Raw genomic sequence first — 55,468 nt, 5'->3', positions numbered from 1 at the left:
GGTTTCGGTGCGAGTGCGCGGATGACCGCGGCACAGTCCTGGTCGCCCAGTCCCTGCTCGGTGGCACGGACGTGGGTCTCCGCCGCGGCGGTCGCCAACGGCAGACTCAGGCCGACTGTCGCCGCCTGCTTGGAAGCGAGCATGAGGTCTTTCGCCATCAGCCGCAGCCGGAAGTCCGGCTCGTCGAAGCGGCCGGCGGCCAGGCGCCGGGACTTGAACGCCATGACCGGCGAGGCGAAACCGCTGCCCGCGACGGTCTTGAGGACCTGCTGCCGGTCGAGGCCGCAGGCGCCCGCCAGTTCGGTCGCCTCGGCCAGGGCCTGCACCTCTATGCCCATCAGCAAATTGAGGAGCAGTTTCATCCGCATGCCGGACCCGAGTACGCCCAGATGGACGATCTCCTTGCCCAGCGTCTCCAGCAGCGGGCGGGCGGCGTCGAAGACGCGCTTGTCGCCGCCGGCGAACAGTCGCAGCTCCCCGTCGCGGGCGTGGTCGCGGTTGCCGAGCATGCCGACGTCCAGGACCGAGCGCGCCTCACCGGCGATCTGCACCACCTCGTCGGGCGCGACGGTGCTGGCGCAGATCAGGACGCCGGGGTACGGGCCGTCGGCCAGCACGCCGTGCGGCCCGTGCAGGACGGCGCCGAGGGCCTCGCCGTCGGAGACGACGCAGAGGGCGGCGCTCGTGCCCGCGACCGCGTCGGCGGGGTGGTCGGCGACGTGGGCGCCCGCCTCGGCGAGCGGTGCGGCGCGGTGCGGGTCACGGTTCCAGACCCGGACCGGCACCCCCTGTTCGAGGAGGCGGCGGGCCAGGCCGGCGCCCATCGTGCCCAGGCCGAGGACGGCGACGGGACCGTTCACGTTGCCCTTCACGCGGACACCCCCTTGGTCTCCTTGACGACGCGGAACCGCATCGACTGCCGCTGGTCGACCCACTGGCGCAGCGGGGCCACGAGCTCCTGGTGCTCCTGGCTCTGCTGCCAGGCGAAGAAGTCCTCGGCCGACCGCCACTCGCTGGTGATCACCCACTGGCGGGAGTCGTCGACGGGCTCTCCGAGCCGCTCGACGATGTGGCCTGGGGTGTTGGACACGGACTTCCGGAGGTGCTCGTACAGGTCCAGGAAGCCCTGCTCGCCGCCTTCGACGACGCGGACCGCGAAGACGACGTTCAGCCTCTCGGACGGCAGGCCGTTGTGGTTGGTGCCCATGTGTCTCCTCCTGAGTGAGATCCGGCAGGACACGACACCAACGGACTCATGTCCCTCTTACGGCTGCAACTCCGAATGGGGGAGGGGCCGGTCGGCACAAGGGGTGCACGTTCCGTCATTAGTCATTTCGAGTGACCGACGGGGGTCGTCCCCGCGGGTGACCCGCCGTACGGCGGGCGGGTGACGGCTCGTCGCCGGAGATGTCCCTGCGGGCGCCGTGCCCCGTCCCTCGACGTGCGACGGCAGCACGCCGTGCGGGTGGGCGACGGCGCTTCGGCGCGAACCCCCGCTCGGCGGGCGGCGATCCGTTCCCGCGCGCGGACAGCGGGCGTCCCGGGCGCGGGGCGCGTTCCGGGCCGGGCTGTCTCGCGCCCGCCCGGCGCCGCGAGGCATGCTGGGCTGGGCAGGCGCGGAGGTGGTGCGGGCGTGCGGGCAGCGCGGGCCGAGGGGCCGGGAACGGAGCGGCCGGACGGGATGGGGCCGTGGCGCTTCATCGTGTGGTTCGGCGTGGTCAGCCTCCTCGCCGACTTCGTGTACGAGGGGGCCCGCTCGGTCACCGGCCCGCTGCTGGCGTCCCTCGGCGCCTCCTCCCTGGTCGTCGGTGTGGTCACCGGCGCCGGTGAGGCGGCGGCGCTGGGCCTGCGCCTGGTGTCCGGACCGCTGGCCGACCGCACGCGCCGCTTCTGGGGCCTGTCGATCGGCGGCTACGCCCTGACCGTGGTGTCCGTGCCCCCGCTGGGCGTGGTCGGTGTGCTGTGGGCCGCCTGCGCCCTGGTGATCGCCGAACGGGTGGGCAAGGCGGTGCGCTCCCCGGCGAAGGACACCCTCCTGTCGCACGCCACGGCCGCGACCGGCCGCGGCCGGGGCTTCGCCGTCCACGAGGCGATGGACCAGGTGGGCGCGCTGATCGGTCCGCTGACGGTGGCGGGCGTGCTCGCGCTGAGCGGGGACGCCTACGGCCCCGCGCTCGGGGTGCTCGCCGTGCCCGGCGTCGCGGTGCTGGTGCTCCTGTTCCGGCTCCGGGCACGCGTGCCCGACCCGGAGGCGTACGAGCGTCAGGCGACGGCCCCGCCCGGGAAACCCGCGCCGGACGGCCCTGCGCCCCCTCGCCGTCTGCCCGCCGCCTTCTGGACGTACGCGGCGTTCACCGCCGTCACGACGGCCGGCTTCACCACCTTCGGCGTGCTGTCGTACCACCTCGTCCGACAGCACCTGATGTCGACGGCGTGGGTGCCGGTGCTGTACGCGGCGGCGATGGCCGTGGACGCGGTGGCCGCCCTGGCCACCGGCTGGGTGTACGACCGGACCGGCCCGCGGGTGCTGGCGGTCCTGCCCGTGCTGGCCGCCGCCGTGCCGGCACTGGCGTTCACGCACACCGTCGCCCCCGCGGTGGCCGGTGCGCTGGTGTGGGGCGCGGCGACGGGCATCCAGGAGTCCACGTTGCGGGCGACCGTCGCGGATCTGGTGCCCTCGCCGCGCCGGGCGACGGCGTACGGGGTTTTCGCCGGGGTGGTGGGCGGCGCGACCCTGGTGGGCGGCGCGCTGACCGGGGCCCTGTACGGCTACTCGGTCCCGCTCCTGATCACCGTGGTCACCGCGATCCAGGCCGTCGCGCTGGTGCTGCTCGCCGTCATGGGCGGGGCACGGCGCCACGGTGACCGTGAAGTGCGAGGGGCGGGTTAGACCGTTCGCGGCGCGTTCAGCGGCTCCGGCGGTGCAGCAGGAGGCCGGCGACCACGGGGCGGTGGTCGGAGGCCGTGGTGTCGGACTCGTGCGCGCCCGTGACGGTGACGTCCGGCGAGACCGCCACGAGATCGATGCGCTTGACCGGGTCCACCGCCGGGTAGGTCTTGCCGCCGCCCGGGGCCGCGTCGGTCAAGGGCCCCCACAGCCGGGCCAGTTCAGGTGCGTCCGGCTCGGCGTTGAAGTCGCCGAGGAGCACCTTCGGGCCGGAGTCCGCGGCCAGGACGCCCAGCATGTCGTCGACCTGGGCGCGCCGGACCGAGGGGTCCGGGCGGTAGTCCAGGTGAGTCGCGTACACGTGCACCAGGGTGCCGCGGACGCTGACCGCCACCTCGGCGAAGCCCGGCGCGGGGGCCGGCACCGGGTCGGGCGTCTGGGTGGACAGCCGGGTGATCTCGTGGTTCCACGCGCCCCGCACCGGATGGCGGCTCAGTACCGCGACGCCGAACTGCCGCCGTGGCGCACCGGGCGTGGCCGGCGGGAGGTCGTAGACCGGCGCGAAGAAGACCCGCATGCCCAGCTTTCCGGCCAGTTCCCGGGCCTCGTCCGTGAAGCCGCTCCGGGCACCCCAGTGCACGTCCACCTCCTCCAGGCCGATCACGTCGGCGTCCAGGTCCCGGATCGCCGCCGCCGTGCGGTCGAGGTCGAAGACGCCGTCCTGTCCGGCTCCGGCATGGATGTTGTACGTGGCCACGCGCAACGGCACACGGGCAGCGGCCGGTTCCGCGCCGGTCGCCGCGGCCGCCGCGGCCGCGCCGGGCGGCGTGGCGCCGAGCACGGCGGTGGCGGCGAGCACGGCGGCGGCCAGCAGGCGCGGAGCGGTGCGTCGGGGCTTGCGGTCCACTGAGTCCTCCCGAGGTGATCCTTGTCGGCCGGCCGGGCGGTACGCCTGCTCCGACCCGCCGGCACGGGCGCCGTGTCGCCTTGACGGGTGAAGGCCGCCCCTTGGTATACGCCGTCGAGGCACGGCGGGGCGGCCCGCAGGACCGCCGTTCCGGTCCGCCCGCCACGGGCGCTGCGACGCCGCCGCCCGCCGCAGCCGGACGACGCGTGCCCACCCCGCGCAGACCGCGTCCGGAGCACGGGGGCCGCCGCGCGCGACAGCCGGTGAGCCTCCCGCTGCCGTGCCGCCGCCCCGCCGTACCCTGCCGGCCATCGGCCCCCCGTCGCCCGCCTGCCTCGTCCCCTGGATGATGCCCGCCGGGGGGCCGCTTGACCACCGTGCCGCCCGTGGCCCTCCCTGACGGCGCGGGCCCGGACCGGCCTCGCTCACGCCTTCGCCATCCGGCAAGGCCGGATACCGGCCGTTTCCGGGTACACGCGAGGTAGGCAGGGATCAGGCGCTCGGGCAGAGGGCGGTTGGCATGGAAGAGGTCGCCCGGAACGGGGACCGGCGGACGGACCGAGCCGGACCCGTCATGGCCTCGGCCGCGTACGAGGGCAGCCCCGCCGACATCGCGGCGGCCCGTGAGCTGGCGCGCACGTTCCTGAACCGGGTGCAGGACGACCACGGCCTGCCGGTGTCGGAGCGGGTGATGGGCGTGGTCCAGCTGGTGGTCAGCGAGCTGGTCACCAACGCCTGCAAACACGCACCCGGCCCGTGCCTGGTCGATCTGGAGCTGTCCGGGGACGGCGTCGGGATCACGGTCTGGGACACCGCGCCCGTGCTGCCCGTCGCCAAGGCCGCCGATCCGGGCCGGGTGGGGCAGCATGGGCTTGAGATCGTGATGGCCGTGTGCCAGGGCTTCGAGGTGCACCGGGAACCGGTCGGCAAGCGGATCACCGCGTCCGTGGTGCTGGCCGACGACCCCGGGGGAGACGTGGCCGGCCGCGCCCCGGTGTGACGACCGGTGCCCGGCCGACGCCTCCGGTCCGGCGCCTCGACGGCACGGCGCGCGCTCCGACCGACTGGCAGAGGAGAAGCGGCGTATGGGTGAAACGGACGTCTCCCGGCCTGGCCCGGGCCGGGCCCTGGCCGGTGCCGGCTCGTCGCCCACCAGCCTGCTCGACCTGCTGAGCGTCGCCGCGGTGGTGCTGGACACGAACGGGCGCGTGGTCTTCTGGAGCCCCCAGGCGGAGGAGCTGTTCGGTTACACCGCGGACGAGGCGCTGGGCCGGTTCGCGGCGCGCCTGCTGGTCCACGAGGAGCACTGGGACGAGGTCATCACGCTGTTCGCCGAGGTCATGGAGTCCGGCACCGACTGGGCGGGGGCCTTCCCGATCCGGCACAAGGACGGCAGCACGCGGCTGGTGGAGTTCCGCAACATGCGCCTGCTCGACGACCTCGGCGACACCTACGCCCTGGGCCTGGCCGTGGACCAGGCGACCGTGGCGCGGGTGGAGCGGGGCGTCGCCCTCTCGGCACGCCTGGTGACCCAGTCCCCGATCGGCCTGGCCATCCTCGACACCGACCTGCGCTACCTGACCGTGAACCCCGCCCTCGAACGCATGCACGGCCTCTCCGCCGCCGAACAGGTCGGCCGACGGGCCCGCGACGTCCTGACCTTCCTGGACGCCGAGGCCGTCGAAAGCTGTCTGCGCCATGTCCTTCGGACCGGGGAGCCGGTGACCGACCAGCACGTCGCCGGCCGCCCCGACGCCGACCCGCACCGCGAGCACGCCTGGTCGGCGTCGTACCACCGGCTGGAGGACGCCTCGGGCCGGGTGCTCGGCGTGGTCATGTCCGTCATCGACATCACCGAGCGGCACGAGGCGACCCTCGCCGCGAACCGGGCCCGGAACCGGCTGGCCCTGATCGCGAACGCCTCCGCCTCCATCGGTACGACCCTCGACGTGGAGCAGACGGCGCACGAGCTGGCCCGGGTCGTCGTCCCGGACCTGGCCGACATCGTCTCCGTGCACGTTCTCGACAGCGTCCTGCGCGGGCGCGCCCCGTCCGTCACCGGCCCCGCCCGCTTCCGGGCCGTGGCCACCGCGGAGGTCCACGCCTGCGAGGCCGTGCACACGGCCGAACCGCCCGGAGAGGTCGCCGCCTACGACAGCGACCGCCTGCTCACCCAGTGCGTGCGCACCCGCCGGCCCGTGCGGGTGGCCGAGTGCACCCGGCAGGACCTGCGGCGGATCGCCCACACCAGTGAGGCCGCCTCCCTCCTGGAGACGACCGGGGTGCACTCCTACCTCGCCGTGCCGCTGCTGGCCCGCGGCGAGGTCCTGGGAGCGCTGAGCCTCGCGCGCGTGGGCACCCCCGCGCCCTTCGACGAGGACGACACGCTCCTCGCCTGCGAGCTGGCCGGCCGCGCCGCGACCTGCATCGACAACGCGCGCTGGTACCAGAGCGCGCGCGACACCGCCCTCACCCTCCAGCGCCGCCTGCTCCCGCAGCTGCCGTCCCGCCTGCCCGGCCTGACGATCGCCTGCCGCTACCTGCCGGCGGGAGCCGTCAGCGAGATCGGCGGCGACTGGTTCGACGCCATGCACCTCCAGGGGGACAGGACCGCGCTGGTCGTCGGGGACGTGATGGGCAGCGGCATCAACGCCGCCGCCAGCATGGGGCAACTGCGCAGCGCCACCCGCGCGTTCGCCGGACTCGACCTCGACCCGGCGGAAGTGCTCCGGCAGCTCGACCGCCTCACCGAGGACGTCGAGCACACCATCGCGACCTGCGCCTACTGCCGGTACGACCCCGGGCGGGGCCAGTGCCGCATCAGCCTCGCCGGTCATCTGCCCCCGGCCCTCGTCCGGGCCGGCCGGCCGGCGCGGCTCCTCGACCTTCCGTCCGGTGTGCCGCTGGGCGTCGGCGGCACGGCGTTCGAGACGACGGCGTTCGACTTCCGCCCCGGTGACCAGCTCGCTCTCTACACCGACGGACTGGTCGAAACGCGCTCCGACCCGATCGACACTCGTCTCGGCACCCTCCTCGAGGCCCTGACCGCGACAGCCGGCCAGGATCTCGAACAGACCTGCGACAGCGTCCTGGAGAGGCTCCGGCCCCCGGGAGGCGACGACGACGTGGCCCTGCTCGTGGCCCGTGCCGAGGGCTGAAGGGGCAGCCCGCCCAGGCCGGCAGGCGCTCGCCGGCCTCCGGCGCCCGCAGCCGGCCGAGGGACTCCTTCTCCGGTGTCGCCCACGGGCGTGTCGAGACTGAGGGTGTGCCGCCCGACACGGCGCAGCCAGGACGCCCCGCCCCTCGCCGGATACCGGCCCAGCGGATCGGGTTCGTCCCCGGTCTCCGGCACCCTGCTCCGCGCACGCGCGGGGCGGGCGGTGGGACGGCGGCGCTCCAGGGAATCCGCGGCCGCCCCGCGACAGCGGCGTTTCGGCCAACCGCGTACCCGGCGCTTCCCTTGCCGGACAAGGGGCGTGCACCCCGCGTGTTCCGGGACCCGCTCCGTACGGCGGTTCGCGGTCCGTCCGAAACACGTGTGTTCGATATCGCGGGCCGGTCGTTGAACCCGGCGACCCACCCGGACGACCAGCCGTCGAGGCCGGGGGAAAGGAGACACCGTGAGCCGTGTCTGGCTCCCGCCCGAGCAGTACGCCGAGCAGTTGATGAAGGCCACCGGATTCGCCTGCGTCCATTTCACCGACGAGCGGGACCGGCCCGTCCAGCTCCGTTCCCTGTACAGCCCCGCGCATCCCTGGCAGATGCCCGGCGGCACGATGGAGCCCGGTGAGCGGCCCTGGGAGACGGCTGTGCGGGAATGCCACGAGGAAACCGGCATCACGGTGTCCGGCCCGCCACGGCTGCTGGCCGCGGTCTACGGACTGCCCGGGCAGGAATGGCCGTACAGCACCATGGGCCTGGTCTTCGACGGCGGCCGCCTCAGCGACGCGCAGCTCCGGGGCATCACCCTCGACCCGGAGGAGCACGACGAGTTCCGCGTGCTGCCGCTGGAGGCGTGGCGCCCACTGATGCCGGCGCAGGACTTCGCGCGTCTGAACGCCGTGACGAGGGCCCGCCGCACGGGCGTGGCCGAGTATTTCGACACCTGGGACTGGGGAGAGGCGTGAGCAGCGACTCCGGGCGACGGCGGGCCCATGCGCGGGGACCGCGCCGCCCGGCCTGCCTCCCGTCTCGCGTACCCGGACGACGCAGCCCTCCGGCGGCGGACGGCCGGCCCGGAACGCCGCCACGGGCGCCCGTACCGCCGTCGCCACGGCCACATGGCCGCCCCGGCAGCCCGCGTGCGGGGGACCTCGCCGACTCGGCGGCGGCCGTGGGCGCCCAGGAGCCGCCGGGGAGGCCGGCCCCGAGATCGTCGTCACCCCGCGTCCGCCACCCCCGCGTCACCCTCGGTCAGGCCGTCCGGTGAGCGCGGTGAAGCGGTCCACGTCGATGTTGCCGCCGGACGCGATGACCCCGATCCGCCGGGGCGGGCCGTCGACGCGTCCGGCCAGCAGGGCGGCCAGAGGCGTCGCGCCGCTCGGCTCCAGGACGATCTTCAGGCGTTCGAAGGCGAAGCGCATCGCGGTGACGATCTCGGCGTCGCTGACGAGGGCGATGGCGTCGACCAGGCGCTGGTTGAGGGGGAAGGTGATCTCGCCCGGGGTGGCCAGGGCCTGTCCGTCGGCGATGGTGCGCGGGACCGGGACGGTGACCCGTGTGCCGGCCTCCAGGGAGCGCTTGGTGTCGTCGCCGGCCTCCGGCTCGACGCCGATGACCCGCGTGCCCGGGTGCAGCGCCTTGGCGGCGGTGGCGCTGCCGGCGATGAGGCCGCCACCGCCCACCGGCACGAGGAGGGCGTCCAACGGTCCGGTCTCCTCCAGGAGTTCCAGTGCGGCGGTGCCCTGGCCCGCGATGACGTGGGGGTGGTCGTACGGCGGGATCAGGGCGAGACCGCGGTCCTCGGCCAGGGCGTGGCCGAGCGCAGTGCGGTCCTGGGTGTAGCGGTCGTACGTGACGACCTCCGCCCCGTATCCGGCGGTCGCCTCCCTCTTGGAGCGGGGGGCGTCCTCGGGCATCAGGATGACGGCCGTGGTGCCCAGTTCCCGGGCGGCCAGCGCGACGGCCTGGGCGTGGTTGCCGGAGGAGTAGGCCGCGATGCCCTTCGCCAACCGGTCCCGGGGCAGCTGGGCGGCGGCGTTGTAGGCGCCGCGGAACTTGAAGGCGCCGATCCGCTGGAAGTTCTCCGCCTTGATGAACACCTCCGCCCCGACCAGGGAGTTCAGCGTGCGGGAGGTGAGGACCGGGGTGCGGTGGGCGATGCCTTCGAGGCGGGCGGCGGCCTCGCGGACATCGGCGAACGTGACGGGCGGAGCGGCGGTGGCCATGGGTGTCCTCGGAGTGTCCGTGACGGGCGGGGGGACGGGGGAGATGTGCGGGGCGGACGGACGGGCGGCGGGCGGGGTCACCAGCCGGTGACGCGCGGCCAGTACCCCTCGATGCCGGGCGCGGGCGCTCGCGTGCCGCCGGAGCCGTCGACGACGTGGTAGCCCTGGTGCTGGGCGGCGGTGGCGCACGCGTGGTTGGGCAGGACGCGCAGGCGGGTGCCGATGGGCAGGTCGGGCAGGGCGGCGCCGTCGCGGGCGGTCAGGGTGCCGTGCTCCTGGCTGGCGGCCGTCATGACCAGGCCCGGGATCGGCGTGCCGGACAGGTCGGTGACCAGGCCGTAGCCCTGGTCCTGCGGCTGGACGGCGGTGCCGCGGTCGCGGGACATGGCCATCCAGCCGCCGTCGGTGACGATCCAGCCGTACTCGGGACGGTGGCCGATCACGGTGACCACGACCGACAGGGCGAGGTCGTCCAGCTCGCAGACGCCGAGTCCGGCCATCACCAGGTCGAAGAAGACGTAGTTGCCCGCGCGGAGTTCGGTGACCCCGGTCAGGTCCTCGGCGGCGTGGGCGGTGGGGGTGGAGCCCACGCTGACGGTGGGCACGGGCAGACCTGCCGCGCGGAGCCGTTCGGCCGCGGCGACCGCGGCATCGCGTTCGTTCCGCGCCGCCTTGCGCCGTTCCCCGGCGGTGTAGCAGAAGTACGACTCGCCCGCGTGGGTCAGTACGCCGTCCAGGCAGCCCGCGTCGTGCAGGATGCCGGCGATGCCGGTGAGCCCCGGGGCGTCGGGCTTGAGGCCGCCGCGGTGGCCGTCGCAGTCGATCTCGATCTGGGCGGGAAGGACGATGCCGGCCTCCCGCGCGGCCGCGGCGACGAACGTCGCCTGCTCGGTGCTGTCCAGCAGGACGCGCAGGGTGACACCGCGGCGCACCAGGGCGACGACGCGCGGGAGTTTGTGCGGTTCGATGCCGACGGCGTAGGTGATGTCGCGGCAACCGGCGCCGGCGAACGCCTCGGCCTCGGCGAGCGTGGAGACCGTGACGGGGCCGGGGGCGCCGTCGTGCAGGAGGGCGGCGGCGTCCGGGCTCTTGGCCGTCTTCACATGGGGGCGCAGGGTGACCCCGAGGCGGTCCGCCCGTGCCCGCAGACGGGCGGCGTTGCGCCGCACCCGGTGCACGTCGACCACGGCGAACGGGGTGTCGGGGTCCGCCAGGCTCGGGGCGGCGGGGGAGGGCCCGGCGGGGGCGGACGGAACGGGGACGGACCCGGTCGTCATGGGCAGGTGACCTCTCACTTCGCGTAGTTGTAGACCGTGGCCCGGGACACGCCCAGCAGGTCCGCGATGGTCTGAGCGGCGTCGCGCGAGTCGAAGTAGCCGTCCCGCTGGAGCTGCCGTACGAGGGCCTTCTTGTCCTCCCGGCTCAGCGAGCGGGGCGTGGCGGCGCGCTCGGCGGCCCGGGCCTCCACCGCCTGGCGCAGCTCGCGTGCGGCACGGTCCCGCAGGGACTCCAGGGGCCGGTCGCGGTGCTCGGTGTCCGTGGCCACGAGATGGGACAAGGCCAGGGTCACCGGGGACAGGACGGACACGTCCAGGTTCAGGCACAGTGCCGCGATGTACTCGCCGGCCGCGTTCTTGATGCCGATGGAGGTGCTCTTCGCCGGCCGGCCGTCGGGGAACTGGTTGGGATAGTTCTGGATGACGCTGGGGTACTGCGGATCGGCGATGCGGGCCAGGCCCAACTCGGTGGCGGAATCGCCCACCTGACGGCCCGACAGGTTGTTCTCGATGGCGCGGATCGCGTGGTCCGGGTGCCTCAGGTCGTGCAGCACCACCTCGCACAGACCGGGGAACATGCGGCCCAGCGCGACGGCGATCTTCTCGGCCTCCCGGATGAGGTGTTCGTCCGCGCCGTCCCCGTCCGTTCCGGCCCCCTCGACCACGCCATCCTCCATAGACTCGCCGTCCATCTTTGGAATTCGAGTCTAAGGAGGGGGATGTGGTGGGTCAACCGTGATCACTCGTGATCGGATGGAGGGGCCGAGCACGGCACCAGCTTCCGTTCCACCGAGGGGGACACATGACCGACCGGTACGGCGTGGCACACCGGTTGTGGCTGCGCAGCTTCCACCAGGCGGCACCGGGCGCGCCCAGGCTGCTCTGCCTGCCGCACGCCGGCGGCTCCGCGAGCTTCTACGTCCCCGTCTCCAAGGCGCTGTCGCCCGCGGTCGACGTGCTCGCGGCGCAGTACCCCGGCCGGCAGGACCGCCTCGCGGAAACCCCGGCGGGCTCCGTGCGGGAACTCGCCCAAGGGGTGTTCCGCGCGCTGGGCGAGGGGGACGGCACACCTCTGGCGCTGTTCGGGCACAGCATGGGCGCCCTGGTCGGCTTCGAGCTGGCCCGGCTCCTGGAGGCCGCCGGGCGGCCTCCCGCGGTGGTCTTCCTCTCCGGCCGCCGGGGACCGTCCCTGCACCGGACCGAGACCGTCCACGAGGGCGGCGACGCACGGCTGATCGAGGAGGTCGGCAGGCTCGACGGCACCGACACCGCCCTGTTGCAGGACAAGGAGCTGCTGGAGATGATCCTGCCCGCGCTGCGGGCCGACTACCGCGCCGTGGAGACCTACCGGCGCGCCCCCGGACCGCGGCTGCACTGCCCCTTCGTCGTGCTGACCGGCGACGCCGACCCCCGCGTCACCCCCGAGGAGGCCCGGACCTGGGACCAGGAGACCGACGGCCCGTTCGAGCTGCACGTGTACCCCGGCGGCCACTTCTACCTGACCGCGCAGCAGCAGGCCGTCGTGGACCGGATCGAGACGACGCTGCGGCGGCTCGGTCCCGGCGGCCAAGCGGTGTCCTGAGCCGGCCGCCGTAGGCACCAAGGGGCGCGGGGCGGTACCGGTGCGCCGGCGCCGCCCCGCGGCGGTTGTGCGTCAGCCGAGGACCTTGGCGGACTCGATGACCACGGGCTCGGTGGGGACGTCCTGGTGGCCGTGGCGGCTGCCCGTCTTCACCGCCTTGATGGAGTCGACGACGTCCCGGCCCTCGGTGACCCTGCCGAAGACGGCGTAGCCCCAGCCGGCCGGGCTCTTCGCCGAGTAGTTGAGGAAGGCGTTGTCCGACACGTTGATGAAGAACTGCGCCGTCGCGGAATGCGGGTCGTTCGTCCGCGCCATCGCCACGGTGTAGTTGTCGTTCTTCAGGCCGTTGTCGGCCTCGTTCTGAATCGGCGCCCGGGTGGGCTTCTGGTCCATGTCCGGAGTGAAGCCGCCGCCCTGGATCATGAAGCCGTTGATCACCCGGTGGAAGATCGTGCCGTCGTAGTGGCCGCCCCGCACGTACGACAGGAAGTTCTCGACGGTCTCGGGCGCCTCGGCGTCGTTCAGTTCCAGCACGATCCGGCCGACGTTGGTGTTCAGCTCGACTGTCGACATCGGACATCTCCTTGTTCCGGCGGGGCGTGCCCCCGTTCACGCTACGGAATACACGACCACGGGGCACAGGGACGCGCCGCAGCACCCCGTGGTGCGCAGGGCCATCCGTCCGGGTCATGCGTCAGGACAGCCGGGGTGTGTCGTCGGGGACCGGAGGCAGGGCCAGATGGGCCAGATCGCCCGGCCGTGGACTGGTCACCGGCCACAGCGGAGCGGCCTCCCCGTCGGCGAGCGCGGCCGGCGCGTCGGTGAGGTTCATGCGCTGACGCAGCCGCCCGTAGAAGTCCGTCGGACCGAGCCGGACCGCCTTGAGCCGGCGCGGGGCGGCGTACACGCCGATCCAGTCGCCGGGGCTCAGCACCCCGCGCAGCTGGCCGTCGATGCTGACCGCGGCCTGGCCCGACCGTTCCAGCACCCGCAGCGCGATGGGCTCGTCCGGCGCGGCCACCACCGAACGGTTGAACACCATGTGCGGCGCGACCGGGGTGAACACCAGGGCGTCCGCCCGAGGCGACACCACCGGACCGCCCGCGGCGAAGCTGTAGGCGGTGGATCCGGTGGGCGTGGCCACCAGCAGGGCGTCGGCCGAGTAGGAGGCGAGCAGCCGGCCCGCCAGATAGACCCCGACCGACACCTGCCGGTCCCGGGCCAGCTTCTCCAGGACCACGTCGTTCAGCGCGGTGACGTGCAGGGCGACACCCCAGTCGTCGCCCGCCTCGCACTCCCCGCGCACCTGCGGCGGAGGCAGCAGCGGCCCCCGCCCGTACCGCAGCAGCGTCTCCATCTGCGCCGGCACCTCCAGCCGGCACGACGCCCGCATGGTGAGGAGCATCCGGCTCTCGACGTTGATGCGCTCCTCCCGTACGGCGTCCAGCGCGTCCCGCACCGCCGTGGCGGGGACCTCCGTGAGGAAGCCGACCCGGCCCAGGTCGACACCGAGCACCAGGGCGTCGTTCTCGGCCGCGAGCCGGGCACCGCGCAGGAACGTGCCGTCACCGCCCAGGGTGACGATCAGGTCGGGGTCGCCCGCGCTGTCGACCTCCTCGCGGGCGCTGTGCCGCGCGCCCTCCTGCCACACGTCGATGTCCGCGCATCCCACCGCGTGCTCGGCGCACCACGCGCGCACGGCCCGCGCGGCCGTCTCCGCCTCGGCGCGTCCGCCGTGCACGACCAGGCCGACACGGTTCACCGTCATATCCGCCCACCGCCTCCCAGCCGGTTCCTGCCGGGCGCCATCCTCACCGCGGACCGCGCCGGCCCGGCGGACGCCACGCCGCCGCAGCCGGCCCACGGCCGTCTGCGTCCATCCTGCGCCCGGCCTTCCGTGTACCTCCCGCGCCGTCCGTGTACCTCCTCCGGTCCCCGCCTACCTCGTGACTTTCCGTGCGCCTCCGACTCTCCGTGCGCTGCCCGTTGACAGGCGTCACAGGTGTCACCCCCGACACACCGGGGAACCCGGTGCCCGGCGTCCGTCCGTACCGATGAGCCCGGCGCCGCGTCCTCACCGGCGAGCACCGGCGCCCTGGCGGACGCCCGGACCACGTACCGAGGACAACCGGGGGCATGCCATGCGCGACCGACACAGCACCCGCGTCACCGCGGCGGCCCTGGCGGCCGTCGCCGCGACCCTGTCACCGGCGGCCGCCCGGACGGCGGGCGCCACCTCGGCGGAGGCGGCCCCGGCCGGCGTCGCCCCCGCTTCCAGGACGCCGGCCTGCGCACCCGAGTCGCTGGAGGCGACGGCGTACCGGGCCGCCCACCGGCCCCCGGGTACGGGCACGGGAGCGGTGGTCGTCCAGTTCACCAATGTCTCCGCGCGGGCGTGCGTGGTGCGGGGCCACCCGACGGTGGCCGTGGCCGGCAACGGTTCCCCGGAGCGCAACCTCCCGCTGCGAGTGACCCGCACGGGTGTCGCGGCCCCGGTGCGGGTCGCACCGGGCGGCGGGGCCTGGGTGAAGCTGACCTTCGTCCAGGTGCAGGGCGAGGCGGACGGGTACTGCGTCTCCGGCGCCACGCCCTCCGTCTTCCCCACGCTGGTGGTCGGCCTGCCCGGCGCCGGGAAGCATCAAGTCGCCCTCGTGGACGGGGAGATCGCCGAGTGCGACAACACGGTCGCGGTGACGGCGGTGTCGGCGACGCGCCCCTCCTGAGCGCGCTCTCCTCCGGCCGCCGGCCGTACCGCCCGAGCATGTCCCGTCAGCCGGCCGGTGGACGGCCGCGGGCTGACCGGCGATCAGCAGGCGTGAACCGGGCCTCGGTCCGCCGCGGTGTGATCTCCTCCCTTGCGGTCGCCGCGCCGCTGCTGTGAGTCTCCCGTCGAACGATTTTCCGAAGAACTGTTATCGGAACCGCGCCGAGCGGTCTCCCGGGTAACGGACAGCATCGTTCGGCGTCGAGGACAGGGAAGCTCTGATGAGGACACAGCACACGGCGGACGCGGCGGCACTGGTGAACGCCGCCCGAGCGGGAGACCCGGCGGCCCAGGACGCCCTGGTCGGCGCCTACCTGCCGCTGGTGTACAACATCGTGGGGCGCGCCCTGAACGGTTCGGTCGACGTCGACGACGTGGTCCAGGAGACCATGCTCCGGGCCCTCGGCTCGCTCGGTGACCTGCGGACCCCGGAGAGCTTCCGCTCCTGGCTCGTGGCCATCGCGATGAACCGGGTCCGGGCGCACTGGCAGGACCGCCGGCTCGCCCCGGACGCCGTGGAGGAGAGCGGCGAGGTCGCCGACCCCGGCGCCGACTTCGTCGACCTGACCATCGTCCGCCTCCAGTTGTCCGGCCAGCGCCAGGAGACCGCGCGGGCCACGCGCTGGCTGGAGCCGGACGACCGGGAGGTGCTCTCGCTGTGGTGGCTGGAGTGCGCCGGTGAGCTGACCCGGGCGGAGGTCGCCGCGGCCCTCGCGGTGTCACCGCGGCACACGGCGGTACGGGTGCAGCGGATGAAGGCGCGGCTGGAGGCGGCCCGGGTGGTGGTACGGGCGCTGGACACGCGGCCCGCCTGCGGGGAACTGCGCGCCGTGCTGGCCTCCTGGGACGGTCTGCCCTCCGCCCTGTGGCGCAAGCGAATAGCCCGGCACGCCCGTGAGTGCACGCGCTGCGGCGGTCTGTGGAGCGGCCTGCTGCCGGCGGAGGGGCTGCTGGCCGGACTGGCGCTGGTCGCGGTGTCGTCGACGCTCCTCGCGACGACACGCTCGGCGACGGCCACCCTGACCGCGACCACCGCGACCACCGCGGCCGCCCCTCGGCCGGCCCACGGGAGCCTGGGCACGAACGCGGGTGCCGGCGGGCCGGGTCACGGCACCACCGGGTCGGACGGGGGCGCGGCCGGGTGGGGGCACGGGGCGACGGGACCGGGTGATGGCGCCACCGGGGCGGGGCATGGCGCCGTGGGGCCGGACCAGGGTGCCTTCGGGGCCCATGGGGGTGCTTCTGGGCCGGACGGGGGTGCCTTCGGGCCGGACGCGGGGGCAGTTGGGTCGGGTCAGGGGACCTTCGGGCCGGATCGCGGGGCCTTCGGGCCGGATCGGGGGGTCTATGGGGCGGATCGCGGGGCCTTCGGCTCCGACCACGGGCCCTTGGCATCCGGCCACGGACCCGCGGGGCCGGACCGGGCCACCGCCACCGGGTCGGATCACGCGGCCCCCGGACGGAGTGCGGGCGGCGCCGAGCCGGAGCCGGGCGGCGCCCAGGCGGACGCAGGCAGCACCGGAGCGGGCGCCGGCGGCACCGACCCCGCCGCCCCCGTCGGACTCCGGGCGGCCTCCCGTCGTCGTACGAGCGGGCGCGGCGAGGCGCGGCGACGGCGGCGGTCCCGGCGCCGGGCCGTGGGGGGTGCCGTGGTGGCCGCCTGTGTGGCCGGCGGCGGCCTCTGGTACTTCGGTACCGGTTCCGGACCCGCGGGCACCAGGGAGGCGACCGCCGCGCAGACGCCCGGCGCCCCCGCCGTGGACCTCGCGGAACCCAGCGCCGTCGCGACCACCTCGTCGCCCTCGGCGTCCGCGTCGCCGTCCCCGTCCCCGACCATGTCCCCCGCGAAGAAGAAGCCCAGCGCCTCCAAGAGCCCCCGTCCGGCGCCGAAGAGCACCACCCCCCGGGCCGCGCCGGCCGTGCCCACGACTCCGCGCGCCTCCCGTACCCCGCAGGGGGAGCCGGCGCCCAGCGGCACGGTGGCCCAGGTGGTCGCGCTCGTGAACGAGGAGCGCGCCGCCGCCGGATGCGGCCCGGTCACCGAGGACCCCCAACTGGACAAGGCCGCCCAGGGCCACTCCGACGACATGGCCGCCCGCGGCTTCTTCGACCACACCGACCCGGACGGCGCGGGCCCCGGCGAGCGCATCACCGCGGCGGGCTACCGCTGGTCCACGTACGGCGAGAACATCGCGAAGGGCCAGCAGACCCCGCAGGCGGTGATGGACTCCTGGATGAACAGCCCCGGCCACCGCGCCAACATCCTCAACTGCGCGTTCAAGAACATCGGCGTAGGCGTCCACGACGGCTCGGGCGGCCCCTGGTGGACCCAGGCCTTCGGCGCCAGGCTCTGAGCCCGGCCCATTGCGTCCCCGGTCCCACCCTGTCTCCCGGCGTGCCGCCGGCCTCGGCCCGCCGCCCGCCGGTGGTCAGCCGGCGGCGGGCGGCGCTCAGCGGGACGTGCCGAAGTCCTGGGTCCAGTAGCTGCCGGGCTGTGCGAGACCGACGCCGATCTCCTTGAAGCCGCAGTTGAGGATGTTGGCCCGGTGACCCGGGCTGGACATCCAGCCGTCCATGACCTGCTGCGCCGTGCCGTAGCCGTAGGCGACGTTCTCGCCGTAGCTGCTCCAGGTGTAGCCGGCCCGTGTGATGCGGTCGCCCGGGGACGAGCCGTCGGATCCGGTGTGCGACATGTTCTGGTGGGCCGCCATGTCGTCGCTGTGGGTCTGCGCGGCCTTGGTCAGCGTCGAGTTGAGGGCCAGGGGCTGGCAACCGGCCTGGGCCCGCTCGGCGTTCACGAGCCGCACGATCTCCGCGGTGACGCCGGACGCCGTGGCGGTGGGCGCCGGGCTGCTCGGCGCGGCGGGGGCCGCGGAAGCGGGGGCGGTCGAGGGGGCCGCGGAAGCGGGGGCGGTCGTGGCGGTGGCCGCGGGGGCGGCGGGAGCGCTGGGCGCGGTGGTCCGCCAGGCCTTGTGGGCCAGGACCTTCTTCTTCTGCGACGGCGCTTTCTTCCCGGCGTGCCAGGGTGTGCTCGGCCGGGTCGTCGCTCGCGCCGTGGACCGGGGCGTGGACGGTGCGCGGGTCTCCGGGGCGATGGTCAGCGGCGCTCCGGTGGCGTACGCGTTGCTGTCGTGATCTCCGGACGCGCTCTGCCACTGCCCCACGGGTGCGCTCGTCGCGGTGGACTGCGCCGGGCCGTCCGTGCCGGACGGCCACTCGGAACAGGCCAGGGCGACGGAGGGCACGCCCACGGCGCCGATGGCGGCGGCGGTGACGACTATTCGCCGGTAGTGCTTGGTCTTGCGGTGCTGCCCCATACGTCAACCTCACTCGGTGATCGCGGAGCGCTCATTCTCAAGACGGCTTCGCACCGAGTGCAAAGGGCCCTTCTACTATCGCTTCTCGTAGGCTGACGCGGCCCTTGTCAGACGGGCCGAGAGATGCCGACTTCGCGACCGCGACGTTTGCGCGGCGCTGTCGGACCGTCAGAAGCGCGGTGTCGGCGGGTGATGGGGGGAGGCGTCGAGCGGTGCGTGCGCCAGCACCCGAACCACGGCGTCCGCCCCCGGCAAGCCGGACAAATCCCATATGTCGTGGGAGCCGTACCTACTATTCGCCCCGCCTAGTCGACGACACGCCTGTGGCGGATGTCACTTCGAGGGATCGCGACGGAGACAAGCGGCCGCGCCGGGCGCGGGCGTCGTGCTGTCGCTGGGTCCGCACCGGCCGCCCTGGGCCTCGCCTCCTTCGTCGTCACCCTCGCCCGGGTGGAGGGCGATTCCCCTCGCGACTGACATGCCGTCATCCCGGCCGGGTCGCCCCCGTCTTCCCCGGCAGCGGCGCGGCGCCCGCGCGCGACGGCCGGAGCGGAAAGTCTCCGGCCGCCGCGCACCCGTGTCCGGGCGCCGTCACTCGTTCCGGAAGACGGCCTTGCTGACCTCGGCGGGGTTCTCGAACTTCTTCTTCCCGAGGTGGGAGATCCGTTCGGTGATCTCCTTGGGCGCGTGGTTGTTCTCGGCGACCTTCCGAAGCTGGTCGGAAGTGGCCGGGTAGTCCGCGCCCGACAGGGCTTTCTGCAGGTCAGGTGGGGTGATACCCGCCATGGTTCCTCCAGGCGGTGAGTTGGTTCAGGATCATCGGCCGGCGCCGCATGCTGCGCCGGACTGGTCAGGTACCCATCCGATGGAAGTGGATTCAGGGATTCCGTGGGTGATGGGTCCCGCGTGGCACGGGTACCCGGGGCGCCGGAACAGTCGGCACGCGTGAGACGACCGAGGACACACGATGAGCGAGAACACCCCTTCCCAGGCCGAGGGCGAACGGGAGCCGGGCGCTCCCGAGGCCGAACAGCCGCCCCGCACGACTCCGTCACAGGCGGAAGGAGAGGACCCCGACGAGGAGCAGACGGACGGGGTCACCGACGAGAGCGACGGCGACGCGTAAGGAGGCGTCATGGGCGTGGCACACACCAGCGTTCCCGAGGTGCTGGACGCGCTGAAGGACGTGACCTACCCGGCCGGCAAGGACCGGCTGGTCTCGGCCGCGCGGCAGGCGGGAGCCTCCGAGGAGGTCGTCAAGGCCCTGCGCGGCATCCCCGCCGAGGAGTACACCAACCGCGCGGACGTGGCGAGGTCGGTCCGGGTGGACCCAGACTCGGACCTCGGCACCGACGCCGCCCAGCGGGCGGAACAGGCACGGCGGGGCGGCAAGCCGGGGCTCTCCCAGCACCTGCGGGAGGAGCCGAAGACCCCGATCCAGGAGGAGTTCGACCGCTGACCGGTCGAATCCGGTTTGCCCCGCCCCCGAGGGCACACCTAGCGTGATCGAACACGTACGGACAGGCAGGGCAGGTGGCTCGGCGATGACGCATCCGCACGACCCTCTCCACGGCGGAGCCACCGGCCCCCCGGACGGAGGAGCCCCCGGCCCCGTGGGCGGCGGAGCCACCAGCCGTCCCCTCCAGGTGGAGACGCACGGGCTCGACGTGATCGCGGACTCGGAGCGCCGGGGCGTCCCGCGCTCCCTGTTCTGGCCCTGGTTCGGGGCCAACGTGTCCGTCCTCGGGCTCAGCTACGGCGCCTTCGCGTTCGGCTTCGGCATCTCCTTCTGGCAGGCCCTCGTCTCCGGCCTGCTCGGCATCACCGTCTCCTTCCTGCTCTGCGGCTTCATCGCGGTCGCCGGAAAACGCGGCTCGGCCCCCACCATGGTGCTCAGCCGGGCCGCCTACGGCGTGCGCGGCAACCGGCTGCCCTCCGTCGTCTCCTGGATGCTGACCGTCGGCTGGGAAACCGTCCTCATCGCGCTCGCGACGCTGGCGACCGCGACCGTCTTCGACAGCCTCGGCTGGGGCGGCGGCACCGAGACCATGGCGGTCGCCCTCATGGTGGTGGCCGCGCTGACCGTCGTCGGCGGCGTCATGGGCTTCGACCTGATCATGCGGCTGCAGACCTGGATCACCGTGATCACCGGCGTGCTCACGATCGTCTACGTCGTCCTCGTCGCCGACCACATCCACTGGAGCACCGTCGGCGCGATCCCGGCGGGCTCGGCACAGCAGTTCATCGGCGCGCTGGTGTTCATGATGACCGGCTTCGGCCTCGGCTGGGTCAACGCCGCCGCCGACTACTCCCGCTATCTGCCCCGCGACTCCTCCAGCCGGGGCGTGATCGGCTGGACCGCCTTCGGCGGCTCCCTGGCCCCGCTCGTCCTGCTGGTCTTCGGCCTGCTGCTGGCCGGTTCCTCAGCGGAGCTGAGCAAGGCCATCGCGGCCGACCCGATCGGAGCGCTGGCGACGCTCCTGCCGACCTGGTTCCTGGTGCCGTTCGCCGTGGTCGCGGTCCTCGGCCTGGTCGGCGGCGCCGTCCTCGACATCTATTCCTCCGGCCTGGCCCTGCTCTCCGCCGGCCTGCGGGTGCCCCGCTATCTGGCCGCGTTCTTCGACGGTGTGCTGATGATCGCCGGCGCGATCTACATCGTGTTCTTCGCCGGCACCTTCCTCGGCCAGTTCAAGGGCATCCTCACCACCCTCGGCGTGCCCATCGCGGCCTGGGCCGGCGTCATGCTCGCCGACCTGGCCCTGCGCCGCCGCGACTACGACGACGGCGACCTGTTCCGCCCGCACGGCCGCTACGGCGACGCACCCCTCCGCCCGCTGGTCCTCACCCTCGCCGCCACGGCCGTCGGCTGGGGCCTGGTCACCAACAGCGCCGCGCACTGGCTGACCTGGCAGGGCTATCTGCTGGGGCCGTTCGGCCTCGGTGGCAGGACCGGTGCCTGGGCCTACGCCAACCTGGGCGTCCTCGTGGCGCTGGCCCTCGCCTTCCTCGGCACGCTGCTCCCGGGCCGGGCCCGGGTCCGCTCCCAGGAGGCCCGGGAACCGAGCCCGGCGCTCGACGAGGGGGTGCTGAACACGTGAGCGCGGCACGCCCCGGCGCACGGGCCCCCGCCGGAGTCCCGGGCATCTCGCCGTCATCGGCATGACGCGCGTCTTCGCCGACCCGGCGAGCCCCGCACCGTAAGCGCCGACGGATGGGTCGCCCCAGCCTCGCTGACCGCCTCTTGGACGCCGCCACCTTCCGCGGACGGCCCCCGGACTCGCCGCCCGCACCGGCGCGGACGGCCGCCTGGTGCTCGCCGGCGTCAGCACCGGCTGCCGCGCGCCCCGCACCACCTGTCGACGCCTGCGCCGGCGGGTGAACGGCTGCCCCGCGAGCTCCCAGGAAGAGCACCGCCCCGCGAGTTCCCCGGACGAGCACCCTCCGCATCAGGTGCCCTTCACACGGTCCCCGTGGCGCTCACCTGGCCTTTTCACGTCCGTCGCCCGCTCCACCGCCCCGTCACCGGACCTCCAGCCGATCCCCGCGCATGCCGGGAACCCCACCGGGTACGCGAGGCGGGAGCCCGGCCGGGCGGCAGTCCGCCCGGACGGCCCGTACGACCACCGCCTACCTGGGGACCAGCCATGGAGACACCCGCACACGAAGCCCAGCCGACGCCGGCCCAGCAGGCACTGGACGCGCTGGCCGAGAACGCCGAGGACCAGGCCGCCCTGGACACCCTCGCCCACAGCGACGTGCTCGTCCCCGTACCGGACGACGCGGTGGACGGAGAGGGCGCCGACGCCTCGACGGTGGCGCTGCCCGTCCTGGAACAGCCCGGGGGTGACCCGGTCGTCCCGGTGTTCACCACGGAGGGCGAGATGGCCGAGCTGCTGCCGTTCGTCTCGCGCTACCGGCTGATCCCGCTCGGCGCGCTCGCCGCCCAGTGGCCCGAGGGGGACCTCTCCCTCGCCATCGACGGCAGCTCCGCGCACGGGCTGACCCTCACCTCACAGGGAGTGCGCACCCTGCTGGCCCGGTGATCCGACGCCCCTGAGGGGCGCGCGAGCCCGGCGCGCGTTCACACACCGGGCGCCCCGGGCGCGCGGACCCGGGCGTCCCGGTCCAGGACGGCCGGAAGTGCTCCCCGGCGCCGGTGGTCACCGGCCTTTCCGCGGGAAGATCCCCACGGGAGACGAGTCGGGCGAGCGCGAAGGAGCCGATGGTCGTGAAGGTCGTCCTGCTGGGCACCGCCGCCGGGGGCGGCTTCCCGCAGTGGAACTGCGCCTGCGCGCTCTGCGCCGCCGCCCGGGACGGCAGGCTGCCCTCCCGCACACAGGAGTGCGCCGCCGTCACCGGCAACGGCCGCGACTGGTGGCTGCTGAACGCGTCACCCGACCTGCGGACGCAGCTCGCCGCCACCCGGGCCCTGTGGCCCGGCCCCGGCCCCCGGGACACCCCGGTGCGCGGAGTGCTGCTCACCGACGCCGAGGCCGACCATGTGACCGGCCTGTCCGAGCTGCGCGGGGCGGCGGGCCTGAAGATCTACGCCGCGCCCCCGGTCCGTGCCGTCCTCGCCCCCGCCCGCGCCGCGCTGGACCGCTACGCCCCCTGGGAGTGGGCCGACAGCCTGGCCGCCGGCGGCTTCGTGCTGGCGGGGGGACTGGTGGTGACCGCTCATGAGGCCGGGGCGAAGTTCCCGAAGTACGTACCGGACCAGGCGTCCACGGCGCCGGGGCCCTGGGTGACGGCGTACCGCGTCGAGGACCTGGCCACCGGGGGAGTGCTCGTGTACGCGCCCTGCGTCGGCGCCTGGAGCCCCGCCCTGGACGGGCTGTGCGCCGGGGCCGACTGCGTCCTGCTGGACGGCACCTTCTTCGCGGCCGACGAGATGGGCACCGCGGTGCGCTCCGGCGCCGGACAGGCCGCCATGGGCCACCTGCCGGTCACCGGGCCGCAGGGCTCCCTGGCCGCGCTGGCCCGGCATCCCGGCGCGCGCCGGGTCTACACCCACCTCAACAACACCAACCCGCTCCTCGACCCGGCCTCATCCGCACGCGCGCGCGTGGCCGAGTACGGCGTCGAGGTCCTGCCGGACGGGACGGAGCTGGAGCTCTAGGCGGCCGGTTCCCCGCTGTGGGTCCCGCCCCGCCGGCCTTCCTGCCCGGCCAGCATCCGCCGCAGGACCGTCCGCTGCACCGGCAGCACCTCGGCGTGCAGCGCCCGGCCCTTCGCGGTGAGCGCCACCCACACCCCGCGCCGGTCCTCCGCGCACACCGAGCGCTCCACCAGGCCGTCCTTCTCCAGCCGGCCGATGAGCCGGGACAGCGCGCTCTGGCTGAGGTGCACCCGGCCGACCAGGTTCTGCACCCGGCACTGGTCACCCTGCCGGGGCGACTGTGCCGCCAGGATGTCCAGCACCTCGAAGTCGCTGGCGCCCAGACCGTGCGGATGCAGGGCGCGGTCGATCTCGCACATCGTGCGCGCGTGCACCGTGAGGATGTCCCGCCAGCGTTCTTCGAGCCGGGTCTCGGCCGTCGTGCCTGCCATACCCGCACGGTAGCACCGATCCGGCCAATCATTGAGCGTGCAACTAGTGCTCGGAGCGGAGGGCCTCGGCGACGTCAGGCCGCCGGGTCCTGGAGCAGCCCCACGAGGTTGCCGTCGGGGTCCTTCACGAAGGCGATCAGCCGGCCGCCGCCGACGTCCTGCGCGTCCTGCAGCAGTTCGGCGCCCGCCGCCAGCAGCGCCGCGAGCCGCTCCCGCAGATCCGTCACGTGCCAGTACGGCACCGGCCCGGTCATGCCCTTGGCGTGCCCGTTCGGGTCCAGGCCGACGTCCTGGCCGGCGGCCTTGTAGCCGACGTAGTACGGCTCGTCCGCGTACGGCTCGACACCCAGCAGCGCGCCGAACACGGCCTTGGCGCGGTCCAGGTCCTTCACCGGGTAGATGATCGTCTGCAGGCCGGCGGTCATGGCGGTCACTCCTTCGGGATGCGGAACCCGGCGGTTCCCCGCCGGTGCTCCCACGCTAGGGCCGGGAAGCCGGCCGCGGCTTCTCCGATCCTGACCGCTTCGGGCGGGGAGGGCCCGGCGGCACCGAACGACGCCCCGCCCGGACGCACGGCGACCCGGGAGCCGTACCTGAGTAGCCGTACTCATGCCGGGGAGCCGCACGCACCCGAGACTGCCGGTATGAGGCCACTGTTCAGCACGACCACCCGTGCCCCGCGCTCCGCTCGGCTCGCCCGCGTCGGCGGCCGGGCGGTACCGCTCGCCCTGTGCGCGTTGCTCCTCGCGGCCTGCGGGAGCGAACGGGACGGCGGTCGGCGGGAGGGCAAGGACGACGCCGGCAGCCGGACCGTGAGCGCCCGCACACCCTCAGAGGGTCCCGGGTTCACCGGGTTCATGGAACTGCTCGACTCCGTCGCGGAGCCGTGCGTGCCGCAGGCGCCGGCCACCGTCATGCCCGAGCCGTCCGAGCCGGGGCGCCCGCGGACCGCGCCCACGCCCCTGCCGGCGCTCCCCAGCGCCCCGCCCGTCCCGGACGCCACCGACCCCGTGAACCCCCGTGCGCGGGTGGCACTGAGCGGCGTCGAGAAGTGCGCGGCCCGCGCCCACACCCGCCGCATCACCGATGCCCTGGAGAAGACGCCCGACCCCACCCCGGCCCGGGTCGGGGAGACGCTGCGCGGCCTCGGTTACCTCCCGGAGCGCATCGACGGCCCCCGGCGGTCCGCCGGCGGTGCGGGCTTCACGCTCGACCTGCGGATCATGGGCGGCCACCTGTGCCTGGACGGCACCGTCACCGGTACGACGACCACCGTGGTGCCCTACGGCGCGTCGCCGCAGGTCGCCTGCCGGGAGGTACGGCGGGGCGCACCCGGCGTCACGTCGAGTCGCGCCTGACCAGCTCCGTCGGCAGGATCACCGCCGCCGGGTCCTCACCGCCGATCTGGGCGAGCAGCACCCGCACCATCTCGGTGCTGATCCGGTCCCACGGCTGCCGGATGGTGGTGAGCGCCGGGGTGGCGGCGGTCGCCGCCGGGGAGTCGTCGAAACCGCCGACGGCGATGTCCTCGGGCACCCGCTTCCCGGCCCGGTGCAGGGCCGCCAGCACCCCCTGCGCCATCAGGTCGGAGGCGACGAACACGGCGTCCATGTCCGGCGCCCGCGCCAGCAGCCGCTCCGCGCCCGCCTCACCGCTGGCCCTGCTGTAGTCACCCGAGACGACGAGCCGCTCGTCGGCCGCGACACCCGCCTCGGCGAGCACCTCCCGGTACCCGGCGAGCCGCTCCACACCACCCGGGGTGTCCAGCGGACCGGTGACCACCCCGATCCGGCGCCGCCCCAGTGACAGCAGGTGCCGGACCATGTCCCGGGCGCCGTCCCGGTCGTCGGCGGCCACGTAACTCACCTTCGAGCCCAGTCCTATCGGCTTGCCGCAGGCCACCAGCGGCACGCCCGCCTCCCGCAGCTCCTCGGCGACCGGATCGCCGGAGTGGCTGGAGACCAGCAGCACCCCGTCGACGTGCCCGGCGGTGATGTACCGCGTGATGCGCCGCCGTTCGTCCTCGGTGCCCGCCAGCATCAGCAGCAGCGGGACGTCGTGCGCGGCCAGCGCCTGGGTGCAACCGCGCAGCAGCACGTTGAAGTTGGGGTCCTCGAAGAACCGCTCCTGCGGCTCGGTCAGCAGGAAGCCCACCGAGTCGGAGCGGCCCGTGATCAGCGAACGGGCGTGCCGGTTCACGACGTACCCGGTCTTGCGGATGGCGGCGTTGACCGCCTCCTGGGCGGCGGGGCTGACGTAGTGGCCGCCGTTGAGCACACGCGAGACGGTGCCGCGCGAGACGCCCGCCTCGCGCGCCACGTCGTGGATCGTCGGCGGTCTGCGCCGGCCCCCCGTATTGCTCATGGTCATGACTTTACGGCCCCGGACAGCAGGTCGAGGCTCCAGAAGCGCTGGATGACCAGGAAGAGGGCGATCAGCGGGAGCACCGCGAGGAACGCGCCCGTGATCACCAGGGTGTACAGCGCGGGGGTGTTCGCGCCCTGCTCCAGCAGCGTGTACAGACCCAGCGTGAGCGGGAACTTCTCGTCGTCGCTCAGCATGATGTACGGCAGCAGGAAGTTGTTCCAGACCGCGACGAACTGGAACAGGAACACCGTGACCAGGCCGGGGACCATCATCGGCAGCGCGATCCGGGTGAAGATCCGCAACTCGCCCGCCCCGTCCATCCGCCCGGCCTCGACCACGTCGGCCGGAACGGCGGCGGCGGCGTAGACGCGGGCCAGGTAGACGCCGTACGGGGAGAGGATCTGCGGCAGCAGCACGGACAGGTAGGAGTCCGTCAGGTCGGCCTTCGCCAGCAGCAGGTACTGGGGTATCGCGAGGATCACCGGCGGCATCAGGACGCCCGCGAGCAGGACGTTGAACATCGTCTCGCGGCCCCTGAAGCGGTAGACGGCCAGCGCGTAGCCGCTGCACGCCGACACGGCGGTGGACAGCAGGGCGCCGAGACCGGCGTACAGCGCGGAGTTGCCCATCCACTCCCAGTAGATCCCGCCCCGGTAGGCGTTGAGGTCCTTGAGGTTGCCGGCGAAGCCGGTGCCGGGCAGGAAGGTGAACGTGGAGAACAGCTCGTGCCCGGACTTCGTCGACGCGATCACCACCCAGGCGACCGGGAGCAGGGTGTAGAGCGCGCCGAGCAGCAGCGTGGCCGTGGGGATCAGCGCGATCCGGCGGCGCGGCCGAGGGCCCCGCGCGGTGCCCGGGGTGGTGCCGGCGGCCGGGGCCGCCTTGCGGACGGCGAGGGTGCTCATCCCGCTGCCTCCTGCTTGTTCCGGCGGTTCGCGGCCCGCAGGAAGCCGAACGACAGCAGCAGCGTGACCACGGCGATCAGCGTGGCCTCGGCCGCCGCCGAGTAGATGTCGTTGCGGCCGAAGGCGTCCTGGTACACCTTCATCAGCGGGCTCCAGGTCGTGTTGACCGAGTTGGTGAGGGGCTTGAGGGTGGTCGGCTCGCTGAACACCTGGAGCGTCGCGATGATCGAGAAGAAGAAGGTCAGCACCAGCGAGGGCGCCACCATCGGGATCTTGATCCGCAGCGCGATCTGCACCGGGGTGGCGCCGTCCAGCCTGGCCGCCTCGTAGACCTCGGCCGGGATGGACCGCAGCGAGGTGTAGATGACGATCATGTTGAAGCCGGTGCCGCCCCAGACCGCGATGTTCGACAGGGCGAGGTACAGCGGACCGCCGTCCAGCAGGTCCGGCTGCGGCAGGCCCAGCTTGTCGAGCACGAAGTAGAACGGGCTGACGTCCGGCAGGTACAGGAAGCCCCACAGCAGCGCGGCCACCACGCCGGGGACGGCGTACGGCAGGAAGATCGCGAGCCGGGTGAAGGGGGCGAGCCGCACTCTGCCGGAGTCCAGCATCAGCGCGAACAGCAGCGCGAGGCCCAGCATCACCGGGACGACGATGCAGCCGTAGCCGAGCACGCGCAGCGCGCCGTGCAGCAGTTCGCTGTCCCGGAAGGCCCCGGTGTAGTTCTCGAAGCCGGCCCACACCTCCCTGCGCGCACCCGACCCCAGGCCGAGGCCGGAGACGCGCACCTTGCGGAAGCTGAGCCAGACCGCGTAGCCGATGGGCAGCGCGAAGAAGAGGGCGAACAGGACCGTGGCGGGGAGGAGGAGGCCGTACGGGGCCCCCTTGACCCCGTACGGCCTCCGGCTGGTGGGGCTGCTCACGGAGCGACCTCGAAGCCCTGCTTCTTCATGTCGGCGACCGTGTCGTCCTGCATCTTGCGCAGGGCGGCGGCGAAGTCCGACTTGTTCTTGGCGGCGGCGCCGAAGGCGTCCTTGAAGGAGGTGTAGGCGACGTTCACGTTCGGGCCCCACGCGGACGGCGCGGTGGTCTTCGCGATGCCGGCGGCCTTGGTATAGAAGTCCGGCTGGTTGTCGAAGTACGCCGGCGGGTTGGAGAAGGCACCGCTGAGCTGGGCCGAGGTGGAGGCCGGGTAGATGCCGCCCTCCTTCGCCAGCGCGTTCAGGGCGTCGGGGTCGGTGTTCAGCCAGGCCGCGAACTTCGCGGCGGCCTCCTGGTGCGCGGAGTCGGTGGTCACCGCCGTCGACGACCCGCCCCAGCTGCCGGTGACGTCCTGGTCGGCCGACCACTGGGGGAGCGGGGCCATGGCCCACTTGCCCTTGGTGTCCGGGGCCGCCGTGGTCAGGGTGCCGGGCGCCCACACGGCGCTCACCCAGGCGATCTGCTTGCCGGTGTTCAGCGCCTTGTTCCAGGACGGGGTGTACATCGGCTGGTCGTCGATGACGCCCTCCTTGACCAGACCGCCCCAGAAGCCGGCGACCTTCCGGGTGGCGGCGTCGTCGATGCCGACCTTCCACTTGTCGCCGGAGGTGGTCCACCACTTGGCGCCGGCCTGCTGGGCGAGGCCCGCGAAGAGACCGGAGTCGTTGGCGGAGAAGGTGGTCAGATCCTTGTCCGGCGCCTTCTTCTTGAGCAGGCGGGCGGTCTCGGCGAACTGCTCCCAGGTGGTGGGGACCTTGAGGCCGTACTGCTTGAAGAGGTCCTCGCGGTAGTAGAACATCATCGGGCCGATGTCCTGGGGCACCGCGTAGACCGCGTCCGTGCCGAGCGTGGTCTGCTGCCAGACGCCCTCGGCGAACTTGTCCTCGACGCCGCCGACCTGCTGGGAGATGTCGGCCAGCGCGTCATTGCTGACCAGCGTCGGCAGCGCCTGGTACTCGGCCTGCACCAGGTCGGGGGCCTTCTTCGCCTTGTGCGCGGTGAGGATCTTGGTGACCAGCGTGTCGCCGGACGCCTGCTTCTTCACCGTGACGGTGATCCGGTCCTTCTTCCCCGGCCCCTTGTTCCACAGGTCCACGACCTTGTCCATGCCGGGTGTCCAGGTCCAGTACGTGAGCGAGACGGGACCCGACTCGGCCTTGGTGCCGTCCCCGGACCCACAGGCGGCGAGGGCGGTCGCGCCGAGGGACACGGCGAGGGCGGTTGTCACGAGGCGACGGCGCTTCGTGTGCGGCATGGTTTCTCCCCTGACCTGGGCCCCCGCCCGCTGCGGGGACCTGCCATGCAGATGTGCACGTTCACATGACCCGGGTGCGCTCAGCTCCGGAGGCCCCTGTCATGCTTCTGTGAGCGTTCACAGTAGAGAAACATCCCGGACACTTGTCAATGGTTGTTGCTGTGCGGTTATGTTGGGCTCGCACCGCCGATGATGTGTGTGCACGTTCCCAAATGATCGATTTCCCGGGAGAGATCCATGCCGGACACCAGCCCCAGGGGCCTCACCAGGCTCGCCTTCGGCGGGGACTACAACCCCGAGCAGTGGCCGGAACCGGTCTGGCGGGAGGACGTCCGGCTGATGCGCGAGGCCGGCGTCACGATGGTGAGCGTCGGGATCTTCTCCTGGGCGCTGCTGGAGCCGGCGCCGGGGGAGTACGACTTCGGCTGGCTCGACCGGGTCATCGGCCTCCTGCACGAGAACGGCGTCCGCGTCGACCTGGGCACGCCCACCGTGGTGCCCCCCGCCTGGTTCTACCGGGCGCACCCCGAGGCCCTGCCGGTCACCGCCGAGGGCACGCGCTACGAGTTCGGTTCGCGCGGCGCGATCTGCCACAGCAACGCCGACTACCGTGCCGCCGCCGCGAACATCACCACCCGGCTCGCCGAGCGCTACGGCGACCACCCGGCGCTCGCGATGTGGCACGTCCACAACGAGTACGGCGTCCCCGTCTCGGCCTGCTACTGCGAGTCCTGCGCGGACCGGTTCCGCCACTGGCTGGCGGACACCTACGGCAGTGTCGACGCCGTCAACGAGGCCTGGGGAACGGCCTTCTGGGGCCAGCGGTACACCGACCTCGCGCAGATCAACCCGCCCCGGGCCACCCCGACCGTCGGCAACCCGGGCCAGGCCCTCGACTACAAGCGCTTCGCCGACGCCACCATCCGGGAGAACTTCCGCGCCGAGCGGGACATCCTGCACGGCCTCTCGCCGGGCGTGCCGGTCACCACCAACTTCATGACCGCGCTCAGCCAGTGCGACTCCATGGACTACTGGGCGTGGGGCCGCGAGGTCGACCTCGTCACCAACGACCACTACCTGATCACCGACGGCCGCCGCACCCACGTCAACCTCGCGATGGCCGCCGACCTCACCCGCTCCGTCGCCGGCGGCGCGCCCTGGCTGCTGCTGGAGCACTCCACCTCGGGCGTCAACTGGCAGCCCCGCAACCCCGCGAAGGCACCGGGTCAGATGGCCCGCAACTCCCTCGCGCACGTGGCGCGCGGCTCCGAGGGCGCGATGTTCTTCCAGTGGCGCCAGTCCCGGCGCGGCGCCGAGAAGTTCCACTCGGCGATGCTGCCGCACGGCGGCACCGACACCCGTGTCTGGCGCGAGGTGGTCGAGCTGGGCTCGTCCATCGGCGCGTTGGGCGAGATCCGGGGCACCCGCACCGAGGCCGACGCGGCCATGTTGTGGGACTGGCAGTCCTGGTGGGCGCAGAACCTCGCCTGGCGCCCCAGCGAGGACCACGACCCGCGCGAGCGCGCCGACTCCTTCTACGAGGCGCTCTACGACCGCCACCTCACCGTCGACTTCGCCCACCCCGAAGCCGACCTGTCGCGGTACCCCCTGGTCGTCGTGCCGGCGCTGTACCTGATGACGCGGGCCGCCGGGAACAACGTCCGCGCGTACGTCGAGAACGGCGGCACGCTCGTGGTGTCGTACTTCTCCGGCATCGTCGACCAGCACGACGCCGTCCACGAGGGCGCCTACCCGGGCGCGCTGCGCGAGGTCCTCGGGCTCACCGTGGAGGAGTTCTCGCCGCTGCTCCAGGACGAACGGGTCCGCCTGACCGGCCCGGACGGCTCCGAGCTGACCGGGGAGGTGTGGACGGAGTTCGTGGTCCCGCGCGGCGCCGAGACCGTGTGGACCTACGCCGACGGGCTCACCGCGGGCCGCCCCGCCGTCACCCGGCACCGGCTCGGCCGGGGCACCGCCTGGTACGTCTCCACCCGCCTCGACGCCCAGGGCCTGGACGCGCTCATCGGCTGGGCGGCCGACGACGCCGGTCTCGCCCCGCGCGCCGGCCTGCCCCGGGACGTGGAGGTCGTGCGCCGCCGCGGTGACTCGGGCACCTACCTCTTCGTCATCAACCACACCGCCGGCGACACCAAGGTGCCGCTGGACACGCCCGGGAGAGAACTGCTGACGGGCGAACGCGCCGCGGGCCGCCTCGCGGTCCCGGCAGGGGCCGTCCGGGTCGTACGACTCGACGGCTGAGCCGGCTCCCCTCCGCCCGCGTGTGCCACGAGAGCCGTGGGCGGAGGGGTCTCCTCCGGCCCCACCGGAGGACACCCTCCCCGTTACGTCGAAGGGACGACGGACGATGAAGTTCCATCCCAGACGCACCATCAGGGCCCTGCTGCTGCCGCTCGCGGCCGGACTCGCCCTCACCGCCCTGCCCGCCCAGAGCGCGCAGGCCGCGAGCACCCTTGCCAACGGCGGCTTCGAGTCCGACGGCACGGGCACGGCCACGCCCGCCGGCTGGTCCGAGTACGGCGACACCGGCGCCTCGTACACCGAGTCCGGCGGCCACGGCGGCAGTTACCGCCTCAGCCATTACGCGTCGTCCGCCTACAAGGTGGAGACCTACCAGTACCTGTCCGGACTGGCCGACGGGACCTACACGTTGACGGCGTGGGTCCGGTCCAGCGGCGGGCAGAAGGCCGCGTACATGTCGCTCAAGAACTGCGGCAGTGCGGAACAGCGCACCGATCTGCCGACATCGTCCAGTGGGTGGATACGGATCGTCACGTCGGTCAAGGTGACCAACAACCAGTGCACCGTCAGCGTCAACAGTGACGCGAACGCCGGCAACTGGATCAACGTTGACGATCTCACCTTCACATCCGGCGCCACGGGGACGTCCATCCATGGCGCCGACATCTCCTCCCTCGCCAAGAGCGAGGCCAAGGGCGGCGTCTACCGGACGAGTTCCGGAGCGACCGGGGACGCGCTCTCCATCCTCGGGTCGTCCGGCATGAACTACGCACGCCTGAAGGTCTGGGTGAACCCGGCCGACGGCTTCAACGACAAGGCGCACGTCCTCGCGACGGCCAAGCGCGTCAAGGCGCAGGGCATGAAGCTGCTGGTCGACTTCCACTACTCGGACAGCTGGGCGGACCCCGGCCGGCAGGACAAGCCGGCCGCCTGGGCCGGCCACACGTACAGCCGGCTCCAGACGGACGTGTACCAGCACACGTACGACGTGCTCAACGCCTTGAAGGCCCAGGGCACCACCGCCGACATGGTCCAGGTGGGCAATGAGATCAACGGCGGCATGCTGTGGTCCGAGGGATCCACGGACAACTGGAGCCGGCTCGCCGGGTTGATCAACTCCGGCTATGACGCCGTCAAGGCGGTCAACCCGTCCACGACGGTCGCGCTGCACCTGGCCAAGGGCGGGGACAAGGCCGGCACCGAGTGGTGGTTCGACAACGCGGTCGCCAACGGTGTCAGGTTCGACGCGATCGGCCTGTCGTACTACGGCTACTGGCACGGCCCGCTGTCGGACTTCCAGAGCACGCTGGACGACGCGGCCGCCCGCTACGGCAAGCCGGTGTTCGTCGCCGAGACGGCCTACCCCTTCCGGCTGGACAGCGACGACGCGCTCACCAACCAGATCGACACCACCGGCGAACTGGTCCCCGGCTACCCGGCGACCGTGGCCGGCCAGACCAAGTGGATGAACGACGTGGCGAGCATCGTGGAGGCCGTCCCGAACGGCCGCGGCCTGGGCGTCTTCTACTGGGAGGCGACCTGGACCGCCGTCACCGGCAACGGCTGGGACCCGGCGGACGCCGCCTCCGGCAACGGCTGGGAGAACCAGGCCCTGTTCGGCTACGACGACAAGGCGCTGTCCTCCATGACGTGGTTCGGCCACCGCTGAGCCGTCCGTGAACGGGCCCGGCCGCGCGCGGCGGCCGGGCCCCCCGCCGTTCCGGGACGGCGGAACCCTCCCCGGTCGCACGGCCGTTCGGTACCGGACAACGGCCGCCGAGTCCCGCACGGGCCCGCGTCGCCCGCGCCACAGTGGGAAGACTGCGTACGAGGAGGCCGGGGACGGGAGGGCGGACGGATGACGGGGACTCCCTCGGGCCGGATGCGGCAGACCATCCTGGAGTGGCTCAAGGACCCGCCGGCCCACTTCCCGGCCCCGCGCCGCCGCGATCCCGCCGAGACCGGCGTCACCGCGCGGGCCGTCGCCGCGAAGCTGGGCGTGCCCCGCCGGACCGCACTCGCCCACCTCGAGTTCCTCACCCGCCTCGGGGTCCTGCGCACCCGCCGGATCTACGGCCGCACCTACTACCGGCGCGACGAGATCCGCATCGCCGAGGTGGCCCGGATGTTCGAGAAGGGCTGGTGACGACGGTCGCGGGGCGGCTGCCGGCAGGGGCACGGACGGAAGGGACCGCACATGGACCGATCGACGGCACTCGTACCGCTCCACTACCTCTCCCTGCGCGCACGCGGTCCCGAGGACGTCGTCGCCGATCCGCACGGGCGGGTGCTGACCGGGGTCGAGGACGGGCGCATCCTGCGCGTCCATCGCCCCGGCGACCCGCTGGAGGCCCGCACCGAGGTGCTGGCCGAGACCGGCGGACGTCCCCTCGGGCTCGAACTCCTCCCGGACGGCGACCTCGTGGTGTGCGACGCCGAACGCGGCCTGCTGCGCGTCGGCCCGCACGACGGCACCGTCCGCGTCCTCGCGGACGCGGTGGCGGGGGAGCGCCTGAGGTTCTGCAGCAACGCCGTCGCCGCATCCGACGGCACCGTGTACTTCACCGTCTCCAGCCGCCGCCACCCGCTGGGCCGGTGGATCGGCGACATCGTCGAACACACCGGCACCGGCCGTCTGCTCCGGCTCGCCCCCGGCGACCGGGAACCCGAAGTCCTGCTGGACGGACTCCAGTTCGCCAACGGGCTCGCCCTCAGCGCGGACGGCTCCTTCCTGGTGATCGCCGAGACCGGCTCCTGCCGGCTCACCCGCTGCCGGCTCACCGGCCCCCGCGCCGGACACGCCGAACCCTTCGCCGAGCTTCCCGGGATGCCGGACAACCTCTGGCGCGAGGGACCCGACGGTCCGCTCTGGATCGCCCTGGCCAGCCCCCGTGTCCCCCCGCTGGACCTGTTGCACCGCACCCCGCCGGCCGTGCGCCGCGCCGCCGCACGGGCCGCCGTCCACGCGCCGTACCGCCCGAGCGGGACCGTCGGCGTCGTCGCCGTCGACGACCGGGGCCGGACCGTGCACCGCCTGACCCGCCGGCGTTCCGGATTCCGCATGGTCACCAGCGTGTGCGCCGTCGGCGACCACCTGGTGCTCGGCAGCCTGTGGGAGTCCGGCATGGCGGTCTGCGCCCGGCCCGCCGCGCGCTGAGGCGCCGGTAGCCTGGTCCCGGCCGGGATCGACCGTCGAGGCGGGGGCCGGACAGGAGACGTAGCGGCACGGCCCTGCCGGAGACCGAGATCCACGGCGTCCGGTCCAGGCGGCGGCGGTCCCCGTCGCGTGGCGGGAGCCCGTCGTGGCGGTCGGCGCGCGGCCCGCTCCGCACCCGCGCCCGCCCGCCCCGGGCGTCGCGCCGGACAACACGCCGGACAAAACGGACAGCAGAGGTAAGAAGTCGTTGTGAACCGGCTGCTCGTCCTCACCGGGGCCCTCGTCGGCGCACCCCCGCGCCCTCTCTCCGGCCACGCCGTGCGGGCCCGTCACGACCCGGTCTTCCGGCGGGGCGCCCTCGTCGCCCGGCCTCCCCCCGCGAGACGCCGCGGCTGACCGGGGCCGGTCCGGGCCTCTACGCTGCCCTGGACGTCGCGGCGAGCGTGCCGGCGGGTCCGGAGCCCGGGCGCTTGCCGTACGGCCGGGCACAGCAAGTACTGTCTACAGCAATGTCGACCAACTCTCCTCAGAACTGGATCCCATGAGCGCCATCTCCGTCGGTCAGGCCGTCGTCCTCGGAGTAGTCGAGGGGGTGACCGAGTTCCTTCCCGTGTCCTCCACCGGCCACCTGAAGATCACCGAGGGGCTCATGAACATCCCCGTCGACGACAAGTCCGTCGTCGGTTTCTCCGCCGTCATCCAGGTCGGCGCCATCGCCGCCGTGCTCGTGTACTTCTTCAAGGACATCAAGCGGATCGTCACCGCCTGGTTCCGCGGTCTGGCCAACCGCGAGGAGCGCTACCACCACGACTACAAGTTCGCCTGGTGGGTCATCGCCGCGACCGTCCCGATCGTGGTGGTGGGCCTGGCCGCGAAGCCGCTGATCGACGGCCCGCTCGCCTCGCTGTGGGTGGTCGCCGGGTCGCTGATCGTGGGCTCGGGCGTGATGTGGGCCGCCGACCAGATGGGCCGGCACAAGCGCGGTGAGGACGACACGTCCTTCAAGGACGCGATGTGGGTCGGCTGCTCGCAGATCCTGGCCCTGCTCTTCCCCGGCTTCTCCCGCTCCGGCGCCACCATGTCCACCGCGCTCATCCTGGACCTGGACCGCGTCGCCGCCACCCGGCTCTCCTTCTTCCTCGGCATCCCGGCCCTGACCGGCGCGGGCCTGTACGAGCTGAAGGACGCCCTCGGCGCGGGGGTCGGCGCCGCTCCGCTGGCCGTCGGCACGGTCGTCTCGTTCGTGGTCGCCTACGCCTCCATCGCCTGGCTGCTCAAGTTCGTCGCCAAGCACTCCTTCAACGCCTTCGTGATCTACCGGATCGTCGTCGGCGTCGGTCTCCTCGGCCTGCTGGCCACCGGCGCGCTCAGCAGCTGAGCCGGGCGGCCGGAAGAACACCGCTGATCACCCACGGGGTGCGGATGCCTGCATTCAGGCGCCGCACCCCGTGAATGTCTCCTTACGTGACCTCTTGACAGCTCGCGCGCGCAACCCGCAGGATCGCTCCCGTGAACCTGTCAGACAGCCAGACAGGTGGTCCGGCCCCGCGGCGCGTCAGCGCCATGGAAGCGGTGCTCGCCCACCTCCGCGACGCCATCGAGCGCGGCCGGTACGCCATCGGCGACAAGCTCCCCTCGGAGGCCGAGCTGTGCCGCACGCTGGAGGTGTCCCGGCCCGTGCTGCGCGAGGCGCTGCGCGCGCTGCAGACCATGGGCCTCACCGTGTCCCGGACCGGCAAGGGCACCTTCGTCGTCGCGAACACGGTGGAGGACCCCACCTTCGGCGACTACGCCGCCAGCGACCTGCTCGAGGTGCGCCGCCACATCGAGATCCCGGTCGCCGGGTACGCGGCCCTGCGCCGCACCCCGGAGGACCTGGACCACCTGGCCCACCTGCTCGACCGCATGGAGCGGGAGACGGACACCACCGCCTGGGTCGCGATGGACACCCTCTTCCACCTCGCCGTGGCCGAGGCCGCCCAGAACCCGGTCTTCCGCCGGGTCATCGAGGAGATCCGCGACGCACTGGCGCGCCAGTCGGCCTTCCTCAACGAACTGGGCGGGCGCCGCGAGCAGTCCAACCGCGAGCACCGGGCGATCGTCGAGGCGCTGACCGACGGTTCCGAGCACGACGCCGTGGAGGCCATGAGCCACCACCTGGACCGCGTCGAGACGACCCTCACCGACATCGTGCGTCCCCAGCGGACGGACCCCCCTACGGAAGGCGGACCCGAGGCGTGAGCGAGCAGCACCTCGAAGACGAGACGCGCCCCTCGTCCGGCCATGTCGACGCCGGAGACGCCGGCTACAGCAAAGGTCTGAAGCACCGGCACGTCAACATGATCGCCATCGGCGGCGCCATAGGCACCGGCCTCTTCCTCGGCGCGGGCGGCCGGCTCGCCGACGCCGGGCCCTCCCTCTTCATCGCGTACGCCGTCTGCGGCGTCTTCGCCTTCCTGGTCGTGCGGGCCCTGGGCGAACTCGTCCTGTACCGCCCCTCCTCCGGTGCCTTCGTGTCGTACGCCCGGGAGTTCATGGGCGAGAAGGGCGCGTACACCGCGGGCTGGATGTACTTCCTCAACTGGGCGACCACCGGTATCGCCGACATCACGGCGGTCGCGACCTACACCCACTACTGGGGCATGTTCTCGGACATCCCGCAATGGTTGATCGCATTGATCGCCCTCGCGGTCGTGTTGACCGTCAATCTGATCTCGGTCAAGATCTTCGGCGAGCTGGAGTTCTGGTTCGCCATCGTCAAGGTCGGCGCGCTCGTCGTGTTCATGTGCATCGGCATCTTCCTGCTGGTCACCCAGCACCCGGTCGACGGCCGGCACCCCGGCCCGTCCCTGATCACCGACAACGGCGGCGTCTTCCCCAACGGCCTGCTGCCCATGCTGCTGATCATCCAGGGCGTCGTCTTCGCCTACGCCTCCGTCGAGCTGGTCGGCGTCGCCGCCGGGGAGACCGAGAACCCCGAGAAGATCATGCCCAAGGCGATCAACTCGATCATGTGGCGCGTGGGCCTGTTCTACGTCGGCTCGGTCGTCCTGCTCTCGATGCTGCTCCCCTGGAACAAGTACTCCGCCGGGCAGAGCCCCTTCGTCACGGTCCTGTCCCACATCGGCGTCCCGGCGGCCGGCGGTGTGATGAACCTGGTCGTCCTGACCGCAGCCATGTCGTCGCTGAACTCCGGCCTGTACTCCACCGGCCGCATCCTGCGCTCCATGGCGATGAGCGGCTCGGCCCCGCGGTTCACCGGCCGGATGAGCCGCAGCCAGGTGCCGTACGGCGGGATTCTGCTCACCAGCGGCATCTGTGTCCTCGGTGTGGGCCTGAACTACGTCGTGCCCTCCGACGCGTTCGAGATCGTCCTCAACTTCGCGGCGATCGGCATCCTCGCCACCTGGGGCATGATCATGCTCTGTCACCTGCTGTTCTGGCGGAAGTCCCGCGACGGCGAGCTGACCCGGCCGTCGTACCGTCTGCCGGGCTCCCCCTGGACCGAACTCGTGACGCTGGCGTTCCTCGCCGCCGTCCTGGTCCTCATGTACGCCGACGGCGGCGCCGGACGCACCACCGTGCTCTGTCTGCCGCTGATCGTCGCCGCACTGGTCGCGGGCTGGTACGCCGTCCGCGCCCGCATGACCCGCACATCCACCGGCGCCGACGCGTGACCCGCGTACCGGCCGGCCCCGACCCCGAGACCCAGGCAGTGATGCACAACAGTTCCCCCACCGACGCCCCCGCCGTCCGCGAACCCCTCCACACCCCCGTCGCCCACCTCGTCCGCGGCGGGGTCGTCGAAGGCGTCCACTACGGCTCCGTCGTCGTCCTCGGCGCCGACGGCCAGGTGCGCCTCCAGCTCGGTGACACCGAGGCGGCCTTCTACCCGCGCTCCGCCCTCAAGCCCGTCCAGGCCGTGGCCATGGTGCGCGCCGGGCTGCCGCTCGACGGCGAACTGCTGTCGCTGGCCGCCGCGAGCCACTCCGGCGAGGAACGCCACCTCGCCGGCACCCGGCGCATCCTGGAACTCGCCGGACTCGGCGAGGAGGACCTGCGCAACGTGCCCGACATGCCGTTCGACCCGGTCGTCCGGGACGCCTGGGTCCGCGAGGGCCGGCTGCCCTCCCGGCTCGCCCAGAACTGCTCCGGCAAGCACGCCGCCATGCTGTGGACCGCCAAGCTCAACGGCTGGTCCCTGGACGACTACCTCGCCCCGGAGCACCCGCTCCAGCAGGCCGTCGCCGCGACCGTCGAGGAGCTGACCGGCCAGCGCGTCGCCCGCGTCACCGTCGACGGCTGCGGCGCGCCACTGTTCGCCATCTCCCTGCACGGACTCGCCCGCGCCCTCGCCCGGATCACCTCCGCCGCGCCCGGCACGCCCGAGGCCCGGGTCGCCGACGCGATGCGCGAACACGCCGAGATGGCCTCCGGCTCGGGGCGTGACGTGGCCGCGCTGATGCGGGCCGTGCCGGGGCTGCTGGCCAAGGACGGCTTCGAGGGCGTGCAGGCCGCCGCGCTGCCGGACGGCCGGGCCATCGCGGTGAAGATCGCCGACGGTGCGAACCGGGCCCGCATCCCGGTCGCCGCGGCGGCGCTCGCCCGCGCGGGCGTCGACCCCGCCCTGCTCACCGAGTTCGCCGGGGAGCCGCTGCTCGGAGGCGGGGAGCCGGTGGGATGTGTGCGGGCCGTGCCCGCGCTGGACCCGGCTCCGCTCACCGCCTGCGCGTAGCTCCGCTGATCGGCCGTCGTGGATCCGCGGGTCCGCTGTGGTCGGTCGCACACTTCCCCGCACCCCTCCCGGGGACGCTCCCACCCCCGTACCTCAGGAAGAGGACCGTACCCTCATGACCGCCGCCACCCGCAGCGAACACGATCTGCTCGGGGACCGCGATGTGCCCGCCGACGCCTACTGGGGTGTCCACACCCTGCGCGCGACGGAGAACTTCCCCATCACCGGCACGCCGATCTCCGCCTACCCGCACCTGATCGACGCCCTGGCCGCGGTGAAGGAGGCCGCCGCCCTCGCCAACGAGGAACTCGGGCTGCTGGCGCCCCGGAAGGCGGCCGCGATCGTCGCCGCCTGCCGGGAGATCCGGGCCGGCGAGCTGCACGACCAGTTCGTCGTGGACGTCATCCAGGGCGGAGCCGGCACGTCCACGAACATGAACGCCAACGAGGTCGTGGCGAACCGCGCGCTGGAACTGCTCGGCCACGCCAAGGGCGAGTACACGCATCTGCACCCCAACGAGGACGTCAACCTCGGCCAGTCCACCAATGACGTCTACCCGACGGCCGTCAAGGTGGCGACGATCTTCGCGGTACGCGGACTGCTCAAGGCGATGTCCGTACTCCAGGACGCGTTCGCCCGCAAGGCCGTCGAGTTCCGTGACGTGCTCAAGATGGGCCGTACCCAGTTGCAGGACGCGGTACCGATGACGCTCGGTCAGGAGTTCTCCGCGTTCGCCGTCATGATCGAGGAGGACCGCAGCCGTCTCGCCGAGGCCGTCGAGCTGATCCATGAGATCAACCTCGGCGCCACGGCCATCGGCACCGGCCTCAACGCTCCCGCCGGCTACGCCGAGGCGGCCCGCCGGCACCTGTCCGCCATCACCGGCCTGCCCCTGGTGACGGCGGCCAACCTGGTGGAGGCCACGCAGGACTGCGGTGCCTTCGTGCAGATGTCCGGCGTCCTCAAGCGCATCGCGGTCAAGCTCTCCAAGAGCTGCAACGACCTGCGGCTGCTGTCCTCCGGTCCGCGCGCGGGTCTCGGTGAGATCAACCTGCCGCCGGTACAGGCCGGTTCGTCGATCATGCCGGGCAAGGTCAACCCGGTCATCCCCGAGGTGGTCAACCAGGTCGCCTTCGAGGTGATCGGCAACGACGTCGCCATCACCATGGCCGCGGAGGCGGGACAGCTCCAGCTCAACGCGTTCGAGCCGATCATCCTGCACTCCCTGTCGGAGTCCGTCACGCATCTGCGGACGGCCTGCCTGACCCTGGCCGAGCGCTGTGTGTCCGGCATCACCGCCAACACCGAGCGGCTGCGCGCCACCGTGGAGAACTCCATCGGCCTGGTCACCGCGCTCAACCCGCACATCGGCTACACCGCCGCCACCGACATCGCCAAGGAGGCCCTCGCGACGGGCCGTGGCGTGGCCGAACTGGTCCTGGAGAAGGGCCTGCTGCCCGCCGAACAGCTCACGGGACTCCTCCGGCCGGAGGTGCTCGCGGGCAGCGGGACCACGCCGGCGCTCTGACCCGACGGCACCCGCGCGCCGACAGGCCCGGTCCCCCCCGGCCGGGCCCTGCCCGCGGGTGCCGTCGCACCCGGGAAACCCGGTCGGGGTCCGGCACCGCCGGGAAGCAGGGCGCCGGCGCCCCGGAGCGCCCCGGCGCGAGGGGTACGGCATGATGACGATCATGTCCTCGCAGTTCCAGCCGGTCCTCGATCGCATCATGGCGGAGATCGATCGCACTCCCGGACGCGGCCGGTCCGCCGACTACATCCCGGCCCTGGCCGCCCGCGACCCGCGCCGGTTCGGCATGGCCGTCGCCGAACTGGACGGCACGGTGTACGGGGTGGGGGAGTGGCGGCAGCCGTTCTCCACGCAGTCGATCACCAAGGTCTTCACGCTCGCCCTGGACCTGGCCCGCGAGGGCGACGAACTCTGGGAGCACGTGGGCCGCGAGCCCTCCGGCAACCCGTTCAACTCCCTGGTCCAGCTGGAGTACGAGAACGGCATCCCGCGCAACCCCTTCATCAACGCGGGCGCGCTCGTCGTCACCGACCGCCTGCACACCCGCACCGGGGACGCGGCCGGCGAGCTGCTGTCCTTCCTGCGCGCCGAGAGCGGCAACCCCGGTCTCGGCTTCGACGAGGAGGTCGCCGCCTCCGAGACCGCCCACGGTGACCGCAACGCCGCCCTCGCCCACTTCATGGCGTCCTACGGCAACGTCGACAACGAGGTGCCGGTCCTGCTCGACCAGTACTTCCGGCAGTGCTCCATCGCCGCCTCCTGCGCCGACCTGGCCCTCGCCACCGGCTTCCTCGCCCGGCACGGCATCCGTGCCGACGGCAGCCGGCTGCTCAGCCGCAGCCAGGCCAAGCAGGTCAACGCGGTCATGCTGACCTGCGGCACGTACGACGCGGCCGGCGACTTCGCCTACCGCGTCGGCCTGCCCGGCAAGAGCGGGGTCGGCGGCGGCATCATCGCCGTCGTACCGGGCCGGTGCACGCTCTGCGTGTGGAGCCCGGGCCTGGACGAACGCGGCAACTCGGTGGCCGGTGTGGCCGCCCTGGACCGTTTCACGACCCTGACCGGGCTGTCGGTGTTCTGAGGCGCGTCACCCCCGGCACGCGGCAGGGCAGCCGGCCCGCGAGAGGCACCCGGTTCGGGCGAGGCCTCGGCCCGGCCGGCGGGCCCGACCGACCGGCACCGCGGACCCGGCCGCACCGCACCACGCTCCGGTCACACCCCGGCCCCCGCCCGGCAGGGCCGCCGTCGCCCTCCGGCCACCCGGCGCCGCCACGCTGACCCGGTGTTGGCCTTGGCGTTCCCCGTCGATCTCCGCCGCTGCCAGGTGACGGGCCTGGCCGGCACCGCCTGTCTCGCGCTCGGCGGTGAGACGGCCGGCGCCCTCCCCGTCCGGGACCTCCTGGCGCCCGCCTCGGCCGAGGCGGCGCTCGGCCTGGTCGGGGTGTACTTCGGAGTCGTGCTGCTGATCGCCGCCTGGGTGCTCCTCGGCCGGCTGGTCCGCGGCCCCGAACCGCCCACCCCGCGCGCCCTGCTGCTCGTCCTGGCCGTGTGGGCGGCCCCGCTGCTGCCGGCCCCGCCGCTGTTCAGCCGGGACGTGTACAGCTATCTCGCGCAGGGCGCCATGGTCGACGCTCACCTGGACGTCTACGCCCACGGCCCGGCGTGGCTCGGCGGCCCGCTCGCCGGCGAGGTCGCCCCGATGTGGCGGCACACCGGCGCCCCCTACGGACCCGCCTTCCTGGCGCTCGCCTCGGCGCTGTCCGGACTGACCGGCGGCGCGGTGCCCGCCGGTCTGCTCGGCATGCGCCTGCTGGCCCTGCTCGGCGTGGCCCTCATGGCGGTGGCGCTGCCCCGGCTCGCCCGGCACAGCGGAGCCGACCCGGCCGCCGCCCTGTGGCTCGGCGCCCTGAACCCGCTGGTGCTGCTGCACCTGGTCGCGGGCGCCCACAACGACGCCCTGATGCTCGGCCTGCTCGGGCTCGGCCTGGTCGCCGCGCGGGGCCGCGGCCCCGTCGCCGGCGCCGTCCTCGTCACCCTCGCCGCCCTGGTCAAGGCACCGGCGCTGCTCGGCCTGCCGGCCGTCGTGGCCCTGCGGGTCCGTTCCGGCGGCCGTCCGCTGCCGGCCGTGCTGACCACGGCGGCGGCCTCCGCCGCGACGACGGTCGCCGCCACGGCCGTCGCCGGCACCGGCTACGGCTGGATCGGCGCCCTGGACACCCCGGTCTCCCCGCACAACTGGGCGCTGACCAGCCTGCTCGGCCGCGCCACCGGCGCCCTGCTCGAACACCTCGGCAGCTCTCTGGCCCCGCTGGCCGTCCCCGCCTGGCACCTGCTGGGCCTCGCGGCCACCGCCGTCGCCGTCCTGCTGATCTGGCTGCGGCTGAGGCCCCGCCCGGTGTACGCGCTGGGCCTGAGCCTGCTCGCGGTCGCCGTCCTCGGCCCGGCGATCCGCCCCTGGTACGCGCTATGGGGCCTGTTCCTCATCGCCGCCGCCGCGCCCAGCGCTCCGGTACGGCACCGGGTGGCCGCCTTGGCGGGGGTGCTCTCCCTCGCCGTCCTGCCCGGCGGCGGCCCCGCCGACCCCGGACAGCTGGTGCTCGCGGTCTCCGGCGGGGCACTCGGGCTCGTCGTCCTGTGGCAGGCCCACCAGGCCGACCAGGCCCACCGGGCGGCCCGGGGTCCGGTGCCGGGACGCGTGGCATGACGGGCCGGTGGAGAGCGCCAGGGCTGCCGGGGCCGCGCACGGAGCGGGGCCGGCTGGTGCTCGTCCTGCTCCTCGTGGCGGCCGTGACCGTGTTCACGGCCACCGTGCCGCTGCTGCGCGGCTTCTTCGACCTCCGGGTGTACTACGGGACCGTGCACACCTGGGTGCACCACGGCGGCCGGATCTACGACTACCGGGTGCCGGGCACCGCGTACGGCTTCACGTACCCGCCGTTCGCCGCCGTCGCCATGCTGCCGCTGGCACTGCTCGGCAGGACCGCGGCGATCACCGCGTCCCTGCTGGTGAACCTGGCCGCGCTGGTGGTGGTCCTGCGCGTCCTGGCCGGGCCGCACGGGCGCGGCCACGGCTGGTACCGGTGGGCGCTGTGCCTGTGCCTGCTCGCGCTGTTCGAGCCGCTGCGGGACACCGTCAGCTTCGGCCAGGTGAACCTGGTGCTGCTCGCCCTGGTCCTCGGCGACTCCTGGCTGCTGGCGAGCGGCCGGGGCCGCTGGGCGGGCGCGGGGACCGGGCTCGCCGCCGCCGTGAAACTCACCCCCGCCCTCTTCATCGGCCTGCTGCTGCTCGCCGGGCGCCGGCGGGCGGCCGGCACCGCGACGGCCGTGGCCGTGGTCGCGACCGCGCTGGCCTTCTGGGCGGATCCGGCGGCCTCCCGCTTCTACTGGACCGAGGCGCTCTGGGACACCCGCCGCGTGGGCCGGCTCGACTACGTGTCGAACCAGTCGCTGCAAGGGGTGCTGGCCCGCCTCGGCGAGACCGGCCGTCCGCTGTGGGCGGCCGTGGTGCTGCTGACCCTCTGCGTCTGGGCGTGGCGCGGCCGGCGGGCGGTCGCGGCCGGGGACTGGCCGGCGGCGTTCGCGCTCACCGGTGCGGCGGCCTGCCTGGTCAGCCCGGTCACCTGGGTGCACCACCTGGTGTGGCTGCTGCCCTCCTTCGCGGTGCTGGTCCGCGCCGGGCGCCCGCGGGCCGCGGCCGTCCTGTACGCGGTGCTGTGCACCAGCGTGGTGTGGCTGTGGTTCGACGACGCCTCCGGCCTGGACGGGTTCCTGGGCGGCAACCTCTACACGTGGATCTCGCTGGGCCTGCTGCTCGGCCTGCCGGTGGGTCAGTCGCGGCCCCGGCTCATTCTGGCCCGCAGCACCAGTGCCACGGCCCCCGCGCCCAGTCCGGACAGCCCCGCGACGACGGCGGTGCCGGACCAGTCCGAGTCGTCGTCCGGTGCCACGGCCGCCGCCACCGGCGCCGCGGACGCCGCGGACGCCGAGGGACGGGGGGCAGCGGGCCGCAGCCCGTCCAGCGAGCCGACCGGGTCGACCCGCCCCGCCGCCGCGAAGCCCCAGTCCAGCAGGGAGCGGGCCTCCTCGTACACGGTGAACCCGCCGCCGGCCTGAGGGTTGAGCACGGTCACCACGAGGGTGCGCCCGCCCCGGTGCGCCGCGGCCACCAGGGTGTTGCCCGCGTTGCTGGTGTAGCCGTTCTTGATCCCGATGAGTCCGGGGTACGGCGCCACGCCGTCCTCGCCGGTCAGCAGCCGGTTGGTGTTCTCGATGGGGTACGGGGACCCGTCACCGGGGAAGGGGGCCTCGGCGGTGGCGCAGTACCGGGCGAAGTCGGGGTTTCGCAGGCCCGTCCGGCCGAACACCGCGAGGTCGTAGGCGGAGGACACCTGGCCGGGGGCGTCGTAGCCGTCCGGGGAGACCACATGGGTGTCCAGGGCGCCGAGCGAGCGGGCCTTGTCCTGCATGCGGGCGGCCGTGGCCTCCCAGCCGCCGCCCATCCGCGCGAGTACGTGCACGGCGTCGTTCCCGGAGCTGAGGAAGACGCCGCGCCACAGGTCGGCCACCTGATAGGTGTGCCCTTCCTCGACGCCGACCAGGCTGCTGCCCTCGGCGACGTCGTCCAGTTCGCCGTACCGCACGGTGTGCTGCCGGCCGCTGGGCAGCACCGGCAGCATGGTGAGCGCGAAGAGGGTCTTCAGGGTGCTCGCGGGCGGGAGTTCGCGGTGGGCGTCGTACGCGGCCAGCACCTCGCCGCTGCCCGCGTCGGCGACGAGCCAGGACAGCGCCGAGACGTCCGGGAGCCCGGGTGTGTCCCGGTGCGGCCGGACCTGGATGCCGGAGTGGTAGAGCAGGGACGGCCCCGGCATCGCCGCCCCGGGGCGGGGCGGGGCGGGCTCCCCGGTGGGCTGCGCGGCCCGGGGCCCGGCGGCGGCAGCGGCCGGCGTGAGCGCCAGCAGGCCCGCCACACAGAGGGAGCAGGCCGACACCGCCGCGCGATAAGAGAATCCGGTGACCATATGATCAAAGTACGAAATTGGTGTGTATGCACCACGCGGCCGGGCCGTTCGGGTCACCGGGGCAACCCGGATGCCACACCCGGCGCCCCCGTGGCCGCGCGTCAGGCGGCCGGCAGGGTGGGCCTGACCTGCCGCAGGAACGCGGCGTTGCCGGGTGTGGCGCGCAGCCGCTCCAGCAGGGTCTCCAGCCCGTGGCGCCCGCCCTCCCGGGAGCCCAGGACACGGCGCAGACCGTGTACGGCCGACGACTCGGCGGGGCTGAGGAGGAGTTCCTCGCGGCGGGTGCCGCTGGCGTCGATGTCGACGGCGGGGAAGACGCGGCGGCCGGCGAGTTCCCGGTCCAGGCGCAGCTCCATGTTGCCCGTGCCCTTCAGCTCCTCGAAGAAGTAGCCGTCGGCGCGGGAGCCCGTGTCCACGAGGGCCGTGGCGAGGATGGTGAGCGAGCCGGCCTCCTCGGTCTGGCGGGCGGCGCCGAAGAACCGCTTGGGGCCGAGCAGCGCGCCGGCGTCGACACCGCCGCTCAGGGTACGGCCGCCGGCGGCGGAGGCGTTGTTGTGGGCCCGGCACAGCCGGGTCAGGGAGTCCAGCAGGACGACGACGTCCTCGCCGGCCTCCACCAGGCGCTTGGCCCGCTCCACGACCAGGTCGGCGAGGGCGATGTGCTCCTTGGCCGGCCGGTCGAAGGTGGAGGCGTACACCTCGCCGCGTACCGAGCGGCGCATCTCGGTGACCTCCTCGGGCCGCTCGTCCAGCAGGAGGACCATCAGCCGGCACTCGGGGTGGTTGCCGGCCACGGCGGCGGCGAACTGCTGGAGCAGCACCGTCTTGCCGGTCTTCGGCGGCGCCACGATGAGGCCCCGCTGGCCCTTGCCGACCGGCGCGAGCAGATCGGTGACGCGTCCGGCCAGGCCGGAGGCGGGGTGCTCCAGACGGATGCGCCGGTGCGGGTGGAGCGGGGTGAGGTCGCGGAAGTGCGGCCGGGGGCCCGGCTCGCCGGCGCGTCCGTTGACGCGCGCGACCTCGGTCAGGGCCCGCTGCGCGCCCCGGACGCCTTCGACCAGGTCGCCCTTGCGCAGCCCGTGGCGGCGGATCAGCGCCGGTGCGACCTGCGGATCGGCGGGGGAGGGCAGGAGGCTCGCGGCCCTCAGGTGTCCCTTTCCGTGCGCGTCGATGTCGAGGACACCGGTGACGAGCGGGGCGGCCGGCGCCCGTCGGGCCGCGGGCGGGTGTTCGAGTGTGGTGGTCATGGGAGGGGGTCCTTTCGCGGACGGATCAGAGAGGAAAAGGGGGTGTGGCCGCGAGCGGGAGGCGTGCGGGACTGCCTCCGGGCGGCGGGAACGGCACCTCGGGCACGGCGTGGAAGGCCCGTCACGAGGTGGTACCGGGAAAGCTGACGCGCCGGGAACCGGACATCCGGAAAACGGCGGACGGATCAGCGTGGAGAGGGGAGACTGGCACCGGCGGCCACGACGGCCGTGCACAGGTGCTGAGGGAACGGTACCACCCGGGGGAGTACCGCGTCCGTGAACGGCTCAACGAACCACCGGAGCGGGTTGTTCCCGGGGGCGCGCTCTCGGGAGACGTCGGGAGGAGTCGTCTTGTCAGGGGAACGTCAGCAGCATCGGGTGGACACCTCGGCCGCCCGCACCCCGCACCGCCTGGACCCCGCCGGCGGCTGCCCGCACGCCGTGAACGCGCGTCTGCTGTCCCGGGGTGCCGTGGTCCCGGTCGAGCTGCCCGGCGGGATCGAGGGCATGGCCGTACTCGGTCACGAGGCGCTGAAGGAGTTCCTGCAACACCCGCAGGTCGCCAAGGACGCACGCCACTTCACCGCCCTGCGCGAGGGGAGGGTCGGTGCGGGCTGGCCGTTGCTGACGTTCGCCACCGTGCCGGGCATGACCACCGCCGACGGAGACGACCACCGGCGGCTGCGGTCCCTGGCGGCCCGCGCCTTCACGCCCCGCCGGGTGGCGGAACTGCGGCCACGGGTGGCGGAGCTGACGGAGTCACTCCTGGACGGCCTGGCACGCGCCGCCGCCTCGGGCGACGGAGTCGCCGACCTGCGCCGGCACTTCGCCCTGCCCCTTCCGATGGGCGTGATCTGCGAACTCCTCGGCGTGGACGTGGAGTTCCAGGAGCGCCTGCACCGGCTCGGCAGCCTGGTCGTGGCCACCGACACCGCACCGGCCGAGGCCGTCGCCGCCAACCGCGAACTCGTCGCGGTCCTCGGTGAGATCGCCGCGGCGAAGGCCGCGCGGCCCGGCGACGACCTCACGAGCGCGCTCCTCGCCGCCCGCGACGAGGGCGGCGACCGGCTCGGCGAGCAGGAGCTGATCGGCACCCTGCTGCTGATGGTCATCGCCGGGCACGAGACCACGCTCAACCTGATCACCAACGCCGTGCGCGCCCTGTGCGCCCACCCCGAGCAGCTGGGCCTGGTGCGCGCGGGCCGGGCGAGCTGGGCGGACGTGGTGGAGGAGACGCTGCGCTGGGACGCACCGGTCAGCTACTTCCCGTTCCGCTACCCCGTACGGGACCTGACCGTCGCCGGCACGCTCGTCCCCGCCGGAACCCCCGTGCTGGCCGGTTACTCCGCCGCCGGCCGCGACCCGGCGGCGCACGGCCCGGACGCCGGCCGCTTCGACCTCACCCGCTCCGCCCGGCCCGGTGCCGTACGGCACCTGTCCCTCGGGCACGGCGCCCACTACTGCCTGGGCGCGCCACTCGCCCGGCTGGAGGCCACGGTCGCGCTGGAGCGGCTGTTCACCCGGTTCCCGTCGCTGCGACTCGCCGTACCCGAAGCCGGCCTGGTGCCGCACGCGGGCTTCGTCGGCAACAGCGTGCGCGCTCTGCCGGTGCGGCTCGCCGCGGGGTGACCCGCCCCTGAGCCGCGAACCGGCCGGAGCGGCAGGGTCCGGGAACAGACGTCCCCAGACCGTAACGATCCCGGACACCAGGGGACTTGACCGCCTACCGTCCACTATCTTCGCGACATGTCCACGCCACCGCAGCCCCCGCAGCCGGCCGGCCAGCCCGCGCCGCAGCCCCCGCAGCGGCCGGCCGTGCCTCCGCAGCCGACGGCCTACCCCTACCCGAACCCGCAGTCGCCCCCACCGGGGACGTTCCACGCGCAGCCCACCCTGGCCGACCAGCCCGCGCCGGGACAGCCGCAGCCGGGCAACCCGTACGCGCAGTCACCCCAGTACGGGCCCGTGCCGCCCGTCCCCCCGGCCGGCGGCGGGGCCGGCCGCGCGGTGCTGTGGGCCGCCGTCGGCGCGGTCGTCGCCTCCGCCGCGTGGGCGGCCGGCGTCCTCCTCGTCGGCGGGCGGAGCGACAGCGCGGACCTGCGCGGCTACTCGGCGCCCTCCGACATGTGCTCCGGCGCCGACTACTCGTCCTTCAAGGCCGAGTACACCGAGAACGACTCCTCGCCGACCCGCACCTCGCTCAAGGACGGGGCGCTGGACGAGAGTTACTGCAGCCTGGGCCTGAAGAAGTCCGGCTCGTCCTACGCGGACGCCTATCTGACCGTGCAGCTGGACCTGCACAAGAAGACCGACCCCGCGCCCGAGTTCACCGCCACCTGGAAGAACTACGGGGAGAGCCACACCGGGTACGACGTCGACCCGGTCGAGGGCATCGGCGACGAGGCCTACCTGGTCAGCCAGGACACCTCGAACGGCTCCTCCTCCAGCGGCTCCCGGTACGCCACGCTCGCCGTCCGCGACGGCTGGGTGACGTACACGATGAGCTACAGCGTCTACCTCACCTCGTACGACGAGGACAAGAACCCGCCCGCGCTGACCGACGTCACCGACTGGCTGAAGACCGACACCAAGGCCACGCTGCGGCAGCTGAGGGACTGATCACCGCCGTGCCGCGGTGCGCGCGGCGGTTCACGCCGACCGCGCCCCGGCGTCCTTCACGATCTGCTCGAACCGCGCGCCCATGGCCTCGCCGAGGGCCTGCGCGCCCGACAGCGGACGGACCATGACCGTGAGGTCGTCGATCAGGCCGTCCTCGTTCACGTGCAGGAAGTCGCAGCCGGTCAGCTCCCGGTCGCCGACCCGGGCCTGGAACACCAGCGCGTGGTCCGGGCCGTCCGGGCCGCCGATCTCCCGGACGTACCGGAAGTCCTCGAAGACCTGGAACACCGCGCGCAGCACCGCCGCGGTGATCGCCTTGCCCGGGTACGGCTTGAAGGCGACCGGGCTGGTGAACACGACGTCCTCGGCCAGCAGTGCCTCGACGGCGTCCAGGTTCCCGGCCTCCACCGCCTCGCGGAACGCGCGCATCGGCTCACCTCACTCACTAGTCAACTAATTGAATAAGTGCGAGTGAGACTAATCAACTGACTGCTAGCCTGTCCACATGTCGCTCAAGTACGCCGTCCTGGCCGCCCTGCTGGAGGGCGAGGCCTCGGGCTACGAGCTGTCGAAGGCCTTCGACGTCTCGTTCGCGAACTTCTGGCCCGCGACCCCCCAGCAGCTCTACCGTGAGCTGGAGCGCCTCGCCGGGGACGGCCTGCTCCAGGCCCGCACCGTGCAGCAGGAACGCCGCCCCAACAAGCGGATGTTCACGCTCACCGAGGCCGGCCGGGCCGAGCTGGACGGGTTCGCCGCCGAGCCGCCGAAGCGGCCCACCGCGATCCGGGACGAACTCCTCATCAAGATCCAGGCCATGGACGGGGGCGACCCGGAGGTCACCCGGGCGCTGATCGAGGAGCGCATGGGCTGGGCGCGCGGCAAGCTCGACCGCTACCGGAGGGTGCGTGAGCGCCTGCTCGCGGGGCGGGCGGAGGAGGATTTCCTCGACACCGCCGACCGGGTGGGGCCGTACCTCACGCTCCTGGCCGGGATCGCCTTCGAGGAGGAGAACGTGCGCTGGTGCGAGCGGGTCCTCGCGGTGCTCCGGCGGCGCGGTGACGCCGCGTCGGCCCGGCGGATCGCTCATCAGGGTGGTGATCCTCCGCGGAACGGGTCGTGACCCCGGGTGGTGCGGGACCGTGGGCGGGTGCCTCGCCGACTTCTTCCGCTGCTGGTGGCGGCGCTGTTGACCGTCGCCGGCTGCACCACCGTCGACCCCGCGCCCGACGCGGCCCGCCCCCGGCGCTCCCTCGCCCCGGACACGGTGGTGCGGCCCTCGGTGCCCCAGGAGCCGGTCCGAGTGCCGTCCGGGCACGCGGCGCTGGTCCGCACCGGCCACGGGCCCCGTTCGTCGGCCGGGCCGCGCCGCAACCCCGGGACCGGCCGCGTACCGGTGCCCGCGGCACCTCCCCGGGCGGTGGCACCGGCCGCCCCGCCGGTCCGGCGCCCCCGCCCCGAGCGCCGCAGACCGGTACACCACCCGGTGCGGCGCCCCCGCCCCGCCTTCCGGCCGCCCGCCGCCGTCCGGATGCGCGACCTGTGCCGCCAGGCGGACGGGGTGACCACACCGGAGATCGCGCGGCTGTGCCACGACGCCTTCGGCTGACCGACGGCGCCGGGCCGGCCGGGCCCGCGATGAAGCCCGTCGCCTTGTGCGCTTCCGCCCGCGCCGCGACACCCCCGTCATAGGCTGACGTCATGTTCGGTCCCGAAGGCCCCACGCTCCGCGAGCTGACCGTCCAGGCGCTGTCGTCCGTCGAGCACGGCTACGACCTGCTCGCGCCTAAGTTCGACCGCACCCCCTTCCGGACGCCCGACGCCGTACTGGACTCCGTGGCGCGGGCACTCGCCCCGCTCGGCCCCTTCACGGACGGACTCGACCTGTGCTGCGGCACCGGCGCCGGCACGCACCTGCTGACCGGACTGTGCCGCCGCAGCGTCACCGGGGTCGACTTCAGCGCCGGCATGCTCGACGTCGCCCGCCGGCGCGTGACGGCCGCCGACGGGCCGGGGGTCGCATGGGTGCGCGGCGACGCCCGGGCCCTGCCGTTCACGGCCGCCTTCGACCTCGTCGTCTCCTTCGGCGCGTTCGGCCACTTCCTGCCCCGTGAACTGCCGGGCCTGTTCACCCAGGTCCGCGGGGTGCTGCGGCCCGGTGGCCGCTTCGTCTTCCCGGTGTTCGCGCCGCCCGGCCCGGCGCACCCCGGCTTCTGGACGCTGCTCGGCTTCGACGCGGTGATGCGGGTGCGCAACGCGCTGTGGCGACCGCCGTTCGTCATGTACTACCGGACCTTCCGGCTGAGCGCCGTGCTGCGCGAGCTGGAGCGCGCGGGCCTGACGGTGGAGCTGGGCGTCCTGCCCGGGTTCGGCCGGCGAGCCGACGGCAGCCCGCGCGCCCGGCTGCTGGTGGCCCGCCGGGCCGACGCCACGCCCCTCGGCGGTCAGCCCGCGGCGGGCAGGGTGAACTCGTAGACCAGGGCGTCGCATGCGGCGTTCACCAACAGGTCGGTGATCTCCAGCGGGCGCGCGTACTGGTCGTGCACACGCCGGGTCACCCGCACCGAGGAGGCGGTGCCGATCTGGGTGATGGCGTCCCGGTGGTGCAGGGTCAGGCCCGCCGTGCGCATCCAGTCGTAGGCCCGCCGCAGCTGCGCCGGCGTGGTCCCGTCGGCCCGGTCCCGGTAGCGGGCCAGCTCCGCCACCTCGGCCAGCGCCACCGCGGAGAACGACGTCACCGCCGTGCGCAGCGACCGGCCGTCCGGCGTCACCGACCGGTAGCGGTGCACCAGCGTGGGCCGGTGCGGGGCCAGGCCCAGGGCCCGTGCGTGTTCCGGCGGCGGCTCCTCCCAGCTCACCGTGGCCCGGTCGACCGCGTACGGATCGACCGGCCGCGCGCCCACCGGGAAGGTGAGCGATCCCGCCGTCTCGACGGGCCGGCCGGGCAGCGTCGCGTGGCTGCCCCGCCGGTCGGTGGCGACCGCACCGCTGCGGCGCAGCACCTCCAGCGCCTGCCGGACGGTCTCCCGGCTGACTCCGTAGTGCGCGGCCAAGTGCCGTTCGCCCGGCAGCCGTTGACCCGGTGGAATGGTGCCGGCGCGCAGTTCGTCGAGCAGCAGCGCCGCGATCCGCCCGTACAGGGGCCGGTCGCCGCCGGTCGGGGGATCGTGCGGGGTGGTGCGGGCCATGCCGCGCCCTCCTGTCGGTGACAAAGGGTAGTCGTGCGGGTTCAGTGCGCAACCATGACTACCATTGGTCTAAACCACGAGGGAAGAGCGATCGGTCGGTTCGACCGAAACCCACCCGCGCGCACGGCACTCGCCAGGCGCCGCGCCGCACCGTCACAAGGCGCTGTAGAGGGCCTCCACCAGCGCTGATTTCCGTGGATCATTGGCGATGTGCGGCCCCATCCGGTTCATGACGTACCCCAGCGACACCCCCGCGTCCGGATCGGCTAGCCCGCAGGAACCACCGAAGCCGTCGTGGCCGAAAGCGCGCGGATTGGGGCCGTACGACCCCTGGGGCCCGCTCAGCCACAGCCCGAGCCCGACCTCGGTGTCGCCCTCGAAGCCCGCGCCGAGCACCAGGTCGCGGCAGCTGCCCTGGCCCTCGCGCACCCGCTCCGCCGCCTGCGGCGACAGGATGCGCCGGCCGCCGTACGAGCCGCCCCCGGCGAAGACGCCGTACAGCGCCGCGACCGCGCGGGCGGTGCCGTGACCGTTGGCCGCCGGGATCTCCGCCGCCCGCCAGGCCGGGCTGTTCGCCTCCGCCGCCCCGACGAGGGGGTTGGCCAGGGCCGCCAGCGCGACCGGCGCCAACTGGCCGGAGCCCGGCGCCTGTCCGGTGCGCGAGGCGGCCGGCGGGTGCACCAGCCGCGCCGCCCGGCCGTAGTCCCGCTCCGGCAGGCCCACCGTGAAGTCGAGCCCGAGCGGCCCGGTCACCTCCCGCTCCAGGAAGGCTCCCGGCCGCAGTCCCGACACGCGCCGCACGACCTCCCCGACCAGGAAGCCGTACGTCAGCGCGTGGTAGCCCGATCGGGTGCCCGGCTCCCACCAGGGCGCCATCGCGGCGAGCCGCGCGGTGGTCAGCTCCCAGTCGTACAGGTCCTCCAGGGTGTGCGGCTCGCGCAGCCCCGACAGCCCGGCGCGGTGTGACAGCAGGTGCCGCACGAGCACCTTGTCCTTGCCTTCGGCGGCGAATTCCGGCCAGTAGGCGGCCACCGGCGCGTCGAGGTCGAGCAGGCCCCGGTCGGCGAGGATGTGCGCGCACAGCGCCACGGGCCCCTTGGTGGTCGACCACACGTTCACCACGGTGTCCCGTGCCCAGGGCCGGGCGCGGTCAACGTCCGCCCAGCCGCCCCACAGGTCCACCACCGTCTCGCCGGCAACGGTCACCGCGACCGCGGCGCCGAGTTCCCCGCGTGCGCGGAAGTTCTCCGCGAACGCCTCCCGTACCGCCGCGAACCGCGGATCGCAGTGCCCGTGGACCCGCGCGTCCGTCTGCGGTGTCCGCCGACTCTCCTGGGCTTCGTGCGCGGACATGTGGCCTCCCTCGTCGCCGGGATCCCGGGCCGCGGCACTGCCGCCCGGGGGCTCCGAACGTACCGACTGGTCGGACCGGAGGAAAGACCGGCGCCGCCGGCGGCGGGTCTCAGGCGTACGACCGCAGCCAGCGCACCTTCTCGGCCTCCTGGAAGGGGCCGCCGCCCTCGTGGTCGTTGAACTCGTACACCTCGATCGCCTTGTCCTCGTGCGCCCACGCGTTGAAGGCCGCGAACACGGTCGACGGCGGGCAGGTCTGGTCCTCCAGGGCCGCCGAGAACAGGGCCGGCGCCCGGCCCCGGGCCGCGAAGTGCACCCCGTCGAAGTAGGACAGCGTGTGCAGCACGTCCGCCGAGCGTCCGCGGTGCGTCTTCAGGAACAGGCCGATCTCCCGGTACGGGTGACGGTCCGTCAGGGTCGTCGCACGCGGGAAGTCGCACAGGAACGGCACGTCCGGGGCGACCGCCACCAGGTCCGGGACCAGTCCGCCGACGGCCAGGGCGATGCCGCCGCCCTGGCTCTCGCCGGTCACCGCCGTCCGCGCCGGGTCGGCCAGCGGGTGGCAGCGGGCGGCCTCGACCGCGCGCACCGCGTCCGTGAACACCCGGCGGTAGTAGTAGTCCTCCGGCGCGTCGATGCCCCGCGTCATGAAGCCGGGGTACGCGGGCGGCGCACCCACCGGGTCCGGGGTGCCGCCCCCGCCGCCCCAGGCGCTGCCCTGCCCCCGGGTGTCCATCACGAAGTGGGCCCGGCCCGTCGACGCCCACAGCAGGTTCTCGTGCGGCAGGCCGCGGCCGCCGCCGTAGCCGATGAACTCCACGACCAGCGGCAGCGGCTGTGCGGCCCCGGCCGGCAGCCGCAGCCAGCCCTTCACCGGGTGGCCGCCGAACCCGGCGAACGTCACGTCGTACACCTCGACGGTGGACAGCCCGGTCTCCACCGGCTCGAAGCGCGCGTCCAGTTCGTGCTCGCGGGCCTGCTGAAGCGTCTTGTCCCAGAAGGCGTCGAAGTCGTCCGGTTCGGGGGACCCGCTGCGATACGCGTGGAGTTCGTCGAGGGGCAGGTCGAACAGGGCCATCAACAACCGCCTTCGTGAAGGGAGACTGCGTCGCCTCACCGTACGGGGGTGATCGGATGACTCGCCAGGGTCATGGGGAGGCGCCGTTCGGGCTGGACCGTTCGCTCGTG

51 protein-coding genes and 1 pseudogene (1 of these 52 cut by a window edge) are annotated in these 55,468 nt (G+C 73.6%); 30 read left to right on the top strand and 22 right to left on the bottom strand.

Going from position 1 to position 55,468, the window contains the following annotated elements; genetic code table 11:
* Nucleotides 1-872 carry the 5' portion of an NAD(P)-dependent oxidoreductase gene (locus ACZ5DC_RS34730; RefSeq protein WP_468659478.1) on the bottom strand. The gene continues 16 nt to the left of window position 1, outside the view, so the window shows 872 of its 888 coding nt (coding positions 1-872); it begins with the start codon at nt 870-872; the stop codon falls past the left edge of the window.
* Nucleotides 869-1,207, bottom strand: coding sequence for an antibiotic biosynthesis monooxygenase family protein (locus ACZ5DC_RS34725; RefSeq protein ID WP_468659476.1), 339 nt, complete (start codon nt 1,205-1,207; stop codon nt 869-871). The genes ACZ5DC_RS34730 and ACZ5DC_RS34725 overlap by 4 nt, the downstream gene beginning before the upstream one ends.
* Before the next feature lie 426 nt (nt 1,208-1,633).
* Here ACZ5DC_RS34725 and ACZ5DC_RS34720 point away from each other — a divergent pair, with 426 nt between their 5' ends.
* Nucleotides 1,634-2,890 (top strand): MFS transporter, encoded by a 1,257-nt coding sequence (locus tag ACZ5DC_RS34720; RefSeq protein ID WP_468659474.1) that lies wholly within the window; start codon nt 1,634-1,636, stop codon nt 2,888-2,890.
* A 16-nt stretch (nt 2,891-2,906) separates the two neighbouring features.
* Here ACZ5DC_RS34720 and ACZ5DC_RS34715 read toward each other — a convergent pair whose 3' ends face one another.
* Complete coding sequence (locus ACZ5DC_RS34715) at nt 2,907-3,794, bottom strand: endonuclease/exonuclease/phosphatase family protein (RefSeq protein WP_468659472.1); 888 nt, start codon at nt 3,792-3,794, stop codon at nt 2,907-2,909.
* Nucleotides 3,795-4,314: 520 nt separating this feature from the next.
* Between ACZ5DC_RS34715 and ACZ5DC_RS34710 the strand changes: the two genes are divergently transcribed.
* From ACZ5DC_RS34710 to ACZ5DC_RS34700, 3 genes are all read left to right on the top strand, one after another.
* Nucleotides 4,315-4,794, top strand: coding sequence for an ATP-binding protein (locus ACZ5DC_RS34710; protein WP_468659470.1), 480 nt, complete (start codon nt 4,315-4,317; stop codon nt 4,792-4,794).
* Between the two features lie 85 nt (nt 4,795-4,879).
* On the top strand, nt 4,880-6,952 hold the full coding sequence (locus ACZ5DC_RS34705) for a SpoIIE family protein phosphatase (RefSeq protein ID WP_468659468.1): 2,073 nt from the start codon (nt 4,880-4,882) through the stop codon (nt 6,950-6,952).
* Nucleotides 6,953-7,414: 462 nt separating this feature from the next.
* Nucleotides 7,415-7,921 (top strand): NUDIX domain-containing protein, encoded by a 507-nt coding sequence (locus tag ACZ5DC_RS34700; RefSeq protein WP_468659466.1) that lies wholly within the window; start codon nt 7,415-7,417, stop codon nt 7,919-7,921.
* Nucleotides 7,922-8,197: 276 nt separating this feature from the next.
* Here ACZ5DC_RS34700 and ACZ5DC_RS34695 read toward each other — a convergent pair whose 3' ends face one another.
* The 3 genes from ACZ5DC_RS34695 to ACZ5DC_RS34685 all read right to left on the bottom strand — a co-directional run bounded on the left by ACZ5DC_RS34695 (nt 8,198) and on the right by ACZ5DC_RS34685 (nt 11,150).
* Nucleotides 8,198-9,181 carry a threo-3-hydroxy-L-aspartate ammonia-lyase gene (locus ACZ5DC_RS34695; protein ID WP_468659464.1) on the bottom strand — a complete coding sequence of 328 codons (984 nt, stop codon included), beginning with the start codon at nt 9,179-9,181 and terminating at the stop codon, nt 8,198-8,200.
* Between the two features lie 77 nt (nt 9,182-9,258).
* On the bottom strand, nt 9,259-10,458 hold the full coding sequence (locus ACZ5DC_RS34690; RefSeq protein WP_468659462.1) for an alanine racemase: 1,200 nt from the start codon (nt 10,456-10,458) through the stop codon (nt 9,259-9,261).
* A 14-nt stretch (nt 10,459-10,472) separates the two neighbouring features.
* Entirely contained in the window at nt 10,473-11,150 is a 678-nt protein-coding gene (locus ACZ5DC_RS34685; RefSeq protein WP_468659460.1) for a helix-turn-helix transcriptional regulator, read from the bottom strand.
* A gap of 110 nt (nt 11,151-11,260) precedes the next feature.
* Here ACZ5DC_RS34685 and ACZ5DC_RS34680 point away from each other — a divergent pair, with 110 nt between their 5' ends.
* Nucleotides 11,261-12,040 carry a thioesterase II family protein gene (locus ACZ5DC_RS34680; RefSeq protein WP_468659458.1) on the top strand — a complete coding sequence of 260 codons (780 nt, stop codon included), beginning with the start codon at nt 11,261-11,263 and terminating at the stop codon, nt 12,038-12,040.
* 72 nt (nt 12,041-12,112) lie between these two features.
* Here the strand turns inward: ACZ5DC_RS34680 and ACZ5DC_RS34675 are convergent, their stop codons facing one another.
* On the bottom strand, nt 12,113-12,613 hold the full coding sequence (locus ACZ5DC_RS34675) for a peptidylprolyl isomerase (RefSeq protein ID WP_468659456.1): 501 nt from the start codon (nt 12,611-12,613) through the stop codon (nt 12,113-12,115).
* A gap of 121 nt (nt 12,614-12,734) precedes the next feature.
* The gene (locus tag ACZ5DC_RS34670; protein WP_468659454.1) at nt 12,735-13,808 is read right to left on the bottom strand and encodes an NAD(+)/NADH kinase; all 1,074 of its coding nucleotides are present in this window, start codon (nt 13,806-13,808) and stop codon (nt 12,735-12,737) included.
* 373 nt (nt 13,809-14,181) lie between these two features.
* On the opposite strand from ACZ5DC_RS34670, the gene ACZ5DC_RS34665 reads away from it, so the two are divergent.
* Together ACZ5DC_RS34665 and ACZ5DC_RS34660 are read left to right on the top strand one after the other, a co-directional pair.
* Nucleotides 14,182-14,763 carry a DUF4232 domain-containing protein gene (locus ACZ5DC_RS34665; protein ID WP_468659452.1) on the top strand — a complete coding sequence of 194 codons (582 nt, stop codon included), beginning with the start codon at nt 14,182-14,184 and terminating at the stop codon, nt 14,761-14,763.
* Nucleotides 14,764-15,025: 262 nt separating this feature from the next.
* Nucleotides 15,026-17,158, top strand: coding sequence for a sigma-70 family RNA polymerase sigma factor (locus tag ACZ5DC_RS34660; protein ID WP_468659450.1), 2,133 nt, complete (start codon nt 15,026-15,028; stop codon nt 17,156-17,158).
* Nucleotides 17,159-17,254: 96 nt separating this feature from the next.
* On the opposite strand, the gene ACZ5DC_RS34655 is transcribed toward ACZ5DC_RS34660, so the two are convergent.
* Both ACZ5DC_RS34655 and ACZ5DC_RS34650 read right to left on the bottom strand, forming a co-directional pair.
* Nucleotides 17,255-18,121, bottom strand: coding sequence for a CAP domain-containing protein (locus ACZ5DC_RS34655; RefSeq protein WP_468659448.1), 867 nt, complete (start codon nt 18,119-18,121; stop codon nt 17,255-17,257).
* 591 nt (nt 18,122-18,712) lie between these two features.
* Nucleotides 18,713-18,907: a DUF2795 domain-containing protein gene (locus ACZ5DC_RS34650; RefSeq protein ID WP_225811197.1), complete on the bottom strand. Its 195-nt coding sequence runs from the start codon at nt 18,905-18,907 to the stop codon at nt 18,713-18,715.
* A 181-nt stretch (nt 18,908-19,088) separates the two neighbouring features.
* On the opposite strand from ACZ5DC_RS34650, the gene ACZ5DC_RS34645 reads away from it, so the two are divergent.
* The 5 genes from ACZ5DC_RS34645 to pqqB all read left to right on the top strand — a co-directional run bounded on the left by ACZ5DC_RS34645 (nt 19,089) and on the right by pqqB (nt 23,240).
* Nucleotides 19,089-19,247, top strand: coding sequence for a hypothetical protein (locus ACZ5DC_RS34645; protein WP_468659446.1), 159 nt, complete (start codon nt 19,089-19,091; stop codon nt 19,245-19,247).
* A gap of 9 nt (nt 19,248-19,256) precedes the next feature.
* On the top strand, nt 19,257-19,580 hold the full coding sequence (locus ACZ5DC_RS34640) for a DUF2795 domain-containing protein (RefSeq protein WP_366752869.1): 324 nt from the start codon (nt 19,257-19,259) through the stop codon (nt 19,578-19,580).
* A gap of 85 nt (nt 19,581-19,665) precedes the next feature.
* The gene (locus tag ACZ5DC_RS34635; RefSeq protein WP_468659444.1) at nt 19,666-21,219 is read left to right on the top strand and encodes a purine-cytosine permease family protein; all 1,554 of its coding nucleotides are present in this window, start codon (nt 19,666-19,668) and stop codon (nt 21,217-21,219) included.
* Nucleotides 21,220-21,765: 546 nt separating this feature from the next.
* Complete coding sequence (locus ACZ5DC_RS34630) at nt 21,766-22,164, top strand: SseB family protein (RefSeq protein WP_225811200.1); 399 nt, start codon at nt 21,766-21,768, stop codon at nt 22,162-22,164.
* Between the two features lie 179 nt (nt 22,165-22,343).
* A complete protein-coding gene (pqqB, locus tag ACZ5DC_RS34625; protein ID WP_468659442.1) occupies nt 22,344-23,240 on the top strand; it encodes a pyrroloquinoline quinone biosynthesis protein PqqB in 897 nt (298 codons plus the stop codon).
* On the opposite strand, the gene ACZ5DC_RS34620 is transcribed toward pqqB, so the two are convergent.
* Both ACZ5DC_RS34620 and ACZ5DC_RS34615 read right to left on the bottom strand, forming a co-directional pair.
* Nucleotides 23,237-23,671 carry a MarR family winged helix-turn-helix transcriptional regulator gene (locus tag ACZ5DC_RS34620; RefSeq protein WP_468659440.1) on the bottom strand — a complete coding sequence of 145 codons (435 nt, stop codon included), beginning with the start codon at nt 23,669-23,671 and terminating at the stop codon, nt 23,237-23,239. The two genes, pqqB and ACZ5DC_RS34620, sit on opposite strands and share 4 nt — an antisense overlap.
* A gap of 74 nt (nt 23,672-23,745) precedes the next feature.
* The gene (locus ACZ5DC_RS34615; protein WP_366752873.1) at nt 23,746-24,096 is read right to left on the bottom strand and encodes a VOC family protein; all 351 of its coding nucleotides are present in this window, start codon (nt 24,094-24,096) and stop codon (nt 23,746-23,748) included.
* Between the two features lie 219 nt (nt 24,097-24,315).
* Here ACZ5DC_RS34615 and ACZ5DC_RS34610 point away from each other — a divergent pair, with 219 nt between their 5' ends.
* Nucleotides 24,316-25,029 (top strand): hypothetical protein, encoded by a 714-nt coding sequence (locus ACZ5DC_RS34610; RefSeq protein WP_468659438.1) that lies wholly within the window; start codon nt 24,316-24,318, stop codon nt 25,027-25,029.
* Here the strand turns inward: ACZ5DC_RS34610 and ACZ5DC_RS34605 are convergent.
* The 4 genes from ACZ5DC_RS34605 to ACZ5DC_RS34590 are packed head-to-tail and all read right to left on the bottom strand — an operon-like array spanning nt 25,010 to nt 29,179.
* Complete coding sequence (locus ACZ5DC_RS34605; protein ID WP_468659436.1) at nt 25,010-26,041, bottom strand: LacI family DNA-binding transcriptional regulator; 1,032 nt, start codon at nt 26,039-26,041, stop codon at nt 25,010-25,012. The genes ACZ5DC_RS34610 and ACZ5DC_RS34605 overlap by 20 nt on opposite strands.
* Nucleotides 26,038-26,943, bottom strand: coding sequence for a carbohydrate ABC transporter permease (locus tag ACZ5DC_RS34600; protein ID WP_468659434.1), 906 nt, complete (start codon nt 26,941-26,943; stop codon nt 26,038-26,040). The genes ACZ5DC_RS34605 and ACZ5DC_RS34600 overlap by 4 nt, the downstream gene beginning before the upstream one ends.
* Nucleotides 26,940-27,866, bottom strand: a complete 927-nt coding sequence (locus ACZ5DC_RS34595) for a carbohydrate ABC transporter permease (RefSeq protein ID WP_468659432.1) — start codon at nt 27,864-27,866, stop codon at nt 26,940-26,942. The genes ACZ5DC_RS34600 and ACZ5DC_RS34595 overlap by 4 nt, the downstream gene beginning before the upstream one ends.
* Nucleotides 27,863-29,179, bottom strand: coding sequence for an extracellular solute-binding protein (locus ACZ5DC_RS34590; RefSeq protein ID WP_468659430.1), 1,317 nt, complete (start codon nt 29,177-29,179; stop codon nt 27,863-27,865). The genes ACZ5DC_RS34595 and ACZ5DC_RS34590 overlap by 4 nt, the downstream gene beginning before the upstream one ends.
* Before the next feature lie 237 nt (nt 29,180-29,416).
* On the opposite strand from ACZ5DC_RS34590, the gene ACZ5DC_RS34585 reads away from it, so the two are divergent.
* The 12 genes from ACZ5DC_RS34585 (at nt 29,417) to ACZ5DC_RS34530 (ending at nt 44,971) form a co-directional block, all read left to right on the top strand.
* The gene (locus tag ACZ5DC_RS34585; RefSeq protein WP_468659428.1) at nt 29,417-31,438 is read left to right on the top strand and encodes a beta-galactosidase; all 2,022 of its coding nucleotides are present in this window, start codon (nt 29,417-29,419) and stop codon (nt 31,436-31,438) included.
* Nucleotides 31,439-31,544: 106 nt separating this feature from the next.
* Nucleotides 31,545-33,107 (top strand): glycosyl hydrolase 53 family protein, encoded by a 1,563-nt coding sequence (locus tag ACZ5DC_RS34580; protein WP_468659426.1) that lies wholly within the window; start codon nt 31,545-31,547, stop codon nt 33,105-33,107.
* A gap of 189 nt (nt 33,108-33,296) precedes the next feature.
* Nucleotides 33,297-33,584: a helix-turn-helix domain-containing protein gene (locus tag ACZ5DC_RS34575; RefSeq protein WP_468659424.1), complete on the top strand. Its 288-nt coding sequence runs from the start codon at nt 33,297-33,299 to the stop codon at nt 33,582-33,584.
* 51 nt (nt 33,585-33,635) lie between these two features.
* Nucleotides 33,636-34,595: an SMP-30/gluconolactonase/LRE family protein gene (locus ACZ5DC_RS34570; RefSeq protein ID WP_468659422.1), complete on the top strand. Its 960-nt coding sequence runs from the start codon at nt 33,636-33,638 to the stop codon at nt 34,593-34,595.
* Nucleotides 34,596-35,136: 541 nt separating this feature from the next.
* Nucleotides 35,137-35,973, top strand: a complete 837-nt coding sequence (locus ACZ5DC_RS34565) for an undecaprenyl-diphosphate phosphatase (protein ID WP_468659420.1) — start codon at nt 35,137-35,139, stop codon at nt 35,971-35,973.
* Nucleotides 35,974-36,104: 131 nt separating this feature from the next.
* Nucleotides 36,105-36,836, top strand: coding sequence for a FadR/GntR family transcriptional regulator (locus ACZ5DC_RS34560; RefSeq protein WP_468659418.1), 732 nt, complete (start codon nt 36,105-36,107; stop codon nt 36,834-36,836).
* Nucleotides 36,833-38,272 (top strand): amino acid permease, encoded by a 1,440-nt coding sequence (locus tag ACZ5DC_RS34555; RefSeq protein ID WP_366752884.1) that lies wholly within the window; start codon nt 36,833-36,835, stop codon nt 38,270-38,272. The genes ACZ5DC_RS34560 and ACZ5DC_RS34555 overlap by 4 nt, the downstream gene beginning before the upstream one ends.
* A 41-nt stretch (nt 38,273-38,313) precedes the next feature.
* Nucleotides 38,314-39,330, top strand: coding sequence for an asparaginase (locus tag ACZ5DC_RS34550; protein ID WP_468659416.1), 1,017 nt, complete (start codon nt 38,314-38,316; stop codon nt 39,328-39,330).
* Nucleotides 39,331-39,445: 115 nt separating this feature from the next.
* Nucleotides 39,446-40,858, top strand: coding sequence for an aspartate ammonia-lyase (gene aspA, locus ACZ5DC_RS34545; RefSeq protein WP_468659414.1), 1,413 nt, complete (start codon nt 39,446-39,448; stop codon nt 40,856-40,858).
* Between the two features lie 151 nt (nt 40,859-41,009).
* On the top strand, nt 41,010-41,939 hold the full coding sequence (locus ACZ5DC_RS34540; protein ID WP_468659412.1) for a glutaminase: 930 nt from the start codon (nt 41,010-41,012) through the stop codon (nt 41,937-41,939).
* 210 nt (nt 41,940-42,149) lie between these two features.
* Nucleotides 42,150-43,562, top strand: coding sequence for a polyprenol phosphomannose-dependent alpha 1,6 mannosyltransferase MptB (gene mptB, locus ACZ5DC_RS34535; protein ID WP_468659530.1), 1,413 nt, complete (start codon nt 42,150-42,152; stop codon nt 43,560-43,562).
* Nucleotides 43,559-44,971, top strand: coding sequence for a glycosyltransferase family 87 protein (locus ACZ5DC_RS34530; protein WP_468659410.1), 1,413 nt, complete (start codon nt 43,559-43,561; stop codon nt 44,969-44,971). The genes mptB and ACZ5DC_RS34530 overlap by 4 nt, the downstream gene beginning before the upstream one ends.
* A gap of 11 nt (nt 44,972-44,982) precedes the next feature.
* On the opposite strand, the pseudogene ACZ5DC_RS34525 reads toward ACZ5DC_RS34530, so the two are convergent.
* Both ACZ5DC_RS34525 and rho read right to left on the bottom strand, forming a co-directional pair.
* Nucleotides 44,983-45,726 (bottom strand): annotated as a pseudogene (locus ACZ5DC_RS34525) (D-alanyl-D-alanine carboxypeptidase family protein); the annotation flags it as partial.
* Between the two features lie 251 nt (nt 45,727-45,977).
* Nucleotides 45,978-47,123, bottom strand: a complete 1,146-nt coding sequence (gene rho, locus ACZ5DC_RS34520) for a transcription termination factor Rho (RefSeq protein ID WP_468659408.1) — start codon at nt 47,121-47,123, stop codon at nt 45,978-45,980.
* A gap of 378 nt (nt 47,124-47,501) precedes the next feature.
* On the opposite strand from rho, the gene ACZ5DC_RS34515 reads away from it, so the two are divergent.
* Entirely contained in the window at nt 47,502-48,752 is a 1,251-nt protein-coding gene (locus tag ACZ5DC_RS34515; RefSeq protein ID WP_468659528.1) for a cytochrome P450 family protein, read from the top strand.
* Between the two features lie 117 nt (nt 48,753-48,869).
* On the top strand, nt 48,870-49,742 hold the full coding sequence (locus ACZ5DC_RS34510; protein WP_468659406.1) for a hypothetical protein: 873 nt from the start codon (nt 48,870-48,872) through the stop codon (nt 49,740-49,742).
* Between the two features lie 30 nt (nt 49,743-49,772).
* On the opposite strand, the gene ACZ5DC_RS34505 is transcribed toward ACZ5DC_RS34510, so the two are convergent.
* Nucleotides 49,773-50,171, bottom strand: a complete 399-nt coding sequence (locus ACZ5DC_RS34505; RefSeq protein WP_468659404.1) for a nuclear transport factor 2 family protein — start codon at nt 50,169-50,171, stop codon at nt 49,773-49,775.
* 76 nt (nt 50,172-50,247) lie between these two features.
* Between ACZ5DC_RS34505 and ACZ5DC_RS34500 the strand changes: the two genes are divergently transcribed.
* The 3 genes from ACZ5DC_RS34500 to ACZ5DC_RS34490 all read left to right on the top strand — a co-directional run bounded on the left by ACZ5DC_RS34500 (nt 50,248) and on the right by ACZ5DC_RS34490 (nt 52,214).
* Nucleotides 50,248-50,862: a PadR family transcriptional regulator gene (locus ACZ5DC_RS34500; RefSeq protein WP_468659402.1), complete on the top strand. Its 615-nt coding sequence runs from the start codon at nt 50,248-50,250 to the stop codon at nt 50,860-50,862.
* A 27-nt stretch (nt 50,863-50,889) separates the two neighbouring features.
* Entirely contained in the window at nt 50,890-51,348 is a 459-nt protein-coding gene (locus ACZ5DC_RS34495; RefSeq protein WP_468659400.1) for a hypothetical protein, read from the top strand.
* 92 nt (nt 51,349-51,440) lie between these two features.
* Nucleotides 51,441-52,214 (top strand): class I SAM-dependent methyltransferase, encoded by a 774-nt coding sequence (locus ACZ5DC_RS34490; protein ID WP_468659398.1) that lies wholly within the window; start codon nt 51,441-51,443, stop codon nt 52,212-52,214.
* Here the strand turns inward: ACZ5DC_RS34490 and ACZ5DC_RS34485 are convergent.
* The 3 genes from ACZ5DC_RS34485 to ACZ5DC_RS34475 form a co-directional block, all read right to left on the bottom strand.
* The gene (locus ACZ5DC_RS34485) at nt 52,184-52,927 is read right to left on the bottom strand and encodes a GntR family transcriptional regulator (protein ID WP_468659396.1); all 744 of its coding nucleotides are present in this window, start codon (nt 52,925-52,927) and stop codon (nt 52,184-52,186) included. The two genes, ACZ5DC_RS34490 and ACZ5DC_RS34485, sit on opposite strands and share 31 nt — an antisense overlap.
* A 153-nt stretch (nt 52,928-53,080) precedes the next feature.
* On the bottom strand, nt 53,081-54,280 hold the full coding sequence (locus ACZ5DC_RS34480; protein WP_468659394.1) for a serine hydrolase domain-containing protein: 1,200 nt from the start codon (nt 54,278-54,280) through the stop codon (nt 53,081-53,083).
* A 109-nt stretch (nt 54,281-54,389) separates the two neighbouring features.
* The gene (locus ACZ5DC_RS34475; RefSeq protein WP_468659392.1) at nt 54,390-55,358 is read right to left on the bottom strand and encodes an acetylxylan esterase; all 969 of its coding nucleotides are present in this window, start codon (nt 55,356-55,358) and stop codon (nt 54,390-54,392) included.
* Nucleotides 55,359-55,468 lie beyond the last annotated feature (110 nt).

The sequence above is a fragment of the Streptomyces sp. NPDC031445 genome (assembly GCF_055581365.1).
Note: the sequence above shows the minus strand (reverse complement) of the source record. Positions and strands in the feature narration are given on the sequence as shown.

Bases quoted from the DNA above. Each gene is read 5' to 3' on its own strand.
- ACZ5DC_RS34725 (WP_468659476.1), bottom strand. From the start codon at position 1,207: ATGGGCACCAACCACAACGGCCTGCCGTCCGAGAGGCTGAACGTCGTC.
- ACZ5DC_RS34710 (WP_468659470.1), top strand. From the start codon at position 4,315: ATGGAAGAGGTCGCCCGGAACGGGGACCGGCGGACGGACCGAGCCGGA.
- ACZ5DC_RS34705 (WP_468659468.1), top strand. From the start codon at position 4,880: ATGGGTGAAACGGACGTCTCCCGGCCTGGCCCGGGCCGGGCCCTGGCC.
- ACZ5DC_RS34695 (WP_468659464.1), bottom strand. From the start codon at position 9,181: ATGGCCACCGCCGCTCCGCCCGTCACGTTCGCCGATGTCCGCGAGGCC.
- ACZ5DC_RS34690 (WP_468659462.1), bottom strand. From the start codon at position 10,458: ATGACGACCGGGTCCGTCCCCGTTCCGTCCGCCCCCGCCGGGCCCTCC.
- ACZ5DC_RS34685 (WP_468659460.1), bottom strand. From the start codon at position 11,150: ATGGACGGCGAGTCTATGGAGGATGGCGTGGTCGAGGGGGCCGGAACG.
- ACZ5DC_RS34680 (WP_468659458.1), top strand. From the start codon at position 11,261: ATGACCGACCGGTACGGCGTGGCACACCGGTTGTGGCTGCGCAGCTTC.
- ACZ5DC_RS34675 (WP_468659456.1), bottom strand. From the start codon at position 12,613: ATGTCGACAGTCGAGCTGAACACCAACGTCGGCCGGATCGTGCTGGAA.
- ACZ5DC_RS34670 (WP_468659454.1), bottom strand. From the start codon at position 13,808: ATGACGGTGAACCGTGTCGGCCTGGTCGTGCACGGCGGACGCGCCGAG.
- ACZ5DC_RS34665 (WP_468659452.1), top strand. From the start codon at position 14,182: ATGCGCGACCGACACAGCACCCGCGTCACCGCGGCGGCCCTGGCGGCC.
- ACZ5DC_RS34660 (WP_468659450.1), top strand. From the start codon at position 15,026: ATGAGGACACAGCACACGGCGGACGCGGCGGCACTGGTGAACGCCGCC.
- ACZ5DC_RS34655 (WP_468659448.1), bottom strand. From the start codon at position 18,121: ATGGGGCAGCACCGCAAGACCAAGCACTACCGGCGAATAGTCGTCACC.
- ACZ5DC_RS34650 (WP_225811197.1), bottom strand. From the start codon at position 18,907: ATGGCGGGTATCACCCCACCTGACCTGCAGAAAGCCCTGTCGGGCGCG.
- ACZ5DC_RS34645 (WP_468659446.1), top strand. From the start codon at position 19,089: ATGAGCGAGAACACCCCTTCCCAGGCCGAGGGCGAACGGGAGCCGGGC.
- ACZ5DC_RS34640 (WP_366752869.1), top strand. From the start codon at position 19,257: ATGGGCGTGGCACACACCAGCGTTCCCGAGGTGCTGGACGCGCTGAAG.
- ACZ5DC_RS34635 (WP_468659444.1), top strand. From the start codon at position 19,666: ATGACGCATCCGCACGACCCTCTCCACGGCGGAGCCACCGGCCCCCCG.
- ACZ5DC_RS34630 (WP_225811200.1), top strand. From the start codon at position 21,766: ATGGAGACACCCGCACACGAAGCCCAGCCGACGCCGGCCCAGCAGGCA.
- pqqB (WP_468659442.1), top strand. From the start codon at position 22,344: ATGGTCGTGAAGGTCGTCCTGCTGGGCACCGCCGCCGGGGGCGGCTTC.
- ACZ5DC_RS34620 (WP_468659440.1), bottom strand. From the start codon at position 23,671: ATGGCAGGCACGACGGCCGAGACCCGGCTCGAAGAACGCTGGCGGGAC.
- ACZ5DC_RS34615 (WP_366752873.1), bottom strand. From the start codon at position 24,096: ATGACCGCCGGCCTGCAGACGATCATCTACCCGGTGAAGGACCTGGAC.
- ACZ5DC_RS34610 (WP_468659438.1), top strand. From the start codon at position 24,316: ATGAGGCCACTGTTCAGCACGACCACCCGTGCCCCGCGCTCCGCTCGG.
- ACZ5DC_RS34605 (WP_468659436.1), bottom strand. From the start codon at position 26,041: ATGACCATGAGCAATACGGGGGGCCGGCGCAGACCGCCGACGATCCAC.
- ACZ5DC_RS34600 (WP_468659434.1), bottom strand. From the start codon at position 26,943: ATGAGCACCCTCGCCGTCCGCAAGGCGGCCCCGGCCGCCGGCACCACC.
- ACZ5DC_RS34590 (WP_468659430.1), bottom strand. From the start codon at position 29,179: ATGCCGCACACGAAGCGCCGTCGCCTCGTGACAACCGCCCTCGCCGTG.
- ACZ5DC_RS34585 (WP_468659428.1), top strand. From the start codon at position 29,417: ATGCCGGACACCAGCCCCAGGGGCCTCACCAGGCTCGCCTTCGGCGGG.
- ACZ5DC_RS34580 (WP_468659426.1), top strand. From the start codon at position 31,545: ATGAAGTTCCATCCCAGACGCACCATCAGGGCCCTGCTGCTGCCGCTC.
- ACZ5DC_RS34575 (WP_468659424.1), top strand. From the start codon at position 33,297: ATGACGGGGACTCCCTCGGGCCGGATGCGGCAGACCATCCTGGAGTGG.
- ACZ5DC_RS34570 (WP_468659422.1), top strand. From the start codon at position 33,636: ATGGACCGATCGACGGCACTCGTACCGCTCCACTACCTCTCCCTGCGC.
- ACZ5DC_RS34565 (WP_468659420.1), top strand. From the start codon at position 35,137: ATGAGCGCCATCTCCGTCGGTCAGGCCGTCGTCCTCGGAGTAGTCGAG.
- ACZ5DC_RS34550 (WP_468659416.1), top strand. From the start codon at position 38,314: ATGCACAACAGTTCCCCCACCGACGCCCCCGCCGTCCGCGAACCCCTC.
- aspA (WP_468659414.1), top strand. From the start codon at position 39,446: ATGACCGCCGCCACCCGCAGCGAACACGATCTGCTCGGGGACCGCGAT.
- ACZ5DC_RS34540 (WP_468659412.1), top strand. From the start codon at position 41,010: ATGATGACGATCATGTCCTCGCAGTTCCAGCCGGTCCTCGATCGCATC.
- ACZ5DC_RS34530 (WP_468659410.1), top strand. From the start codon at position 43,559: ATGACGGGCCGGTGGAGAGCGCCAGGGCTGCCGGGGCCGCGCACGGAG.
- rho (WP_468659408.1), bottom strand. From the start codon at position 47,123: ATGACCACCACACTCGAACACCCGCCCGCGGCCCGACGGGCGCCGGCC.
- ACZ5DC_RS34510 (WP_468659406.1), top strand. From the start codon at position 48,870: ATGTCCACGCCACCGCAGCCCCCGCAGCCGGCCGGCCAGCCCGCGCCG.
- ACZ5DC_RS34505 (WP_468659404.1), bottom strand. From the start codon at position 50,171: ATGCGCGCGTTCCGCGAGGCGGTGGAGGCCGGGAACCTGGACGCCGTC.
- ACZ5DC_RS34500 (WP_468659402.1), top strand. From the start codon at position 50,248: ATGTCGCTCAAGTACGCCGTCCTGGCCGCCCTGCTGGAGGGCGAGGCC.
- ACZ5DC_RS34490 (WP_468659398.1), top strand. From the start codon at position 51,441: ATGTTCGGTCCCGAAGGCCCCACGCTCCGCGAGCTGACCGTCCAGGCG.
- ACZ5DC_RS34485 (WP_468659396.1), bottom strand. From the start codon at position 52,927: ATGGCCCGCACCACCCCGCACGATCCCCCGACCGGCGGCGACCGGCCC.
- ACZ5DC_RS34480 (WP_468659394.1), bottom strand. From the start codon at position 54,280: ATGTCCGCGCACGAAGCCCAGGAGAGTCGGCGGACACCGCAGACGGAC.
- ACZ5DC_RS34475 (WP_468659392.1), bottom strand. From the start codon at position 55,358: ATGGCCCTGTTCGACCTGCCCCTCGACGAACTCCACGCGTATCGCAGC.